The following is a 57671-nucleotide window of genomic DNA, read 5'->3' on the forward strand; positions in this document are numbered from 1 at the left end:
TTCGCCAAAGAGATTGGGCTTGGCAATGAGACGTCGCTTGTGTACGCCTATGGGGAGCGGGGCTATTATACAAAGTCATGGCATGGCGGAACTGGGCACGAGGGAGCGGATCAAGAGATCAGCTGGGATACGCTAGGACGCAACTATTGCCCTTGCGAGCAATGCAGGCACAGGCTGCTTGGTCCGAGCACGGCTGCCTATCTGGGCAAGAGACGTAATGACGGCGGTCTTCTGTCGCTACACTGGGCAGAGACAGAAGAGCCCATATCCGCAAAGGAAGCACTTGCTGCTGCTTTGCGAGTCGTGGCGGCCTTCAATGAACAAGCCGAATATACATATGGAGCGGGTCGATTTTTTACCGGCGCAAGAGGGATAGAGCAATGGATTAACGCTATTAGAAGCACGGAAATTACAGGTTTCTATATGGGTTACTATACGGATATATGGCTTGAGAGCCGGCATTATGCGGTTCAGTTTCTGAAGGAGGCGCAAGGGCGTATAGTCGGTGCTGACGAGGAACTGGTAACGGCGCATAAGCAATATGAGCTTATTCGGCAGGCGTACGCGAAGCTCACGGGCTTGTTTCCATGGATGCAGCCTATGCAGCCCATTGCCGATCCGTTCCGGCGCAAGGAAGCGATTGAGCTGCTTAGCGAGATTAAACTGTTGGAGCAAGACGCCAATCAGGCGCTGCGCCAGCTTCTAAAAAAGCTGGCATAGCGCCTGATTGAGTCAAGATCTACCCTTACCTGAGGCTGCGATCTTAGCTTATTAGAGCAACGGCTTGTTGCTCGGCTTGCAGCAGACGCTCGCGTACGCGAACGACCTCACCAATGATAATGAGTGCGGGATTGCTCAAATGCATCGATACGGCAAGCTTGTGAATATCGGCCAGCGTTCCGACTATGGTGCGCTGGCTAGCCGTCGTTCCGCGCTCGATGAGCGCGACGGGCGTCGATGCGGGCTTGCCATGCTTCAGCAGCTCCTCGCGGATAGCTCCAAGCTGGCTAACGCCCATATAGATCGCCAGCGTATCTACGCTGTGCGCAAGCAAGTCCCACCTGACGGGCGATTGATCGCCGTGGCAGCGGTTGCCGGTTACGCAGGCGAAGGAAGAGGCGTATTCGCGGTGCGTAACCGGGATGCCCGCCGCTGCGGCCGCCCCGATGGCGGAGGTGATTCCCGGTACGATCTCGTACGGGATGCCGCAAGCTGCGAGTTCCAGCGCCTCCTCGCCGCCGCGGCCGAAGACGAACGGGTCTCCGCCTTTCAGCCGGACGACGGTTTTCCCTTGCAGCGCGTAGCTTACGAGCGCTGCATTAATCTGCTGCTGCGGCATGGCATGCGCGCCTGGCGCTTTGCCGCAGTAGACAAGCTCAGCATCCTGCTTAGCATAACTGAGCAGTTCTTCGCTAGCCAACCGGTCATAGAGAATGACATCGGCTATCTGGATACGGCGCATTGCCTTGACCGTAATGAGTTCGGGATCGCCGGGACCTGCCCCGACAATGTATACAGTGCCATACGCCGTATGATTCATAGATTGCCGCTCCTTATGGTAAGAGTAGATGATACGGCTGGAGTTCCAGCGGAGGGAGAGACGGCAGCGGTATAGGGTCCGGGTTCGGGACTCGCTGCCATCTTTTTCGCTGTCGAAGGGCCGGTTATTTTGCGCTGAGTAAGATCAAATAGGATGAAGGTATATAGTGCTCTCGGGCGTGTATTGTACCGCCGGCCGACTTCGAGGTCATGCCATGACAACGCCGTACGCCATGGTGTTCGCCTCTAGATGGTTACGTAGATAGAGCCGCTCTCGTGATCGATCTCTGTTTTGTAGGTTGTAATGCAGCCTTCATCGGGCTCGTGTACGCGGCCGCTGCGAAGATCGATCTTCCAGTCATGGAGCGGGCAGTGTACGGCCGTGCCGCACACCATCCCTTCCGAAAGCTGGCCGCCCTTGTGCGGACATTTGTTATCGACGGCAAGGATGCTGTTATCGCTTAGGCGGAACAAGGCGATTTCTTTATCGTCGATTTTCAGCTTACGGGAGCTCTTCACGTCGATATCGGATAAGTTCGCAATCAAAAATTTCGTTGTCATATGAAGGCTCCTCCTAGCTTTGTACCGGTTGCGGTGCAGTAATTTGTTCAAAGTTTTTGCGCAGTTCTTTGTCTTCGATGATTTTTTTCCAAGGATCTTCTTGCAGGCTGATCGCTTTATCCAAGCGATCTTTCAGTGCCATTCGCACCTCATGGTCCTCGAGTGCCTTCTTCACGTAGTCGAGACCGACGCGCTCAACCCAGTGCATCGTTCTTTCATTCCATGTCGCTTCCTCGCGGTACAGCTGCAAGAAAGCCGACGACCATTCCATGACCTCTTCTTCAGTCTTTACAACCGTGAGCAGGTCGGTTGCTCTTACGTGCACGCCGCCGTTGCCGGCGATATGAATTTCCCAGCCGCCGTCGATCGCAACGAGGCCGACGTCTTTGATTGTCGCTTCCGCGCAGTTACGCGGGCAGCCGGACACGGCCAGCTTGACTTTGGCCGGCGCATTCATGCGCTCGAACGCTTTTTCCAGCTTGATGCCCATGCCCATCGCATCCTGCGTGCCGAAGCGGCAGAACGTATTGCCGACGCAAGTCTTAACGGTACGAAGCGTCTTGCCGTACGCGTGTCCGGAAGGCATGTCAAGATCTTCCCACATGCTAGGCAGGTCTTCTTTCTTGACGCCTAGCAAGTCGAGGCGTTGACCGCCTGTGAACTTGACGAGCGGCACTTCGTATTTCACGGCAACATCGGCGATTCTTTTCAGCTCGGCCGGCGAAGTTACGCCGCCATATATACGAGGAACGACCGAATACGTGCCGTCCTTTTGAATGTTCGCGTGGTAGCGCTCGTTCGTAATGCGGGATTCCTTCTCGTCCACGTATTCCTCCGGGAACAGCATGCCGAGGTAGTAGTTGAGCGAAGGACGGCATTTCGAGCAGCCTTCAGGATTTTTCCATTCGAGAACGTTCATAACTTCTTTGATCGTTTTGAGACCCATGCGCTTGATTTCAGATACGATTTCATCTCTTGAATGCGTGGTGCAGCCGCAAATGCCTTCTTTGACCGGTTCGCCGACAGCGTCGCCTGCGTACAGATGGAGCAAGCCTTCAACATCGGTTTTACAGCCGCCGCACGATGCGGCAGCCTTCGTGCACGCTTTAATGGCGCCGACGGTGTTACAGCCTTTGTTCAGGATCGCGTCGCCGATTGCGCCTTTGGATACGCCGTTACAGCCGCAAATGATTTCGTCGTCGGCCAATGCAGCAAGATGAGCTGTCGGATCCTTCTTGGCGCCGCCTCCGCCTGGCGCGAAGCCGAGCAAAATTTCTTTCTCGCGGCCTTCGATGGACTCGCCTTTCTTGATTTGCGAGAACAGCTCGGCACCGTCCGATATGTCGCCGAATAATACGGCACCGATCAATTTTCCATCTTTGACCACGATTTTTTTGTACGTGCCTGCGAAATCATCCTGTATGCGCATGGAACGCGTGCCCGGCGTATCTCTGAAGCTGCCGGCGGAGAATACGTCTACACCGGATACTTTCAGCTTCGTCGACGTGACCGATCCGTGATAACCGTCGGTATCGACTCCCGCCAAATGCTTCGCGAGCACCGCGCCTTGCTCATAAAGCGGCGCGACGAGTCCGTATGCGACACCGCGGTGCTCGGCGCATTCGCCGACCGCATAAACATCGGGGATGCTGGTCTGCATGTAGTCGTTGACGATGATCCCGCGGTTAACTTCCAAGCCCGTTGCCTGCGCAAGCTCGACATTCGGTACGATGCCGGCCGCCATGACGACCAGGTCGGCGCAGATTTCGGTGCCGTCCGAGAAAGCAAGACCCGTTACGCGCTTATTGCCTTTAACGCTCGCCGTTTGTTTACTCAGGAGGAACTTCATGCCTTGCTCTTCCAGCTCGCGCTTCAGCATTACGGAAGCCGGCTCGTCAAGCTCTCTATTCATCAGGAAAGCATTCCTGTGGATAACGTCAACTTCCATGCCGAGGTGGAGCAGACCGCGCGCTGCTTCGAGTCCGAGCAGGCCGCCGCCGATTACCGCCGCCTTCTTATATGTCTTGGCCGTCTCGATCATGATCTCGCAGTCGCGAATGTCGCGGAAGCCGATAACGCCTTCCTTGTCAGCGCCTGGAATCGGCAGCATGAAAGGATTCGAGCCGGTAGCGATAACGAGGGTATCGTATTCCGCCTCAAGACCAAGGTGAGTCGTCACCTTCTTGTTGTCCGTGTCGATCCTCGAGACCGTATGGCCAGTATGCAGCTCGATGTTGTTTTCTTTGTACCAGTCCCAATCATTAATGACGATTTCGTTAATGTCTGCTCCGCCTTCGAGAACGGACGACAGCATGATCCGGTTGTAGTTAGGATGTGGCTCGGAACCGAAAATCGTAATCTCGTAGGCGTCGGTCGTCAGCTTCAGCAAATGCTCGATGGCGCGCACCCCAGCCATGCCGTTGCCGATAAGCACTAGTTTTTTAGCTTGTGTCATGATACTCTCTCCTCCCGCTAACTCTCTGTATATTTTGCTGTGAAATCAGTAAAGCCCGCTTTCGAAACACAGGGTTGCATACATCTCCCCTGAGAACGAAAGCAGGCGTCATTGCCGCTTCAAACGAATACATCGTTGTATTCGAGATTCATATTTTTTTATTGGTAACGTAAATATACAACGCCAACCCGTATCGTGTCAACATAGTTAACATGGAAATTTTAGTTCAATGACATATCGACATTTTCCTGTATTCTATGTTATATATATTCACAAAGACTAAAAACGGCTGTTGTTGAAGAGACATACAATTCACCGCGTATCGTGAGCTTGCGCCCTAGTAGGGCGGGAACAATCGCGTACGCTTGTAAAGTCTAATGAAGGGAGGCGCTCTTATATGCGTTCTATGTTAGTGGTTGACAACCTGCGCGATCCCGCATTTAAGGCGTCGGGGAAGCTGCCGAGTCGTGGTGCAGCGGGGCATACGCCGCAATATCTGCTGGAAGAGTACGGTTATCAGGTTACGCTGCTGGATCGGGATGAGCAGACAGCGAAATATATAGACGGCGCGGATGCGGTTATCCTTCACGTCCCGCTGAACGAAGTGAAGACATGGGGAACAAAGCTGCTTAAGCGGAAGCGCGTGCCGATTCTGTGGTGGTGCAGTTCCACGACGGCCTCTTTGTCCGCTGCCTTTTGTGAGGACGATGCGCCGGTCGACGGCATTCTGACGCCTAGCATGAGCGCGCAGGAGCTTCATTGGGCGCTTCAATTCGGCTCGAAGCAGTGCATGGAGCGTCAACAATGGTACAGTGAGCGCAAGCAGCTGGAATCGCGTCTCGAGGAGCGCAAGTGGATCGATATGGCGAAGGGGATTTTGTGCAAAATTAAAAATATATCCGAGGCGGAGGCTTACGAGTTTCTGCGCAAGCAGGCGATGAATGAACGGAAGCGCATGGTTGACGTGGCGACGTCCATCGTGAAAGTATATCAAATATTGCAGGATCAAAAATAAGGGGGCCGTGTAATGATGATTAACCTATTGAAAGAAGTTGCCCGAGGCAAACGCGGCGCCCGTGATCTGACCTATGAGGAAGCGCATCAAGCGGCGGACGAGATATTAAATATGAGCGCGACACCGGCGCAGATTGGCGCCTTCTTCATTGCCGAGAGGATCAAGATGGAGACCGTAGAGGAGCTTGAGGCGTTCACGTCCGTATGCCGAAGCCAAGCGTTCCGCTCGCCGATACAAGAAGGATTGGATTGCGCAGGCCCGTATGACGGACGCAAAAAAACGTTTATCGCAACGTTTCCGACCGCGTTTCTACTCGCTTCCGCAGGGCTGCCGGTCACGCTGCACGGCGCAGCTTCGCTGCCGCCGAAGTGGGGCGTAACGCTACAGGATTTGCTGCAGCAAATCGGCATCGATGCGGAGCGCCTATCGCGAAATCAAATTATTCAGGCGGCAGAGAGCACGGGCGTGCTGTATGTGCCGGCCGAGCAATGGTGTCCGCCGCTTAAGGCGCTCCGCTCGATTCGCGAGGAACTGGGCATGCGGACCGTGCTGAATACGGCGGAGAAGCTGATCGACTACTCGCTGTCTCCTTACCTTGTATTCGGCGTTTACCACAATACGGTATTCGATCGGATGTCAAAGCTCGTAACGAATTTGAAATACAAAAAAGCTCTAATCGTGCAAGGCGCGGAAGGGTCGGAGGATCTGTTCATCGAACGCCCTACTCGCACTTATCTCGTCGAGAACGGCGAGCCGCAGCTACATGTCGTCAATCCCGAGACGTACGGGCTCGACACGCCGCTGCCGGAGATGACGTGGACGGCCGAGCTGCAGATCAGCGTAGCGGAGGATGTGCTGCAGGGCCGCGGGCACATGGCTTTCACCAACCAAGTGCTGCTTAACGGCGCAGTGCGCCTGCGTCTCGCAGGTAAGGTGGAGTCGGTGGAGGAAGGGTTGTATACGTGCAAGGATTTGCTCGATAACGGCGCTCCCTTCGAGCTGTATCGCAATTGGCAAGCGATGATGAGAAGCGGTATTGCGCAGGTTGGGCGGAGCCAATAGACAGACGGAACGAAACAATAGAAAACCTCACATGCATGGAACCCGAGTTCTATGCATGTGAGGTTTTTGCTGTTGTCCCGTTATTTAATCCATGCCGAACGCGAGAAAAATCCATTGTTATTCGATAGGTCATCCACTATAATAAGCGCAGTTCGGCGGTTCCATTACTCTGAATGAATTCGAGGTGCGTGCATGGTACGATTAATGCGTTTTTTGAAGCCGTATTGGTTGATTGCGCTGCTGGCGCCTTTGTTTATGCTGCTGGAAGTGTGGATGGACTTGCTGCAGCCGAAGCTGATGGCCAGTATCGTGAACGATGGAATTATAGGGGAGAACCTGAATCATATAGTTAGAACGGGGGGAGTTATGCTCCTTGTCGCGCTCGTGGGACTAATCGGCGGCGCGTGCTGCACGATTTGTTCGACGATTGCCTCGCAGCACTTCGGCAAAGACTTGAGGCAGGAGCTTTTTCGGAAAATACAGTCGCTTTCCATTCAAAGCGTGGAGCGAGTCGGCACAGGCTCGGTTATTACAAGGCTGACCGGTGATATCGCGCAGCTTCAGCAGGTCGTCCTTATGACGCTGCGGGTATTCGCGCGCAACTCGTTCCAAATCATCGGCAGCGTGATCATGGTCTATACGATTAGTCCAAGGCTATCGGTCATTCTGCTTATTATGATTCCGATGATTGCAGCCGTACTCGTTATCGTAACTCGCGTTTCTATTCCGCTGTTCGCCCGGATGCAGGCTTCGATCGATCAAGTCAATACGGTTATGCAGGAAAATCTGTCGGGCATACGCGTCGTGAAAGCGTTCGTTCGTTCCGATTATGAGGAGAAGCGATTCGACGGGGCCAATGGCGGCTTGCTGCGAGCAAGCCTGAAGTCGGCCAAGGTTGCAGCGCTCAACATGCCGATTATGTCGCTTATTCTTAACTTCAGTATCGTAGCGGCTCTATGGTACGGGGGCGTGCTTTCTAGAGAAGGGTCATTGCCCGTAGGAGATCTGGCAGCCTTCCTCACCTATGTCACGCAGCTGCTGTTCACGATTATGGGGCTCGGCAATCAACTGATGCTGATCGCCAGGGCGAAGGCGTCTGCCGACCGGATCAATGAGATGTCGGATATGCAGGAGCCTGCATTGGAGGCTGTCGAGGCTGGCTTGCAGCAAGGAGGCATGCAGCGATCCGATGCCCGTATCGACCGGGGACGACTCGAATTCCGGCATGTCGGGTTCAGCTATGACGGCAATATGAAAAATGCCGTGCTGCGGGATATTCATTTTACGGCGGAGCCCGGAGAAACGATCGGCATCGTTGGAATAAACGGCGCGGGCAAGTCGACGATGGCTAGTCTCATCCCGCGCATCTATAACGTGACCGAAGGCTCGATCCATATCGATTCGCATCATATAGCGGACATCGATCCGGAGGAGCTGCACAGCAAGGTGGGCATGGTGCTGCAGCAGGCGATGCTGTTCAGCGGTACGATTCGGGACAATATTTGTTACGGCAAGCCTGACTGCACGCAAGCCGAGTTGGAGGAGGCGGCTTCGGCGGCGCATGCGCATGAATTCATTATGGCGCTGCCGGACGGCTATGATACGAGAGTCGGTCAACGGGGCGTCAATCTATCGGGCGGACAGAAGCAGCGCTTGTCGCTGGCGCGAACGCTGCTCCTCAAGCCGCAAATTGTTATTTTGGACGATTGCACGAGTGCCGTGGACTTGAATACCGATGGGCGGATCAGGCAGTCGCTCCGGCAGATCATGGGAAGCAGCACATGTCTGATCATTGGCCAACGAATTGCTTCCGTCGCGCATGCGGATCGCATTCTTGTTATGGAGCATGGTCGGATTACGGCACAAGGCACGCATGCCGAATTGTTCGAACGAAGCAATCTATATCGGCAGATCGCGTTATCGCAGCAGGAGGTGTAGCAATGGCATCGACGGTACGGACAACGGATACGTTAAAGCAGCTTGGACGATACGTAATTAGGCAGCCGGTCAGGCTGGGGTTAGTCAGCTTGTGCACCGCCGGCGCCGCGGCGCTCACGTTGCTTGCGCCTTATTTGCTAGGCGCAGCGCTGGATGATTATATCATTCCGGGCAAGCGCGAGGGCTTGCTTCGGCTGTGCTTCATCATGCTTGGCATGTATGCCTTAAGCAGCCTTGCGGGCTGGCTTCAAGCGTTTATTTTGGCCGACGTTTCGCAACGAACGGTGTGGGGGCTGCGGCGCGACCTGTTCGCTCATTTGCAGAAGCTCCCTCTATCGTTCTTCGCTAGCCGCAATCAAGGCGAGCTGATGAGCCGCACGACCAATGATATCGATAATGTAAGCAACACGCTCAATCAAAGTCTTGTGCAGCTCATATCGAGCGTTATTATGCTGGTTGGATCATTCACGATGATGCTCGTGCTCAATGTATGGCTGACGCTCGTTGCTCTCGTCATTATTCCGCTCATCGTCTTCGTTACGAAGCGGATCGCCCGCGTGACCCAGCGGCAATTCAAAGGGCAGCAGCAGGAGCTCGGCGCGTTGAACGGATTTATAGAAGAGACGGTGTCGGGGCATAAAATCGTTGCTTTGTTCCATCAGGAGGAGCGCGCGGGCATCGAATTTCGCGAAACGAACGAACGGCTGCGGAAGGCGGGCACGAGGGCGCAGATCTATTCCGGCATGATGGGGCCGATGATGAACCTGATGGGTCATGTGAGTTATTTGCTTATTGCGGCTGCCGGCGCATGGCTCGCCCTGCGCGATCTGGCCACGGTTGGCGTTATTATTAGCTTCCTCGCCTATTCGAAACAGTTCAGCGGACCGCTTAACGAGGTGGCCAATCAGTATAACCTGATACAGGCGGGCGTTGCCGGGGCGGAACGGGTATTCGAGACGATGGCCGTTCCTTCCGAATATGATGATCATGCGAATGGCGGGGAGACGCTCCGGATGCGTCTTCCGGATGAGGTGAAGGGTCGCGTCGAATTCAGAAAGGTATGCTTTCAATACGCGCCTGGCAAGGAAACGCTGACGGATATTTCATTCACGGCGGAGCCAGGCCAGACGGTGGCATTGGTCGGTCCGACCGGCGCCGGAAAGACGACGATCATTCAGTTAATCGGCCGTTTCTTTGACCCGACGGAGGGGCAAATATGGCTGGACGGGCAAAATATCGCGGAGATCGACAAGGATAGTCTGAGGTCCAAGCTGGGAATCGTGCTGCAGGATGCACATTTGTTCACCGGTACGATCCGCGACAATATTCGATACGGCCGCTTGGATGCCAGCGACGAGGAGGTCGAGACGGCGGCGGTTCAAGCGAACGCGCATCCCTTCATAACGGCGCTGCCGGGTGGCTATGATACGGTGCTTACGGCAGAGGGCGGCAACGTCAGTCATGGGCAGAGACAACTCATTACGATTGCCCGGGCGATATTGGCAAGCCCTGCTATCCTTATTCTGGATGAAGCGACGAGCAGCGTCGACACGCTGGCCGAGCTTCATATTCAGCAGGCGATGAAGACGCTGCTTCACGGCAGAACGAGCTTCGTCATCGCCCATCGCCTTAGTACGATCCGCGGCGCGGACATCATTCTGGTCGTCAAGGACGGCGAGATCGCCGAGCGCGGCAGCCATGAGCAGCTGCTGAAGCTTGGCGGGCTGTACGCGGAGCTGCACGGCAAGCAGTTCGCGGAGGAAGAGGACGAGAAGGCATTGGTCTGATATTGATATTGTATTCACTGAAGGCTACGAAACCCCCGGCTGTCTTGCGGCAGGAAGCTATGTTGGATTTTTGCAACAACTTTCTGCCTTCTTTCCCGTTTATATAAGCTGCATTGGATATTCGCATTAACTTTGGCCATTATTTCCGTCAAATGACGGTTCCGAACAAAGTTAGTGCAGAAATCCAGCATAGCCCTCCAACCTTACTCCTATCTAACGAAGTTCATGCGAAAATCCAACATAGCTCGACCATCTCACATGCAAAAAAGCTTATCTTATACGGACACCTGTTCTCCGCCGCGTAACGATAGCTTTTGGTGCCGAAGCCGAAGGACGGCGACAAACGTTTACGCTTGAGTTATCGGCTTGAGACACGAATATATCGGTTTTTTGAAGAAAATTTACGGTTTTTTACATGTTAATAATTGTATGAAGGGATTAAGATCAAAGGGTATTCGGAAAAAAAACGGGTTGGCAGGCATGTGAGCAACGTGATAAAGGAGGGTGGCAGCCCAGAGCGGGTATTTGCAAGCGCGCGAAAAGGTCTATTTTGCATAAGTATGTAAACGCTTACTTCATGTATGGACATAAGGTGAAGGCGCTAGTTATTTCTGGAAAGCGGGGGATTACTTTTATATGAAAAGCAGTATGCGAAGATGGTTGAAGGCTTTTTTGGCCATAGCGATTGTATGGACGACCCTATTGTCGTCGGCATCGATCGGTTTGCAGCAGCGGGCAAGCGCGGAGCAGCTCGTGCGCAAGTTCGACTTCGGCACGGCGTCAAGTCCGGTTATGGCCGACTACACGGGCGTTAGCGACTCTACGTTGTACACGGCCGAGCTTGGCTACGGACTGAATGTTGCCGTCGCGTCGCGCATGCGCTCCGGCGGAACGGACCTGACGAATGATTTTGTGCTGGGAACGGCGTATTCGTTCTATGTCGATATTCCCAATGGCGAATACGATGTAACGGTCATGTCGGGAGATCTTCTGACGGGGACGAGCACGACGAAAACGAACGTAATGCTTGAGGATATCGCTGCCGGTACTATATCTTCGCGGCAAGCCGTTACGCAGGCGGTCTATCGAACGACGGTTGCGGATGGACAACTGACGGTCGGCATAAGCGGCGCGGGCGCAGGCGGCTATTTGAATGCGCTCATTATCGAGGAAGCGATGCCGGTATTGCCGGACGCGCCCGCGGATCTCGCTGTTACCCGGGTTACGCCTAACGATGTTACGCTCGCTTGGAGCGAGGTAACGGGAGCGGTGAGTTATAACGTATTTCGGACAGAGGCTTCAACAGGGGAGAATGCGCAAATCGGTCAAAGCACGACTGCCGGTTATGCGGATGCGGATGTTGCGGTAGGAAGCAGTTATTCCTATTATGTAACGGCGGTGAATGCGGCTGGCCTGGAGTCGCTGCCAAGCCCTACGGTTGCCGTCGATAGCATTCCTGCGCTGCAGCCGCCGGCAACGCCGGAAGGCCTCTCCATTAACGAGGTAAGAGAGGACGCCATTGTGCTGGGTTGGAGTTTAACGGAGGGGGCCGCTGCATATATCGTGCTGCGAGCGGATGCGGCGGAAGGCCCGTATGCGGAGATCGGCCAGTCGGAGTCGCCGTCGTATACAGATTCGGACGCGGATACTTCTGCCGTGCACTATTACAAGGTGAAGGCGGTAAACGCGAGCGGCCAATCGGAGGAATCGGCTGCGGTTCAAAGCGCCGCTTATGTGCCGCCAATACCGCTGCCGCAAGGCGATGTGCAGCGCTTCGACTTCGGCTCGGGCGCGCTGGCGGAAGGGTATACGCGAGTGGACGGCACAACGGCATACTCGGACATCATTCATTACGGCTTCACGGATATTTCGAAGGTAACGACAGGCGATCGCGGCTTGTCCGACCCGGTGAAGACGGACTTTGCGATGCCGCTAGGAACGACCTTCAGCGTAGATCTGCCGAATGGCGATTATACGGTTCAACTGATCGCGGGCGATCAAGCGGATGCTTCCGAGATCGCCATAAAGGCGGAATCGATCCAGAAGGTGCAGCTTACGGCCAAAGCGGCGGGGCAGTACCTGGAGATGGGCTTCGACATTGCGCTGGTCGACGGGCAGATGAACTTTGATTTTACGGGCACTGCGCCTAAGATCAACGCGCTCGTCATTACGAAGCAAGCCGAGCGGACGGCCGGGGAGCAGCCGACGGTCTATATGGCCGGGGATTCCACCGTGCAGACTTACGATCCGTACTGGGAACCGGAAGCGGGTTGGGGACAGATGCTGCCGCGTTTCTTCAGCGATGCCGTTGTCTTCAAGAACCATGCAATCGGCGGCCGCAGCTCCAAGTCGTTCATCGTGGAAGGCAGACTCGATGAGGTATTGCGGGCGATCAAGCCTGGCGATTACTTCCTTGTTCAATTCGGGCACAACGATGCGACAATTAGCGTGCCGGATAGGTATGCTTCTCCTGCCGACTTTAAGAACTACCTGAAGACATACGTCGAGGGTGCGACGCAGCGCGGTGCGACGCCGATTCTCGTTACGCCGATGGGGCGCCGGGATTATAATGCCGACACCGGCAAGTTTAATGTAAGCTTCCCGGAATACGTGCAGGCGATGAAGGAGGTTGCCGCGGAGCTGAATGTGCCGCTCGTCGATCTTAGCACGCTTAGCGTCGCGTATTACGACTCGATCGGCGTCCAAGCCTCGCTCTCCGTGTTCCTCCATGTCGAGCCGGGCATTTATCAAGCTTTCCCGAACGGTTCGGCGGATAATACGCACTTCCAGGAGTACGGCGCCATCCAATTGGCGCGGCTGCTTGCGGGCGGCATTGCGGAGTTGGAGCTTCCGCTTGCCGATTATGCGGCGGAAATCGTGCCGCCGGACGCGGTGCCGGCGAAGCCGACAGGGCTGATCGCGGGCAGCGTCAGCAACGCGGGCGCGGTATTGAAGTGGAACGGGGACGAGGAAGCCGATATCTACAAGGTTTATCGCAAGCTCGCTTCCGACTCTGAATCGTCGTATGCCATGATCGGAACGGCGACCGTACCGACGCTGACGATCGGCGGGATGACCGAAGGCAGCACCTATCAAGTGCGCGTAACGGCCGTTAACGGCCGCGGCGAATCCGAGCCATCGGACGCGGTTGTGATTACGACCAAGTCGGCGCTGTACCGCTTCGACTTCGGTCCGGTAGGCGCGCCTGTTGCCGAAGGCTACACCGAGGTAACGCGCAGCGTTATTTATACGCCTGAGCTGGGTTACGGCATTACGAACAGCGCGGGCATGATCGATCGCGACCGCGGGTCGGCGACGGACGCTTTGCGCAGAGATTTCGTCGCTTATTTCGGCAACAGCTACGAATTCAAGGTTGATCTGCCGAACGGCTACTACTCCGTCAAAACGTATACGGGCGACTGGATCGGTTCGACGAGAACGAATGTAGCCATTGAGGGCAAAGATTATGGCACCGTATCGTCCGGCAGAGCGAATGTAGCCGAGAAGGTGTACAACCAAATCGCGGTGAAGGACGGTCAGATGAACTTCGTTCTGAGCGGCCAGACCGCGCATCTGAACGGCATCGAGATTACGCCATTGCTGCTGGCTCCGACGGAGCTCGCGCTGACAAGTCTTGATCTGGAGAACGATCCGGTGTCCGCATCGCTTGCATGGCAAGGCGTTGACGAGGCGATTAGCTATCGCGTCTATCGCCAGGCCACGGAGGCTCCGTCGGCTGAGCTGCTGGCGGTAACGAGCGAATTGACCTATGCAGATACGACGGCCGATATAGGCTTTGACTATGTATACACGATAACGGCAGTGGACAGCGCTGGCTTTGAGTCCGTAGCGTCCAATGAGCTGGCTATATCGATGATCGATCCGAATGTGCCGAAAGCGGCGGTTCCTGCAGGGCTTGCGCTGCAATCCATTCATAAGAACGACGATACGTTCACGTGGGAGGCTGTTGCCGAAGCGAGAATGTACAACGTGTACCGCTCCAAGAAGGCGGACGGTCCTTATGTACTGATAGGCAAAGCAACCGAAGCGGTTTATACCGATGAGACTATTTTGAGCACCATTCCTTATTACTATAAGGTGGCGTCGGTCAATGCGGGCGGCATCTCCGAGCAATCGGAAAGTCTAGCGACGCCTGCGGTAACGACACTGCTTCGCGGGATGGAGTACCTCGATCGCGCTCCGGTAGCCGTGAAATGGGAGGAGGGCAACTATATTGGCTGGAGGCTGCTCGGCCTTGATCTGGAGACGATTGCCTTCAACCTGTATCGCGATGGCGTTAAGGTGAACGATACGCCGATTACGGGCAGCACCAATTATGTGGATGCGGGTGGAACAGACGACTCGCGCTACCGCATTACGTCGGTATCGAATGGCGCGGAGCAACCTGCCTCGAAGGAATTCGGCGTGTGGCAGCAGGAATACTTGTCCGTACCGCTGCAAAAGCCTGCGGACGCGTATACGAAGGACGGCCAGCCTTACACGTACAGCGCCGGCGACGCAAGCGCAGGCGACCTCGACGGAGATGGCGAATACGAGATCGTAATGCTCTGGTCGCCGTCCAATAGCAAGGACAACTCGCAAGCAGGTTATACCGGTCTTGTCTATATGGATGCTTACAAAATGGACGGTACGCGCCTATGGCGCATCAATCTTGGCCCTAACATTCGGGCAGGTGCGCACTATTCACCATTTATGGTCTATGACCTGGACGGCGACGGACGTGCCGAGGTAACGCTTAAGACGGCTGACGGAACGGTCGACGGCCAAGGTATCGCGATCGGCGACGCTGCCGCCGATTACCGCAACAGCACGGGTTACGTGCTGCTTGGCAATGAGTACTTGACCGTGTTCGACGGCTTGTCCGGGGCGGCGCTCGATACGGTTTCTTACGATCCGCCGCGCGGCGACGTAGGCGCATGGGGAGACGCCTACGGCAACCGGGTCGACCGCTTCCTTGCCGGAGTCGCATACTTGGACGGGGAGCATCCTAGCGTTATTTTCAGCCGGGGCTATTATACAAGAACGGTACTGGCAGCTTACAACTTTGCGGGCGGCGAGCTGGTGCAGCAATGGCGATTCGATTCGAACGACGAAGGCTACGGGGCTTATGCCGGCCAAGGCAATCATAATCTATCGGTCGGAGACGTAGACGGGGACGGCAAGGATGAAATCTCGTTCGGCGCCATGGCGATCGACGATGACGGCAAGCCGCTCTACAATACGGGGCTGGGCCATGGGGATGCCATGCATCTCGGCGATCTTGACCCGACAAGACCGGGACTTGAGCTGTTCGACGTTCATGAGCACACGAACTCGCCATACGGCATGGAGCTTCGCGATCCGGCGACGGGCGAGATTCTATGGGGCGTGTATACGGGTATCGATACAGGGCGCGGGATGTCTGCCGATATTGATCCTAATTATACGGGCGAAGAGATGTGGTCCGCTACGATCACGAACGAGCAGCATATTCCTATTACAGGGCTTTACAGCGCGAAAGGGCTGCTCATTACGACGAATATTCCGTCTTCCACGAACTTCGGCGTTTGGTGGGACGGTGACCTGCTTAGAGAGCTGCAGGATTACAATCGGATCGATAAGTGGGATTACGAAAATGAAACGACGATTAATCTGCTGACGGCTGCGGGCGCTGCTTCAAACAATTCAACGAAGGCGAATCCGAGCTTGCAAGCCGACCTGCTGGGCGACTGGCGAGAGGAAGTGATGTGGCGCTCGAGCGATAGCAGCGAATTACGCATCTATACGACGACCGACGTGACCGAGCATCGCATCCATACGCTGATGCACGATCCGATCTACAGGCTGGGCGTTGCGTGGCAAAATACCGGCTACAACCAGCCGCCGCATCCGGGCTTCTATCTCGGAGCGGGCATGGAGCAGCCTGCAGCGCCGTTGATCCATTACATCAACGAGCCGCAGCAAACCATAGATACGACGGCGCCTATTATTGAAGGACTGCAAGCGGCTCAACTCACTGTGGCCGATACGCTGACGCTTCAAGTGACGGCGGCGGACGCCGAGTCGGATGTCCGCAGCCTATCGCTGACGCTGGACGGGGCAGAGGTAGCCAACAATACGGCGCTCTCTCTTGCGGATCTAGCAGGCGTTCATAAGCTGGCTGCCAAAGCGGTCAACTACTCCGGACTGGAAGCGACGGTAACCGTCACTCTTATCGTGACAGGAGAAGAGAAAGCAACTGCAGCGCCCGGCAAGCCGGAACTCTCGAACGACAACGGCCATGACACGGGTCTGCTGGACGGCAGCTACAAGGTGACAATGAACCTATGGCACGGTCAGAACGGTACCGTATATAAGCTGTACGAGAACGGTCAGCTCATCGATACGCAAGTGTTGACCGACAATTCACCATCGGCTCAAACGGCGGCAACGAATATAACGGGCAAACCAAACGGCACGTATACGTACACTTGCGAACTCGTTAACTCGCATGGGACGACCGCTTGCGCACCGCATACCGTGACGGTTAAGGAGGCCGCTCCCGGTAAGCCGGTATTATCGAACGATAATTGGGACGGCAACGGCGATTACAAAGTAACGATGAATATGTGGTGGGGAACGAATGCAACGACTTACCGTCTGTATGAAAACGGCGTGCTGATCGATACCCAGACGCTGACCGCGAAATCGCCGAATGCGCAAACCGCGTTCACGGCGATTACGGGCAGGGCGTTGGGCAGCTACTCGTACAAGGCAGAGCTGTCGAACGATGCTGGCGTTACGGAGAGCAGCGTCATGCAAGTAAACGTAAAGAAGTAATTGCGATGACGCAATAAAAAGAGAGTGCCCTAGAGCCATCCATTCGCGGTGGCCTCCAGGGCACTCTTTATTTCATTTAGCTATGCAGCTTCTTGGCGATAAGATCCGGCTTCGGCGTCCGTTTCGTATGATCGGGGTTCAGGCCTATATTGCGGAGCAGCTCTTCGTACTGCGCGTCTTTGCCGACAACGCCCTTCTCGTAGATCGTATGAGCGAGGTCGGTTACGATCTGGGCATAGCACTGGGCTACGCTGTTGAAGCCGTTCTTCTGCAGGAGCGTCTCGCGGACTTTGGACTTCTCCTGCTTCTGTTCGGGGTTGGCTGCCTGCAGCTCGGCCAGCTTCTTGTCCACATCGAGGAATCGGTCGACGACCTCTTCCTTCCGCGTGCGCTTCTTGTAAAATTTGTAGACCGCCGCGATACCGCCGATCGCGCCTGCCACGCCAAGCAGCAGCCAGCCGACGGGTGTCGCCGCCCCCGCGGCAAGCAGGATGCCGCCGCCTACAACCATCGCTGCGCCCTTCAGCGCCGTTGCCGCGCTCTTCGTCTTGTTAATCTTCTGCGTGCTTGCGCCAAGGCCTGCCGCCCGGCTCAAGTCCGCGTCCTTGCCGGCAGACGCCTTCTCCAGCGCGTTCAGCTTGTTCATGCGCTTGCCATGCGTGTAGACGCCGGCTACGCCGCTCGCCAAATAGGCCGCGCCGCCTACGACGCCAGCCGCGCCGACCGCTGCCGTAGCCGCGCCGGCCGCTGCCGTAGCCGCGCCGGCCGCTGCCGTAGCCGCGCCGCTGACCGCGGCTCCCATGAACTTCTGCGTGTTGACGACGCCGGTAGCGCCGAAACGCGCCAAGTCTGCCGCGCCGCTGGCGCCTTCGCCAACGACGTTCTCGAACTTGTCGAAGCCGCCTTGCGCTTCGTCGTGATTCTGAACGGCATTATAGATCTGCACGCCCGACGTTACGCCGCTAAGCGCTGCGGAAGCGGGACCCATGTCGATAACCGCGCCGAATGCGCCTTCCTTGCCGGCGCCTACAATGCCCTGCACTTCGCCGGTGGTAGAGGCGGCCGCGCTCGATGCGCCTACGGAGGCTGCTGCGGCCGTCGTCGCATAGGTGACGTAGACGCGGTCCGTGTCTTCGTTGTAGTTCTGCGTCTTCTGGCTGTTGACCGTTCGAACGATCTTCGAGAACTTGTCCCAATCGATGCTGCGGCCGAAAATGCCTGTCAAATGTTTCTTTGCTTTGGCGAGGGACGGAGCGCCGGAACCTCCCGCGAACAAATTGATCGCGATCTTCCGTTGCATAGGTCCAAACGCCGTATAGAAGCCGTGCAAGGCCGTTTTCTTATCCTTGGCCGCTTCGGCGGCGATCCAGCTCTCGATAGCGGCGGATCCGCCCGCTGCGGGAGGCGTTGCTCCGCCCGCCGCTTGCGCGACCTTATTGCCCGCCGAGCGCTGCAAAGCCAGCGCGCCCTCCGGCGAAGCGCTTAATTGCAGTGGCGATGCTGCCGCTGCGGACTGCTCCGGGGGTTGATTTGACTTGCGCTGGTGATGGCCGCTTCGTTAGCGCTGATTGTTTCGGCAAAAAGAAACCCCTCCAATAGTGTATGCTTGCCTACCTGCCTGTCCGTACAATAGTAGTGGTTCAATAGTAGCATGTATTTCCAGTTTTCACTATAGGGGGAACGCTGCTGCCGCGGCTTTTTTGTGGATAATGTCATGTGTTTTGTCGAAAAAGATTCAAGCGACGCAAAATAACCCGCAAGCTAGTTCTAGCCTACGGGTTAGCGGTTACGGTACATAGAATTGTTTACGTCATGCTCGCCTAGACAGGAAGCTTGTCCAAGACGCTCGCTGCAGGCGCGCCTTCAATCGCGACCTCCAACAGCCCGTCGAAATAAAGCTGATGCAGATGAAGAATCAAGCCGCTCTGAATGTCGATCGACTTCACGTTAGCTGAATCGCCGTTGCTCGCTTGGAGCATGCAGTTATGCTTGAAATAAGCGACGCCCGTATCCTCGAACAAGCCGAATGCGCCAAGCGGAAGCGTCGTGTTGAGCTTCGCGGCGAGGCTGAGCAGCTCGCGGTAATGGGCGGCAGGCACTTCCTCGGCAAGCGTGACGAACGTCTGCAGGAAATATAGCCCCGCTTCGTCCGCATCGGCTAAGCCGGGCAGGAAGGACAGTTCCATATGAATGTTGCGATGCTCTTGGCCAATCTCATCGAACAAAATAACGAGCGTGGCAGGCGCTTCCTCGGTCGCTTCCACAATCGAGGATATAAGTCCGATCTCAACGTATCGCGCCTTCAATTGGTAAAGCATGTCGTTCGGTGAATGAGCTGTCATGTTCAGGCCCTCTTCCATTCCAGTCTATTCCATCGTTCGGGTTTTCGTACAAGCATTGCAGTAGCTCTATACTAGCATGATATTCCGGTTATGACTACCGACCGGGAAGCATCCATAGCCATCGGCAAGCCTGAACCGTTATCCAAAATACGGTTATTGAATGGCATGCAACGGGGCATCCTTCCTATATAACAAATGCTTAAGAATAAAGCCGCCGCGATCGGCATTTTAATATATAAGCGTTCATACGGCTCTATGAAGATGAAAAGGGGACGAAAATGATGCATATCGATTGCGCCATCATCGGCGGAGGACCTGCGGGACTCAGTGCGGCCTTAGTACTCGGACGCTCACGGCGGCATGTGCTGTTGTTCGACGATAATCGACCGAGAAATGCGGTTGCGCGCGAGTCGCACGGATTCATAACAAGGGACGGCGTGAAGCCGAGCGAGTTCAGAGCGATCGCGCATCAAGATATCGCCCGGTACCCTTCCGTAACGGTAAAGTCGCAGCGCGTAACCGAAGTAAGGCATAGCGGCAGGGGGAGCTTCCATGTGAGGACGGGCGACGGCATTGTTTATCATTCGCGCACGATCATTCTGGCGGCGGGACTTAAGGAGTCGCTGCCCGCCGTTCCCCAGATTCAGGATTATTACGGCAAAAGCTTATTCAGCTGTCCGTACTGCGACGGCTGGGAGCTGCGGGATAAGCCGCTGGTCGTCATCGGAGAGAGCGGCTCGCATGCGGTGTCGCTAGCCAAGTTCGTATACAACTGGAGCAAAGACTTGGTCGTATGCACGAACGGCAGGCAAGTGCTGACGCAGGAGCAGTTTGCGATGTTCGCCCGCAAAGGCATCCGGGTACAGTCGCAGCGGATTAGGGCGCTTAAGGGGAGCGGCGGACAGCTCCAGAGCGTCCAGTTCGAGGACGGTTCGGAAATTAAACGGGCGGGGGGCTTTGTATCGCCGAAATGGCGGCATGCGATCGATTTCGGAGAGAAGCTGGGCTGCGCGATGAACGAGCATGGCGGTCTCGTGAAGGATGAATATGGCCGTACCACGGTACGGGGCGTATATGCTGCGGGCGACGGCGCGCTTATTACGCCGGCGCAGCTTATTATTGCCGCCGGGGACGGCAGCCGCGCCGCGCTCGGCGTGAACGGCGATATCATTAACGAGGACTTCGATCGATAGCGCCTTTTGCATGATCCTTCATACAAGGAATCGCGAATAAGCGATCCGATTAAAACCAAATCCGTTCGATGAACCAATATAATCCGACAAGCTCAATAAATCCCGATAAACCATAGGCGGCCTTGCGATGAGCGGCAATAGGACGGCAAGATTCGTATGACCTAGTTCATACCATTCATCCTGTGGGTCCGTTAAGTGGTAATTACGCTGTCGCGATAAATAAGGGAAGTTTTTGCTCCATTGTTCATGAATATCCTTTGAATAAGCTAACTAGGCAGCGCGAGCAGCCAACCGCGTTCCTCCTCATAAGCATGCGTCCAGCCTTGATAGGCGTAGAAGCGAAGGCGGTCCAGACCTTTGTAATAGCGAGCGCCTGCATAGCGCTCCAGGAATTGCGGAATCGGATTGCCGATCCGCTCGTAATGAAGCCGGAACGCCTCCGGTATGTCATGGCCGGGGACGGCGCCCGCGATCGTCGCGATATCGACGACAAAATCGCCATACATCGCGTTCGCGTCGATAATGCCAGTCACCTTCGTCCCGTCCGACACGATGTTCCATTGGTGGCAGTCGTTATGCACGAAATAACGATGAGGCTCATTATATGCGCTATAAGAGAGCAGACGGTGATAGATTTCCTCGAAAATATCCCGTTCCAGACAGCTGGTGCGGAACAGCTCATGCCAATTTTCCCAGAACGTTCCCGTTTGGTCCTCGGCAAAGTTCTTTCGAATGTAGTCGCCCCATGTGCGGCACTCGCCATTGCCCGTGCGGGTAATAAAACCGAAGCCCGAGGTACTGCTGTCAAGCGGCACCTGATTCATCTCGCTGATCGCGCGGACGAGATCGGGAAGCACGATCGCCTTCTGCTCATCGGGCAAATCGGCTATTACATTCCCGGGTATGTATTCACGGATGACGAAGTTGTGTTTGCCGTCCGTGCCGCGGCCGAATACTTGCTGGTAACGGGCGCCGCCGGCGATGAGCAGATTGGCGACGTATTTGCTCCGCACATACTCGGCTTCGTCGCCCGGCTCGGCTCTGCCGAAGCCGACGACATAGGACTTGCCGTCCTTCTTGAATGAGAAAACGGAGCTGAAGTGGCCGCTTCCGATGGGTGCGACAGCCTCGGCCGGTTCGCCCCAGTGGCGAAGCAACAGCTCCTCGGCGTCCTTGACGGTTAGCTCGGGACTCGTTTGTGCCATGACGATGCGGCACCTCCTCTTTTTTCCAAAAGTATAGGTTATGGAACGAAAAGGCAACAAGATGAAAAACAACTATAGCTAAACGATACCGCTGCGACGCCACGCGTTGACAGAAGTCGCCTGTCATGGCGCGTTATTCGGTGAGAAGCGTAATAGTAGCGGAGGAAGGGGCAAACTGCTGCGATTGTGCGAACGGGCTGCTTGCCTCATGCAAGGATACGAGTACATCGTAGTCGCCGATGTCTCCCAGTATGAGTTTGGAATCCTGCCACCGCTCAGGTATAAACGTCCAAGTGTTATGGACCGTATTGCCAGGAGCGAGCGTGGATGTCACAAGGTCAGCTGTACATGCCCGATCGTCCTGTTTGACCGCAAGCCGCGTATTCGTTTCTTGATGAACGAGATCAACGCCGACATGGGTAGGGCAACTGGAGCTTCCCGACGTATAATTAATCGGCTCGTCGCCTTTATTCGTCACTTGGGCGTATACTTCGATTTCATCGTTCAAGCTGAATTGATTGCTGTTCAGACGGAATTCATACGCCAAGTCGCCTATTGTCTCTTGGTGATGGATCGGGGCAACGGGTTCGGGAAAGCTCCGCGAGCCATTCATAGCGAATGCATCGGTAAAAGCAGCAAGACTCGCAGCGCTTGCAACGGCCAGGAAGGCTGCCAAGCTAAACAAGCGTTTATTCTTCATAGCGATACGCTCCTTGATATAAGGGATGGATTTCAACTGTATGACGTACCCGCTGCCAAAATGTTGCTTTTATATGTATTCCTTATTATGGTAGTGGGAAGAGAATGCCTTTTTGAAAGCGAGGAAATGATGTGCTAAATAACGATAGAGACGAAGCAGCATTGCCGCAGCCGTTGATATCATTGACGAGCGATTGCCGCTGGCGGCGCATTACGATCGGCATGTCGGCTTCGCGTACGTACCGATTGAGCCGCGGACAGGAGGCAAGTTATTTGAAGGTGCAATCGATGGAAGCGGGCGGCTGTCTCTTGGACGAGAAAGATCGGATACAGTGGCTGCAAGGGAAACTGCCGGTACCGGAGCTGCTGTACTACGATAGGGATGAAAGCAATGAGTATTTGCTGCTCTCGGAAGTAGCCGGGTTGATCGCTTCGGATAAGGCGCACGAAGCCATGCTGCCCCAGCTTATGGCGCAATTGGCGGTCGGCCTCAAAGCAGTTCATGCCGTAGACATTACGGACTGTCCGTTCGACCGTACGCTGGGCAAGGTGTTGGAGGAAGCGCGGCAGAGAACGGAACAGGGCTTAGTGGACGAGGACGACTTTGACGAGGAGCGGCAGGGAATGAGCGCTGCGGCTATATATCAACAATTGTTGGAGAACAGGCCGCAGGCGGAGGAGCTTGTGTTTACGCATGGAGACTACTGTTTGCCGAACATTATATTGCATAAGGGGAAGGTTAGCGGGTTGATCGATTGGGGAAGAGCGGGAATCGCGGACAAATATCAAGATTTGGCGCTGGCGGTCAGGAGCATCGCGCATAACTTCGGCGAAGGGCATGTCTCCGCATTCCTTGAGGCCTATGGACTGCAGGAGGCAGACAAGGCGAAGCTGGAGTATTACAAGCTGCTGGACGAGTTTTTCTGATTAAGCTTCTGACGATCAAGTCGCTGCGAAAAAAAAGGCTATCCCCTCTGCCGTTGAGACCGGGTGGGACAGCCTTACTCTTGCGCGTCTTATTCCTCGCGATAATCCTCTACAATCACTTTCAGCTCGCCGGTCACGGGATCGATGACGAAGCCGTGCACGGGAATATCCTTCGGAAAAAGCGGATGCTTGCGGATGATGCGAACGCTGTGCATAACGCCTTCCTCTGGCGTTGAGAAGCCCTTAAGGAACTTCTCCATGCGAATGCCGGCGTTCTCGAGCGTTTCGACCGCTTTCGGATCGATGCCGTGGTCGGCGAACTTGCGAACCATGCCTTCGGCGTCCAGATTCGTCATGCCGCAGTTATGGTGCCCGATAACGAGCACTTCGCGCGCGCCAAGCTCGTAGACGGCAACCAATATGCTTCGCATAGCGCTACCGAACGGCTGAGTCAAAATAGCGCCGGCGTTCTTAATAAACTTGGCATCGCCGTTGCGCAGGTTAAGCGCCTTGGGCAGCAACTCTACGAGACGCGTATCCATACAGGTGAGAATGGCTATTTTTTTCTCGGGATATTTATCCGTCAAGTAAGCTTCGTACTGCTTCTCTTCCACAAACTTCTTATTGAACGATAATAAATTCTGAACGATAGACATTCGCGAGCCTCCTTGCAAAATAACATGTATCTTCTATTATTCATACAATGCTCGTTACAGTCAAATTAAGAAAGCGCCTACATGTAGTATTTATGCGATTTTATTTCTCTATATGAGGTATCTAATGCAGCAGGTGGCTCTCTTTGGCTTTGTCTACCATCCGTTTGGCATAACGGTTAATCGGCTTCTTAAGCGCGAGTCCCAGTATTGCTGAGAATTCCCCGCGCTACTCAACCAAATTGACAAGGTGATAATAGATGCGGGCGAGGGGAGATTTTCCATGTTGACATGAAACCAAAAGGTTTCATATAATAGGGAAGTGTTAAATAGGAAACCATTTGGTTTCTGATTAACTAGTAACACAATGTACAAGCTAAATCTTAAACAGAGGTATGGGAGGCTATTCATATGGAAGAAAACGTTAATACACAGGACAAGCTGCCGGATATTCGCCAGACGATCGTCCTTAAGGCGCCAATCGAGAAAGTGTGGAAGGCAGTATCTACTGCGGAAGGCATAGCGGCATGGTTTATGCCGCCGAGCGACTTTCAGACGGAGGTCGGCTATGAATTCCTTTTGAACGCGGGGCCATTCGGCCAATCGCCTTGCAAAGTGACGGTTGTCGATCCGCCGAATCGCTTGTCGTTTGATTGGGGCAAGGATTGGACGCTTACGTTCGAGCTTGCCGATCTGCAGGGAGAGACGGAATTCACGCTCATCCATGCGGGATGGACGGCCGATATGGCGACCGAGTTCGGCGAGCCGCATGATATCGTACGCGGCAGAATGGACCATGGCTGGACTGGGATTCTGCAGAAGCTCAGCGGCTATGTAGCGGGTTAAGATGGCTGAGCCGCAGCCCAAGCATGATGTTTTCCAAGCGATTGCCGATCCGACGCGGCGCAGGGTGCTCGAGCTGCTGGGCGATGAGGAACTGCCGCTGAACGCCATTAGCGGGCACTTCACGATGAGCCGCACGGCCGTTTCGAAGCATCTCCGCATCTTGTCGGACGCCGGACTCGTGAAGGACCGGAAGGTCGGGCGCGAGACGCGCTACCGGCTGGAGGCCGATCCGCTTAGAGAGCTGCAGCGCTGGCTCGCTTATTACGAGCGTTTCTGGGACAACAAACTTGCCGCGCTTAAGCGGTATGTGGAATCGGACGATTCGGATTTCGAGACGGCGGCCAAGCCGGAATCGCAGCCGCAGTCGCTTACGCTGGCGAAGGACGACTAAATAACGGATTCCCGCCCTGCCCCGGCAGAAGGCCGAATAGCGGAATTATGGGAAACTAAATAGCTATGCATGCGAAAAAACCGCCTCATTCGTTCGATTTCGGACACTAATGGGGCGGTTTATCGTTTGTGGAGTGGAAAGCAGCGATTTAGTTCGACGGAACGCGGTTAAATGACTTGCTGTTATATCCGCAGTAAAGACAAATCGAAGTCCGGCACGAGACCCTCGGCAGCCGCTCTTCCAAGCAGCGCTTCTACGGCCGCATAACCGTCATCGCCGAGATTAGCCGTAAACTCGTTCACATATAGGTCGATGTGCGACTGGGCAACATCCTCCGAGAGCTCCTGCGCATGATCCATCACATAGGAACGTGATGAATCGGGATGCGCCCATGCGTACTCGACGGACGAGCGGATCCAGCCCGCAATGGCCTCGGCATCGAGCGAGCGCTTCGCGATGATGGCGCCGAGCGGGATAGGCAGGCCGGTATCCGCTTCCCACCAGCTGCCGAGATCGGCGAGCTTGCTAAGGCCGTAAGACGGATACGTGAAGCGGGCTTCGTGGATGACGAGCCCGGCATCGATCAAGCCGTCGCGGACGGCAGGCATAATCTCGTGGAAAGGCATGACGACGATTTCGCCGACGCCCCCAGGCACTTGTCGAGCCGCCCATAACCGGAACAGCAAGTAGGCGGTTGACCGTTCGCTAGGAACGGCTACCCGCTTGCCGGACAACGAGGCTGCGCCGCCTTCGCCGTCCTTGGTCAGCACGAGCGGACCGCAGCCGCGGCCCAGCGCGCCGCCGCATGGCAGCAGCCGATAGTCGTTCAACACCCAAGGCAGCGCGGCATACGAAATTTTCATGACCTCCGGCCCTTCCGCGCGGGCAGCCCAGTTGTTCGTGATGTCGATATCCGCGTACGTTACGTTAAGCTCCGGCCCTCCCGGAACAAGACCGTGAGCCAAAGCATGGAATACGAATGTGTCGTTCGGACACGGGGAATAAGCAATATTCATTCCAGCACCTCCAGTATTGCGGCGCTCGCAGCCTCAAGCGAGGCAAGCGCCTCGCCTATGCGCCAGGCGGCGCGATCGCGCGGACCGACAGCGTTCGAGATCGCGCGCAGCTCCGTGAACGGAATGCCAAGCCGCTGCGCGGCAACGGCTACCCCGTAGCCCTCCATCCCTTCCGCAGCAGCGCCGGGAATACGGGCCGCATGCGCTGCCGCCGTAGCGGCGGTGCCGGTTGCTGTCGACACGGTAAGGATCGGTGCAAGCACCGCCTCTAAGCCGGCCGTGCGAATCGCTTCGTAGAACCGGTGACTCCATGCGGAATCCGCCTCAAGGCGAGCCGTGCCGAAGCCAAGCTCGTCCACGCTGATGAAGCCGTCTTGCGATTCCGCGCCAAGATCGGCGGCTATGATCCGGTCGGCAACGACGAGCGAGCCGATTGCAGCCGTACCGTCGAAGCCGCCGCCGATACCGGCGCTAATAACGAGCCGGTACGGCGCGGCCGCCGCGGCAAGCGCAGCCGCCGTGCTCGCCGCGGCATAAGCAGGGCCGACGCCAGCTGCGATGACGTCGGCCTTCGTGCTGCCGGCAAGGCCGCGAACAACGGCGTCCTTCTCGGCATCTACTGCTGTTACGATCAATATGCGAGAGCCGTCATTATGCTCTTGATCTTTATGGCTATGGTCGTTATTGGTCATCGGACAATTTTCTCCTTCGTAGCAAGGGCAATGGGCGAACCGTATCTTCTAATAGTAACACTCGCTAGATTCGGTGTCCAAGCGATGCAGAGCAAGCCGATTGCAGCCTGAACCGAGCTAGCTAAGCTGTCTCCAGCTCGGCCGCTCTTCTAACCAATCGTAATTTTCCCTTCCGGGAAACGATACAGCTCCTTCTTGGAGCGCGAATTAAGAGCGAAGGCAAGCGTTACAGGTCCTAGCCGTCCCACGAACATGAGCAGAATAATGATGACTTTGCCCGGGGTGGATAGATGGGAAGACAAACCGGAGGACATTCCCACCGTACAATAAGCAGACGTTGCCTCGAACAAAATAGCGAGGAACGAGCCCGTCTCCGTAATGGACAGCAGCATAGCGGCAGAGCAAATAATGGCGAAGGAAATCATCGTCAGCATGATCGCCTGATGAATTTGCTGCTTCGCTATACGGTATCGGAACAGGACGATATCTTCTTTGCCTCGTATCATAGCAACCATCGCCCCGACCAAAATCGCGAACGTCGTTACGCGAATACCGCCGCCCGTAGAGCCCGGTCCAGCCCCGATGAACATCAGTATAATGAGGAAAAACTGCGTAACCTCGCGCAGCATGCTCGGATCGATCGTGCTTAGACCTGCGGATCTGGCCGTTATCGATTGGAACAGCGAGCCTAACGTTTTGCCGGTTGCGGATAATGGCTGCAAAGTTAGCGGGTTGGAGAACTCCAGCAGGAAGATGACAACTGCGCCAACGAATGTAAGAATGCCGGTTACGGACAAGACGACTTTACTGTGCAAGCTGAACTTCCTGTTCTTCGGATAAGTCAGCAGCTCTGAAATAACAATGAACCCGATCCCGCCAAAAAAGATAAGCAGCATCGACACAATATTTACGAAAGGATCTTCTACATAATGAATAAGGCTGCCCGCCCGTTCGGGAAATTGCCCGAAGAGGTCGAATCCGGCATTGTTGAAAAACGAGATGCTGTGGAACACGCCGAAGTAAAGCGCTTGCCCGGCAGACATCTCGAGCATGAAGTAGCTGCTTAGCAGAACGGCGCCGGACAGCTCGATACAGAGCGCATATAGAAGCACTTTGCGGACCATCTTGACGACTCCTTCCGTCGAGCCATAGTTCATCGACTCTTGCAGAACGAGGCGCTCCCGGAACGATATTTTTTTCTTGAACAGCAGCGCGAACAGAGTGGCCATCGTCATGAAACCGAGCCCGCCGATCTGGACGAGTATAATAACGACAATCTGGCCGAAGGTGGAAAAGTGGATGCCGGTGTTCAGTATGGTTAGCCCAGTAACGCAAGCAGCCGACACGGAAGTGAAGAGCGCATCGAGATACGATATTTGTTGATCCCCCGTATAGGCGAATGGGCGTGACAGGAGCTGGGCGCCAATCATAATAATGACGACGAAGCCGAACAGCATCACTTGCGGCGGGCTCGGGCGGAAACGTAACTTTTTGCGAAGGGAAGCAGCAATCTGCATGGTGTCAACTCCACCTGTCTCTTTCCGTTAGTATTGGTTTTAGCTGATTATATCATGTAGGCCATCCGCTAAACTCTAGTGACGGTAGCTGCGGATTCGCTTTGGGGTTCTATACTGCCCGCGGCAATGACTCGGTTGCGGCCGTTGCGCTTCGCAAAGTATAGCGCATCGTCGGCCTCGTGCAGCAACGATTCCAGCGGCAGAGCCGATTGATACGCCTCCGTTACGCCGAAGCTGGCGGTAATCGAGATCGCATGCGAGCCGCTGATTAGCGGTGTCGAGGCAATCTTCTGCCTTAATTGCTCGGCGGTCTGCAGCGCTTGTCCGAGCGCGGTATCCGGCACGCAGAGGACGAACTCTTCGCCGCCATACCGGGCAAAGGATGTTTCGGGCGAGATGATGCTCTTGACGAGACTTACGACATGATGGATCGCAAGATCGCCTACGCTGTGGCCGAAACGGTCGTTGATCGACTTGAAGAAGTCAATGTCGATCAGGATAAGCGCCAGGGGTGCATGGTTAATCCTAGCTTGCCGAAGCTGCTCCGTTGCAATCTCCATAAAGTGAGTCCGATTATAGATGCCCGTCAGTCCGTCTATTTCGGCGAGTCTGCGCAGCTTGTTCTGCAATTGCATATGCTCGGTCATATCGATCATCACGATCGTGCGGCCGGCAATCTCGCCTTTCGTATTAAGCAGCTTAGAGGAGCGAACCCGGTAGTAATAGGTTTCGCCTCCTTTGATCCACTTCAATTCATGCTCGTATTCCTGCTTGCTTGTATCATTCAAATCGCCTTCGAATACGCCGGTGTCGGCCCCGCGCTTCCATACCTGCTCGATCGTCTTGCCAATGGCTGCAGGACTGAGGGACGGAATAATCGCTATTGCGGCACTGTTGTAGTCGAAGATTTTTCCAGACAAGTCAAGGACAAGCACTCCGTCGCGCATACTCTCGAAAATATGATCTCTTGCAATCGGCGCTACGGTGAGCATGCCTGTGGAGACGATTGCCCAAATATAGAGTGCCGAGGTTACGCACATCACGATCGGTACAGGGTCCATGCCAAGCGGGGTCATGCCGAGTACATAGAATAGCGCGCCAAGCATCGGCAGCAGATGGCCAAGAATCATCGTGAAATTTTGTTTGCGGTAGACTGAGCTGGACTTGCGCGTATGCACGACCAGCAAGAAGATAGACACCAGCAGACAGCCGAATGTGTAAGCCCCGTGTACGAAATACCATCTGCCCGGGAAGATGTCTATCATGGGCGTCGGGGTATTCTCGCGCAAGTAAAGTACCTTGTAAAATAATCGATGGTAGTCGTTCGTCGTATTCATAATAAGCGTAATGGCCGGGATAACAAATAATACCCATCCTCTGCGGAATGCGGCAAATTTCTCCCTGCCAATGTAATGCAGAACGAGCAGTAGGCTGCTTGGCGCGATGAACGGCAAGCCTAAGTATTCGATATTCAGCCAAAACCTGATTTCCTGTAGGGAGTCGCTCGATAGCTCGAAGACGAAGGCGAAGGTATAGATAGCGCTGAAGGCGGAGGACCAGATGAACGCCTTGGTGCCCGAGAAGTTGGTTTTCATGAAGTATGCGTATATGGCCAGCAGCACGCTAAGCACGCCTGAGATGATTACGAGAACGATGTAATCCGTAATAGTAATGTTCATAAGTTACTCCAATCAAACGTTAACGACTGCCGCCGTTCTCCGGCGATACAAGATCTTCCGCGTCGAAATACAAGCGCGCGGCAGTCGGGAAAAAATCGATATGGAGATAGTGTAGCATACCCGGTTGCGAACGTTCAAAACATCTTTTGATAATATGCCTTATTCTTCCGTTCGGTAAAGAAGCGGCTCGCCCTATGGGCGGCCGCTTGCGGGCAAAGTAATCTCGGCGCATGTGCCTGCGCCCAGCGTGCTCCGGAACGCAAGAGTTCCCTTATGATTCGCGATGATCTGCTTGCTCACCATGATCCCGAGCCCGTTGCCGGTGCTCTTTCTCGTGAAGAACGGTTCGCCAAGCCGCTGCAGGTCTTCCTCGGACATGCCGTTTCCTTCATCGATGAAGCGGATAATGACGTCGTTATTCGGGGAAGGCAATACTTCAATCGTCAACTGACCGCCGTCCATCATCGCTTCGACGCCGTTCTTCAGCAAATTAATGAACACCTGCTTGAGCTGATTGGACTCGCCTAATACCATAGTCGTTTCAATCTGCTTGTCTACCTTCAGTTGAACGTTGTTCAGTTTGGCTTCGGCATCGAGCAGGGTAACGATTTGCTGCAGCGTATCGACGACATCGATCGGCTGCACATGGATCGCCTGCGGCTTCGCCAGCACAAGAAATTCGCTTACGATGAAGTTGATGCGGTCCAGTTCCTCCAGCATAATATCGAGATGGGCAGGGGACAGCTTGCCTGTCTGCTTCTGAAGCTGCATGAAGCCCCGCAGCGTCGTTAGCGGATTGCGCACCTCATGGGCGACGCCTGCCGCCAGCTGGCCGACGACGGATAGCTTCTCCGATTGGCGCAACAGCTCCTCCGTTTGTTTCCTCGCCGTAATATTCCGGGAAATCGCGGCGACGGCAACAATCTCCCCTTGCTCGTCGCGTACCGACGAAAGCGTTATGCTCAGATCGATCAAGGCCCCCGACTTGCTGTAACGAACCGTTTCATAATCGGTTATGGAGCCGCCTGCAAGTACCTTCCGTACGATCTCCCGATATTCCCGCTTATAAGCGTCCGGCACGTTGCCGAGCTGCTTGCCGAGCACCTCGTTCCGCGTCCAGCCGTACATCGTTTCAAAGGCCTTGTTTACCTGCGTGATACGTCCGTCCAGGTCCGCCACATGGATCGCATCGGCCGTATGATTGACGAACGATTCCAAATATTGCTTCATGCTTTGCAGCTCCGTTGCGGAGTTCTTTAACTGCGTCATATAGCTGAACAGATTCGTGCCCATCGTATTGACGCGCGAGGCGAGCGTTCCGAGTTCGTCCTTGTTGCGAATCGTAATCGTTTCGCCGAAGTTGCCCGCAGCAATGTCGTTTACCTTGTACAGGATTTGATTTAACGAGCGCAACATGAAGCCGGCAATAAAGTAGCTCGCGAACATCGTCATAACGACAAGGCAAAGCGAGATGATGGAATGAACGAACAACTGGCGGTTCAACGAATCCTTAATGCCGCTGAGATCGAACGTAAGGCCGATGACGTACGTTTTGTTAAGGATAATCGGAATGAAGCTGCGCATCACCTCTTTGCCGTTCATGACCTTCTTGATGGTGTGCATCTTGTTGTCGCCCAGCGCCAACTGGATATTGACCGAATCGACGTACGTATCTTTGTACTCGTAAGTTCCGAACGGGATATCGCGTACGTCCAGATTATAGACGGGCTGGCCGTTCTTGATCTTAATAATCGGTTTTTTGCCGAAAAACTGCGGGTCGAAGCCCGTTACCTCCAGCAGATCGGGATGGTCGGCCGCCAGCTTGCCGATAACGGCCCCGCTTCCTACTTTATCGTTGAAATCAAGGAAAATTTGTGCGTCAATAAACGGATTGATCATGTAATTGGTCGTTCCGTCGTAATAATAACCCCATTTGTTCGTAAAGTCGGGATCAGTCGAAGAAAAGTTGATCGGGCCGGACCAGAAGTTCGCGAGCCTCTGCCCTTTCGCTATTGAAACGTTATAATGGTCGAAGAGCTGGTTAAACGCGGTATACCAATAATCCCACGTTTTCGAACTTGCGCCGATTTCCTTCGGATAAGAAGACCTGGCCGCGACGATGTCGCCTTCCGTCCGTACCCAAAGCGTAATATGATCGACTCCAAGCTCGCTGCTCAGCGCAACCAATTGTTCGTTCGTTACGTTATCGATATCCGGGTCAAGCCTGTTTTTCACGGCTATGGCGGCCATGCGCAGCTTCTCGCCGATCGCATCCTCCATGAACCGTTTCGCTTTCTCGGAGCTTTCCACGGATACGGCGACCTGCTTGGCGATATTCATCATTTGCTGCTCGGCATTGGCTTGCAGCTCTTGTTTGGAGGAGAAATGGTAGATCCCTATATTAAGCATGAGGATAATGGCGACGATGGCCGATATGGATACGGAGAGCTTCGCTTTGATGGACAACGGATCGTTCCTCCCAGGTGTCTTGGATGTCATCCTAACAATTAGACGCCGGGAGGCCAAAATCCTGTTTTTTGACGTGTCGATATTGCGAGGGAAATTGTAGAGGTTTCGGGCGCTTAGGCGCGAGTGAACTGTTCTTCCTCTAGATACTGCTCTGCTTCTTCATAGGTTTCGAACGCCGATTCCAGGCTTAGGCCGGCATATACGTACCAGAGATCGTCTTCGAACTGCAACGTAAGCGTGGCGTTATCCGGGCCGACCCATGTTTCTTCCTTCGGCGCCTTCCGGTTGGAAGCCTTGCTCTTCGCGGGAGCGGCAGCTTGCAATCTTGGTGTCGTCGCAAGGGAGGTGATGGATTTCATAATCAACGCGCGAAGCTCGTCTTCGTTGTAATCGCGAATGTTGACCATGCCCTTGTCGTCGGTCTGGATGCCGTTCACGAGCCCGGCGAATACGAACCCGTTGCCGTTCGGATGCAGATGATAGACAACCGTTTTTTTCTCATGCGCGCTGTCCTCGAAGTGGAAGTTGACGCGTCCGAGCGACACGTTATGCTGAGTAAGCTCGGCGAACGATTGGATGATGGAAAGCTTCTGGTCAAAAGAAAGCATAGGCGAAGGAGCCTCCTTGAAGTGAGTATATCGATAATTGTACACGATATAAGCGTTTTTATGCGAACAATAGCCGTTGCCATCCGAGAGGGACGGCAACGGCCATTGCTGATTGGCTTAATTTATTAGATATCTTTTTTCTTGGCGATCAACGTCAAGGCGCCGATAATGATAAGGGCGATCGCGACGAGCGGCTGGCTGAACAATAGCTTGTTATACAGCGTGCCTAGAGAGAAGACGGCGAAGAAGAGCAGCGACAGCACGGTGAGAATGTTGATCGGGATGAGCAGCCACTTGTTCCGGTTGCCGAACCAATAAAATTCGAACAAACCGACGGCTGGCGCGAGGATGAAGCCCGGCCACATGTAGCCCCAGCTATCGAATAGCATGGAGAACTGGCACACGATGCCGACCGTGAACAGAACGCCGCCGGGGATCAACACGCCGATGCCCCTGCGTCCGAGCATCGAGAAGTACATCCAGTGGAAGAACAGGCCGAGCGGGATGACGAAGAGCGAAGGCCAGAAGTATGCGAATATTTTGCCCGGTCCGAACGACTCGCCTTGATTCAGGAACAGGACGACACCGAGCAGCAGCAGCACCGCGCCGCTAATGGTTCTTGCATTCATTCGAAGGAACACTCCAATCTGATTTCAATTTGTTGTCATAAGCATAGCATATTTGTAAAAAACCTGTCCTCATGCTGGGGGTAACCGGGGAAACTGGACTAAAGTCTAGTTCGCATATGAATGCTGGTGAACGCACGGTAAGCGCTTTTGCTGCTAAGGGTGTGTCGATGGCGGGATTACGCGTCTACAACTGTAATACGGCAGAAATCTATGTTGGAATTTTGCAGTAACTTCCAGCATTTTTATATGTTCACACAAGCTACATTGGATAATTGCACAAACTTTTGCTTGTAAAATCATAGAAGGATGATTTTGAACAAAGTTAGTGCAGATATCCAACATAGCCCGCTTTCCTTACTCCTATCGAACGAAGTTAGTGCGATAATCCAACATAGCTCATCTCACAAGCACATGACGTTATTCGGGATGGTTATGCGTTTCCGTTCCGACCTCGAACGGCGAGATGACGCCCTCATACATAAGATGCATCGTCATGCCCGCCGCGGCATGCTTCAGGTTGTGGCAATGATCCATCCAGAGGCCGGGATTATCCGCCATGAAAGCAACCTCATACACTTCGCCCGGAGCAACGTCAAGCGTATCCGACCACCAAGGGCTACCGGTTACGTCCTCGCCATTGCGCGATAGGACGAGCATATGATGGCCGTGCAGATGCATCGGATGATCGACCGAGCTGCGGTTGACGATCGTGGTCTTGACGAGATCGTTTTCCCTCACGACAAACATCGGCGTATTCGGGAACACTTGACCGTTAATCGTGTCATAGGCAGCGAAGCCTCCGTTATAGAAGGCGAAGCGGTTATCCAGGATCATCGTGAATTCTCGGTCGAATTTGCTGTCTTGGCCAAAAGGCGTCTTCGCGGCCGTGCCGTAATGCGTCGGATCGAATACCGTCGTCTGCGGAATGGCCGGCGGCTCGCCTTTCCCGTCCGGGCTCATGAGCAAGCCAAGCTTCTTGCCACGGCCGACGCTCAGCAGAACGGGATGATCGGGCATAATGAAGGTGACATCATAGCGTCCTCCCGTTATGAGTTCCAGGCGTTGATTGTTGAGATCGCCGGGCTCATGCAGGTCCGTGCCGTCAATGGCGGCTACCTGGAACGTCGTGCCGGTTAACGAATACGACTGCCTCACCCAATCGTCCGTATTGATGAGCCGCAGCCTGACAGGCGTTCCGGGTGCAATCGCTTTGCTCTGCAGCGTATCGTCCGCTCCGATCGCCATGCCCGCGTCATCCCATACATGCGTCATGATCGTAATATCTTCGTAGGCTTCGGCATGCGTATCTTCGTCAGGCTCGACGATAAGCGCCCCAAACAAGCCTTTCTCTACCGCTTCCTTGGAGTTCTGATGCGAGTGGTACCAGAACGTTCCGACCTGCTCGGCCATGAAGCGGTACGTATGCTTCCCGCCGGGCATGACGGCGTTCTGCGTCGCGCCTGCCACGCCATCCTCCGCATTGGGTACGTCAAGCCCATGCCAGTGCAGCGTGACGCCGCCTTCGATATCTTCATTCAGAAGCGTTACCTCGACAAGCTGGCCCTTCTTCACCCGAATCTCCGGTCCTGGGATTTGGCCGTTATAGGTCCAAGCTTCTACGGTTTTGCCTGAACTCAGCTGGACACTCTTCTTCTTAGCTGTCAGCGCAAACTTCCGGTCGGCCTTGCCGGACTGCGGTCCGGTTAGCTCCGTAACCGGCACGGCAGCGCTTGCCAGCACCGGATCGCTTGCTTGATGATGGTTATGCCCGGCTGCAGCCGCGGCCATGCCATAATCGGGTTTGCCGGTCATCATGTTAAGCCGGTCGGGCAGCTTGCTGCCTTGCATAGCGGTGAGAAGCGGCACGCTGCAGACGGCGGCAATGGCAGCGTACGTGCCTGTAAGGCGCAGCCTGCGCCCCCATGGGCGGTAAATATACGTTTGCATCGATTCCGTCGCCTTCCGATTGCGATGCGATTGCAGCATCCACAGGAAGCAGGCGAGCACGGTTAGCAGCGTCAGCGGAATGGTGAGATACGTCCAAGCAAACGGAATCGGCGGCACGAATGCAAAATAAAACAAACCGGCGCCGATCAAAGCGGCGAACTGATAAGGGGCGACGAGCAGCGGCTCCGTCGCTTGCCTGCGTCGCGACAGATCGGGGACGGCATCCGTCTGCATCCGCGTCCGGGCCAGCAGCATGCGTACGCGCGGCATGGCGCCGAACCAGACGAACAGCACACCTATGAAGGCCAGCGGCGTCCGCAGCAGCAGACGGTCGAGCCAGAGCAGCGGATGCGCGTTCAACGCAAGGAAAATGTCCGCTGCCGCCATGGTCGCAGCGAGAACGGTGAGCGATACCGTCCAGAACACCATTTTGCGCGTACGCTTGTGAAGCTCCTTCTCCGTCCGGTAATAAATGAGCTTGGAAGCTTTGTTAGCTGCGATCAATGAAAATATGACGAATAGCATGAGTGCGCCAAGCTCGGTGTTGATGGCAATGGAAAACATATACGTTAGCCCCCAGTATTAGTGAAATAAATATCCGTTCAAAATCGTTATATCAAGGTGAAACGGCACCCTTATAATTCTTATATATTAAATGGTATCCGCTGCGGGCGATGCCCAAAACCGCCGATAGTCTTAGGCCCGCACTAGACTTGCGTCCAGTCTTTTGACGAATGAACGGAGGGTCTACAAATAGCGGAAATAGTTCCTATCAAACGACAATATACACCTCTTGTTAACTTCTATGAAAGCGCTACAATTAAGGTATTAAGAAGCAGGAGGTGAATATATGAGCCAAGAACAAGAGATTGAATTGGTAGTTGCGGAAGAAGCCGCGGAAGCGATTTCGGAGGAGGCTGCAGCTGAAGAGGCTGCTGCCGCAGACGAGGAAATCGCCCAGGAAGAAGAGGCTGCTGCGGACGAATCGTCCGAGGAAGCAGCCGAAGAAGAAGCTGCCGAGGAAGAAGCGGCAGCAGAAGAGGAAGCAGAGGCCGCCGAAGAGGCGGATGAATCGCAAACGGACTAATGATGGTTATCATTTTAAAATAAGAAGGCTGTTTCCCCGGTTGAGAAGTTGCGGAGAAGCAGCCTTTTTGGCGTGCTCGTTTTAGAGAGCCATATATTGTTTTACGGTAAATCGGCAATTGCCGCGTGCATAAAGGGGGAAGGTATGCTAAGATACGGATTGCTTTAGATTCATAAAGTAATGTTTTATAGAAGAAGGTGACATCATGGCGAACTTGGATGCAGCGAATGGACAGGGAAAGGCACGGTCCGGCGAACTGAATTTATTTATGCTGACTTGGCCGATATTTTTGGAAATCTTTTTGTTCATGCTGATGGGCATTGCCGATACGTTCATGCTGAGCGCGATATCCGACAATGCGGTGTCGGGCGTTGGGGCATCGAATCAGTATTTGCATATTGCGATTCTTATATTGGAAGTGATCGGGAACGGCGCGTCGATCGTTGTTGCGCAGTATATCGGTTCGAAGAAATTCATTGAGGCGGCGAAAATATCGGCGCTTGCGGTCACGCTTAACCTGCTTGTCGGCTTAATCATAAGCGGTCTGTTCCTGCTGTTCAATCATGCTTTGCTTGAGCGGCTTAACTTGCAGGGCGAGATTCTGGAGTACGCGAGCAGCTACTTATCGATTGTCGGAGGTTTGATTTTCCTGCAAGCGATTATTAATTCCGTGTCGGCCATCATACGGGTACACGGTTATACGAAGGAAGCGATGTACGTATCGCTGGGAATGAACGTCATTCATATTATCGGCAACTACGCGCTCATATTCGGCAAGTTGGGCTTTCCGGAAATGGGCGTGGAAGGCGCGGCGATCTCCTCGGTCGTCAGCCGGTTTCTTGCGCTTATCGTCTTCTTCTGGCTTCTTTATCGCATTATGGAGGTTAGAGTGCAGATCCGGTATTACTTCTCGCTTTCTAAGACGTATATCGGCAACATCATGAAGATTGGCATTCCATCTGCGTTCGAGCAGGTGATGTACCAGACCTGCCAGATCGTGTTCCTCTATTATGCGACGTTCCTCGGAGCGTCATCGCTGGCGGCCAGGCAATACGCTTCGAACATTTCGATGTTTACGTATTTGTTCGCTTTCGCGATCGGGATGGGTACCTCGATCATCGTCGGACGTCTTGTTGGAGCGGGCGAGCAGAACGAAGCCTACAAGCGGGTGTTCAGCAGTGTTCGTTATGCTAGCTTGTTCACGCTCATTACGGTCGTGCTCGTCATGCTGTTCCGCGAGCCGCTAATGAGCATGTTCACGAACGACGGGGACATTATTCGACTCGGGGCGAACGTGTTGCTCCTTAGCATCGTATTGGAGACGGGGCGGACGATCAATATTATACTCGTTAACTCTCTTCGCGCGGCGGGGGATGCGAAGTTCCCGCTATGGATCGGGATGTTCACGATGGTGGGCATGAGCCTGCCGCTCGGATACTTCTTTATCTTCCGGCTCGACATGGGACTTGCGGGCATCTGGCTTGCCATTGCGGCCGATGAATGGCTTCGCGCGGTCATTATGTTCTTCCGCTGGCGCAGCCGGGCGTGGGAGCAGCATGCGATCGTCAGGCCGACTGCGGCGAAGGCGAAGGAGACTGCTTTATAGGCGGTCGATGCGAATAGGCTTATCGAAGGCTCGAAGGCCGTCGAAGCAACGTGCATGAAGTGCGTTGTTTGGACGGTATTTTTTTGTCTACATATAGGCATACGCACAGCGCAGTGGACTTTTCCGTGAAGCATATGATGATCGCAAAAGTAAAAGGCACGTTCCATGCCTTCGAGGCCAGCATCACGGCTGACCCGCATGATCTGACATCGGCCGAAATCGACTTCAGCATCGAATTGACGAGCATAGATACGCGCAACGGCGACCGTGACGCTCACCTGCGTTCCGGCGACTTTTTCGAGACGGAGAAGTACCCCGCGCTTGCATTCGAAGCGACCAACATAGCCAAGACGGATAACGGCGAATACAACGTTACGGGCGACGTTAGCCTGCATGGCGTAACGCGGTCCGAGACGTTCACGGCAACCTATGAAGGCGCGGGCAAAGACCCATGGGGCAACGAAAAAGTCGGCTTCAGCGCTAACGGCAGTCTCAAACGCAGCGATTACGGCTTAACGTACAACGCGGCGCTGGAAACAGGCGGCGTGCTGATCGGCGACGAAGTGAAAATTTCGATCGAGATCGAAGCGAATATCGGAGCTTAATCGAGCGGATGATTAACGGCTTATCAGGCAGTTGCCCGGTAGGCTGTTTTTTGTAAATATAAGCATTTATAAGTTTCACGGTTACAAGCGGACTTCTATTTCAACCGCTAAACATCCGCTTACGCTGCCAAGAGGATGGCGATAGCCGTTTCCGCTTGTTTTGAGATATGATAGGCGTAAGACGTGGCAGACGAGGAGATAAGGTTCATGGTACTTAATGGCGGGGAGCACGGACGGATTCGGAATATCGGCATATTCGCGCATGTGGATGCGGGCAAGACGACAACGACTGAACAGATTCTGTTCCATAGCGGGCGGATTCGTTCCTTGGGCAGCGTGGATGACGGTACGGCGCAGACGGATTGGATGGAAGTGGAGCGCGCAAGGGGCATCTCGGTGCGTGCAGCCGCGACACGGTTCACATGGCGGGATGTAACGGTTAATGTCGTCGATACGCCCGGCCATGTCGATTTCCTGTCGGAGGTGGAGCGCTCGCTTCGCGTAATGGACGGTGCGGTGCTTATTATATCCGCGGTGGAAGGCGTGCAGGCGCAGACGGAGGTCATCTGGCATGCGCTTCGGGAAAGAGGCATTCCTACCCTGCTGTACGTGAACAAAATGGACAGGGTTGGCGCCGACGCCTTGCGGACGCTGGTGCAGATAAGGCGGCTGCTGTCGGGTATGGCTGCGCCTGTTCAGCTTCCGAACGGAGCGGAGGATCGTTTCGTCGGAAGCAATGATCTGCTGCGGCGCGGTGCTGCAGTGGAAATCAGCAGTCCGGCGGGCTCTAATGGTGAAGATAATGCTGGCGCGGATGGCGAACGTTTCGAGCAATTGCTCGTTGAGACGGTCGCGGAGCATGATGAGGAGCTGCTGCTTCAGTATATGGAGAGCGGCGAATGGCCGAAGAAAGAGCTGCGTGCCTTATTGCCTCGGCTGGCTTGCCGCGGGGAGCTGTTTCCCGTCTTGTTCGGGGCTTCGAATAAAGGTATCGGCGTAGAGCCGTTAATGGATGCGATGATTGGACTGCTGCCTCCTCCGCCCGCTGCCGGGAAGGCGGACGGGCCTGTGTCGGGCGTCGTCTTCCGCATCGAGCGCGATCCGGCGATGGGGCGGATCGCGTATGTCCGCATGTACAGCGGAACGATCCGCAATCGCGATTCCGTACGCAACGCGACACGGGAGATCGACGAGAAGGTGACGCAAGTACGGAAGATCGACGGCCAGCGGTCAGAGGACGTCGGCATGCTTGCGGCAGGCGATATTGCCGCCGTATGCGGGTGGAATCAGGCGCGCATCGGCGATATTATCGGCAGCGACGCGTTTGTGCCCGGCGAGACGCGGATGGCTGTGCCGCTGCTGACGGTGCAGGTGCGGTGGCGGAACGAGGCGGAGTACACCGCCGTCGTTGCCGCCTTGCATGAGTTGGCGGACGAGGACCCGCTGCTCGATCTGCAATGGCTGCAGGAGCAGCGCGAGCTGCACGTGAAGGTAATGGGGCCGATTCAGGTCGAGGTGCTGACCCATATGCTCAGCAGCCGCTTCGGCCTTGCGGTGGACTTCGGCGCGCCGTCCGTCATCTATAAGGAGACGCCGGCGCAGGCGGGCGAGGGCTTCATCGCGTATACGATGCCGAAGCCATGCTGGGCGATTCTGCGCTTCCGCATCGAGCCCGGCGAGCTGGGCAGCGGGCTTGTTTACTCGTCGCTCGCCCGGCCGGAGCGTCTGCTGGAGAGCTATCAGAACGAGGTCGCAAGACGAGTGCCTGAAGCGCTTCGGCAAGGGATGTTCGGCTGGGAAGTGACCGATTTGAAGGTGACGCTGCTTGAGGGCGAGCATCATGTATGGCATACGCATCCGCTTGATTTTGCGGTTGCTACGCCAATGGGAATCATGGACGGATTGGCACGGACGGGAGTGAAGCTGCTTGAACCGATGGTTCGATTCCGTATGTCGGTGCCGGAGGAGACGGGCGGCAAGATCATGAACGAGCTCGTTCAGATGCGGGGGCAATTCGATTCACCGGAAGTGCGCGGCGAGCGGATGGAGATCGAGGGCATACTGCCAGTCGCGACGTCGCTTGACTTCCCGGCAAGGTTCGGCTCGTTTACGAAGGGGCGCGGCGTCATGTCGACGGTCTTCGCGGGTTATGAGGAATGCCCGGAAGGCGTGCAGGCGGAACGGAAGCGCACCGGCGTGAACCCGCTTGACCAGTCGAAGTATATCCTGTACGTGCGCAAGGCGCTGGCTCAATCATAGTTATCGTCCTCTTCATCGTACACGCTGCTCTCGTACACTAACTGAGCATTAAAAAGACAATAATGGCATTATGGGATACTAATTTACGATATACACAGCAAACCGCCTCATTAGTTTGATTTCGGGAAACTAATGAGGCGGTTTTTTCGTTACGGGCACGAAAAGGAGATTTAGTTCGACGAAATACCGGTACAATCCCCATACTAGCCGGACCGTCCCGATTAGTTCGACGAAGCGCTAATAGACGTTATGCTTGACCAATATACCTGACAAGGCCCCTCTGGCGAGGCACTTTATCTAAGCTTGCTCGGAATCCGTCACACGAAGCAGTTGCATCGTTGACGGAGCGAGCTTTATTTCATACCGTGAAGAGCCATCCTCGTCCTGTCCGGCGCTCTTAAGCGGGCGCCCTCCGTTAGGAGCCTGCAGCGACATGCCTTCCGGCAGGCGGAAGCACCACTTCTGCGGCTGCGAGGCGAAGCTCTCAATAACGAGCGAGCCATTGTCGTAGGCGAACAAGCCGACATGAGCCGGACCTTCCAATTGATAAGGCAGCAGCTTTCCCGTCATAACAGAACGAATCTTCGTTACAACCTCGGAAGGAAGCTTCCATAAGTCGGCGTAGTCATCCGGGATTATGAGCGTATGGATTTTGCCTCTGCCATAATTATCGTACATCAGAATCGGAATGTTGTTATGGCCTTTCAAGGCGACAATCGACTGCCAAGTGCCGTTCGTGCTGTAATCGAATATCGGATAGTAGAGCGGCTCGGCCGACAGCGTGAACGTATCGAACGTACAGCTTGCGGTATCGATGGCGAACTGCTGGATGGCGAGTTTCTTGCCGGTCGGGTGAAGCGTCGTGAATTGCTCGGCTCCCTTGCCATGCATGCGCTCCAGAAAGCCGGACGTCATGATGATATGGCCGCCATCCTTTAAATAACTCTTCATTCGTTCGATGATGCCCTCATCCCTAGCGGCATTGGCCGTTAAGAGCAAAGGCTTGCCATCACTCGGAAAATGCGGGGAAAGCTCCATCGGAATGCCAAGCATGCCGAGGTAATCGTACAGATGGTCTTCGCCCTTGGCATGATGCGGCTCATACACGTGAACCCCTAGCGGCCGGCCAAGCTGCCCTGCCGCCTTGTCCAGCTTCTCCAGCTGAAAGCCGAGCGCCGGCACGTAGACGCTGTCCTTCAGCAACGAGTAGCAGAACAACGTCAGCTCCCTCGCTTTGCCATATACGCTGAGATTGGCTTGCTCCAAGTAGTAATCGATGTACGTGCAGTCCAGACTGTCGAACCAAGCGCCGCCGTTGCCGCCGTCCGGGCTAAGCTGATCCATCCAGCGCAGCAGCGAATAGGAGGCGTACCGCGGAATATGCTGCTGGCTGATCGCCGGGTCGCGCGTTTCCGTTCCGGTATAGACGCCTTCGAAGATGGCAGGCTGCGTCTCCGTATTGTAGCCTGACGCTTGATACGCCTCATTCCAGTTCGGGTACTTGATGACCAGCTTCACGTTCGGATTAACCGATTTGGCAGGCTTCTTAATTAAGTTAGCGGATACCTCGGTCATAAGCTCCAATCGGAATTGCTCCCACGTGCGTTCGCCCTTCGCCTCGAGACAATCGTCGCAGCCGCAGTTCGTAAAGAAAAAGTCATCGAAGATAATTTCGTCGAAAACCGAAGCGGCTGTCTCTACGGCAGCCTGAAAGGCAGCGCGCGACGCGGCGTCCGTGTAGCAGATACCGCCGAACAGCCGCTCGTAGCCGGGCCGATAGGAGCTGCCCAGCGTCGGCGTAATTCCGCCTGCCGCTTCGATGCCGCGCTCGTTCAGGAATTGCTTCAGTTCAAGCAGACGCTCCTTGCTTAAGGACACGTCGCCGCGGTGATTCTCGATATACACCTTCGATACGTACAGATGCTTCGCGAAGAAATCAAGCTCCTGCGCGAGCTTGTCGAAGCTGCTATCCAGACAGGATGCCGTGCAATAGATCGCCAGCTTGAAGTTATTGTATGCGCTTACCAAAATCTTTCGCCTCCCTCTTAATACGCCCTATTATAGGTGGTATACTGGAGGCGATGTATTAGTTTGGAAACGAAAACTATTAATATTCCAACCTCGCGCTGGCTCGAGCTGGCTCATGAGAGAAGGGCAGCGCCCGATGGCTATTATTCAATTTGCAGGATTACCCTTGCCCCATTATATCCATAGCGGCTTCAGTCTGGCTGGACCGGGCAGGAAGCATCCCGAGCGTTATGCGGTTGGCGAATTCGATCTGCTTGTGGTGAAGCAAGGCTGCATGTATATCGGGGAGGAGGATAGGCGGTACGAGGTGTCCGAAGGACATGCGCTCATTCTCCGGCCGGATCTGCATCATTACCCGACGGAAGGCTGTCGTACGGCGACGGCCACGTACTGGCTGCACTTCCATACGCTTGGCGGTTGGCGAATGCGCGACGAGGAGAGTGTCTTGGATAACCATGAAGAGGCGCAGGCGGCCGATCGCGATAGTGACGGCACTTCCGCAACCGTAACCGCTGTAACCGCCGTATCCACCGTAACCAAGGCAGCCGAACCCAATCGTTCCTTCCGCGTACCGGAAATAACGCTCGAGGTTCCGCAATTCACGCGGCTGCTCAGACCCGCCGAAATGTACGACAAGCTGCAGCAGCTTCATATGCATGAACGCGACAATCATCAGAGCGAGGTACGCTTCGAGCAGCAGTTGCTGTTCCAGGAGGTGCTTCGTCAGCTATCGGCTTCCGCGGCAGCCCGAACGCCGAAGGCGCCGGGAGCGGAGACGGCAAGCCGGGCCGCCTCCTACTTGCGCGAGCGCTATCGCAGCCGGGTAACGGCCGAGGAGCTAGGCGCGGCGCTCAGTTTCCATCCCGTATACATCGCAAGATGCATGCAGAAGCAATTCGGCTGCTCGCCGATGGAATATTTGCTCTTGTACCGGCTGGAGCAGGCGAAGCAACTGCTGCTGGAGACCGACCTGTCGATCAACCAGATCGCCGAGGAGGTCGGCTTTCAGCAGCCGGCCTACTTCGCCGCTTGCTTCCGCAAGCGAGAGGGGCGTACGCCCCGCGAGCACCGGCAGCAATTCATTCGCCGTTAGGAGGGCATCCCGCATCCTCTAACCGGTCCGCTTCTTGTCGCGGTATTGTCCCGGCGTAATGCCTTCCTGCTTGCGGAAGGAGCGGATGAAGTTCTGCGGATTGTTGTACCGCAGCTTGGCCGCGATGTCCTTGATCGGCATTTCGGAATCGGCCAGCCATCTCTTCGCCATATTGAACCTGTACATCGACAAATATTCGCTGAAGGAATAGCCCGTTTCCTTGCGGAAGACGCTGCTTAAGTAGTTCGCGTTATAGTGCAGCCTCGACGCGCATTCCTCCAGCGTCAGATCGGAATCGTAATGATGCTGGACGAGGTCGATGATTTTCTCGGAGATGTTATGGTACTGCGCTTCTTGGCGATCCTTGAAAATGTTCACCATCGGAAGCGCCGCTCTCGTCCAGAACCAATCCTCGATCTCCGCCGCCGTCCGCAGCTCCAGCAGCTCCTCCAGCAACGACCCTTTCATCGGATGGATCTGGCTTAAGCTGACACCGGACTCCTGCATGACGATGAGCAGATTGTTCAGCAGCCGCGCCAGAGGAATCTGGTACTCCTGCGGCGAGGACTCCACGCTGAAGACGGCTTGCAGGAACAGCTTCAGCAGTTCCTTCGCCTTATCCTTCTCCGCCAGCTTGATCGTGTCCATCAGCTCGTTCTCGATATGCGCCGGGTAATTCAGCTTCAAGTAGTGATTGCCCGCATTAATGTTCTCGTACTGGATAATGATGCCCTCGCCCAGCTTGATGCGATGCTTCAGCGCTTCCAGTCCTTCCCGGTAGGCAATCGGGAGGGAGGAGAAGGAGCTGAGCGGCAAGCTCATGCCGATGCTTGCCTGCACGTTCAGATAGCTCTCGACTTGCTGCTGCAAATTTTCCGTTATCGCATACAACGAGCTATGGAATTCGGCGCGATCGTCCTCCGCGCTGCCGATGACCGTCGCGACAGTTTGATCCATAATGACGGGGGATAGCCGCTGTCCGGACGGAATAAGCTCTTCGATGATGTTGTGCACGGCGAACAGCAGCAGCTCCAGATCCTGCTTCGTGTACCGGCTGTTTTCGAAATAATCGATCTGCAGGGTAATGACGGCCATCGTCTTCCAGCCGCTAAGCTGCGGCCCGTAGCCGAATTGGATCAGCTTCTCGTTCAGCTCGCTTTGCTTGACGCTGCCCTGCAGCGTCCTTATCAGGAAGAAGGTGCGCACCTGCGAAATATGTTGGCTGACCTCCTTCTCCAGCTGCGATTTGGACTGGAACAGCCGGTGCACCTGCTCGCCGATCGCTTGAAACTCGTTCGACTTGCGCTTCTGGATGTCGCCGAGGCGTTCGCCCATTTGGTTCAAAAGAAGCTGGATCGGCGAGTACATGCGCCGCGAGCCGAGCCATGCGAGCAGCATGGACAGCAGCAGCATGAAGAGGCAGATGTACAGCGTATAAGCGCCGATCTTGTTGGATTCCTTCGTCATGCCGGCAATGGATGTCACTGACAAGTAGGTCCATCCGTTCAAGTCGGAACGGTAGTAGGTGATGGCGAAATCCTTCTGGTCCAGAACCGCGGTGAATTGACCGGAGGACTGCGACAGCTGTCCGATTTTTAAACCGCTTACATCGATCGGTTTGCCAATCAGCTGCTGATCCGGATGAAGCAGAATGCGATATTGATCGTCAACGATCATAATGCTGGAGGCGTCGTCGCCGTCGCTCTCAAGCAGATCCTGCAGGCTGCAGGTCGGAATATTGGCAAGCGCCAGCCCGTACTTCTCAAGTCCCGTCGTCGGAAGCTTCTTCACGAGGCTGATGCTGTAGCTGCATGCCGCGCCGTCCGCGCTTTCCTCGCTATAGAACCAGCCGGACGGGTTCAGCACCCAGGAGGTGCTCTCCGGCACTTGCATAAGGCTCGCCAGCTGCTCGTAATGGGCATAAGACTTGAACGGATAGAGCCCGGAGTTTTTAATCATCCAGTTGTGACGGTCGTTAATGAGCACGACATCCTCGAGCTTCGTATCGAACGATTGCATATGGCGGATCTCGTTCCGAAGGTCGTCGTACATCATGAAGTCGTCGGCGGTCAGCGGTCGGTTCATCGCTTTCTTGAGCACGGTAGAGTTGATGACCTGGTTCAGCGTGTGGTTGACAGTCGTCAGTTTCTGCTCTACATTTGAGTTAATTTGCATAATCAGCTGCATTTTTCCTTGGTTTACATTTTTCTGTATTTCCTTGGAAGAAGTAAAATAGGAGAACGCGCCGATAAAAATAACGGGAAGCGTGCTGAGCAGTACCCCGAACATCGTCATTTTGCTTAGAAAAGTTAAAGATCGCACGGCATCCATCACCTATCTCTTTTTTTGTATGAATGATCATAGTCTTATTCTATTGATGGGCGGCGGGCAGAACAATAATCATCTGACCGGCGGATAATCATTTGCTTAGATTATGACGCGGAAAGCCTGCTGCGGCAAGCAGGAAACGGCTGTAGGCACATATGGCATTCGATATTGCAAGGGGGATTCCGATGAAATCGGAGAAGCGTCACGGATACGGATACTACGTGTTTGTGCTGGTTGGTTTTGTACTGATTGCAATTGTATGCGCTTCCTGCAGCGGCAAGCCGAACGGCGGCCGAACCGTGGCGAACGGCGAACGGACGCCTATCTCGATCATGGCGCCGCTGCACTTTCCGCATCCGCCCAGCGACGAAGCGATTGCCCGGATCGAGGAGCTGACGAACACGAAGCTCGATATCAACTGGGTGCCAGACGGCATCTATACGGACAAGATGAATACGTCGCTAACGACGAACTCGCTCAAGAAGGCGACGTTCGTGAAGCATACCGATTATATTTTCATCAAAAACGCGATCCGCTCCGGCTCCTTCTGGGAGATTGGCCCGTACTTGGAGCAATTCCCGAATTTACGGCATCTCGATGACGATATATTGAAGCAGTCGGCGGTCGACGGTAAAATATACGGTCTCTATACGGAGCGGCCATCCTCCAGGCAGGGCGTCATTATACGCGAGGATTGGCTGGATCGGCTCGGAATGAATAAGCCCGGAACGCTGGACGAGCTGTACGAGGTGATCAAGCGGTTTACCGTGAACGATCCCGACGGCAACGGCAAGCAGGACACGGTAGGTCTGGCCGACCGCAACGATCTCGTGTTCGGCGCTTTCAAGACGCTCAGCTCGTACTTCGGCGCACCGAACAACTGGGGATTATCGGCTGCGGGCGACGCGCTTATCCCTGAATTCGAGACGAAGCCGTACAAGGATACGATGAACTTCATGAAGCGGCTGTACGAGGAGAAGCTGATCAACCCCGACTTCGCCGTCACGAGCAAGGAGGTACAGCGCGATAAGCTGATCCGGGGCGCGGCGGGCGTCTACATTGGCAGCATGACCGACGTGCAGCGGCTGTCGGACGAGGCGAAGCAGTTAAATCCCGAAGCGAGGTTCGCGCTCGTAAATCGGATTCAAGGGCCGAAGGGCTACAGAGTATGGTCGATTCCGAACTACAACGGCCTTTACTTATTCTCGAAAAAAGCGATCCGAACCGAGGAGGAGCTGCTGGACATCCTCGCTTTCTTCGACCGTACGATGGATAAGGACGTCGCTAATCTGATGCGCTACGGCATAGAGAACAAGCATTATACGCTGAGCGGACAATCGGTGCTGCTGCCGGAGGAAACGTCGCAGCTTCGCGTGACGGAGATCGGGGCGCTATATGCGCTGATGATTGCCGATCTAAGCAATCCGAACGTGCTTGAGGCGTCGGAGAAGGAGACGATGTGGGCGCTGGCGGGGCGTCTTAGCGCGGACAACGAGAAGTTTCTTGTGAAAGACCCTACGATCGGCCTGGAATCGAAGACGTACGACGAGAAGAGCGTGGAGCTTTACAAAATCGTCTCCGATGCGACCTATAATTATATTTTGGGGCATCTGAGCGAGAGCGGCTTCGGCGAAGAGGTGAATCGTTGGCGGCGCGAAGGCGGCAACGCGATCGCGAAGGAATATACGGATGCTTTTTTCATGGAATAGAATCGGCCGAAAGGCATGAAGCCAAGCCTGCTGCGACTAATGACGCGGCGGGCTTTTTTGTCGCGTCATCGTTCAAATACCGGGAGAACCTCCTGTTAATATCCCGCTAATCGCGCCTCTTAGCCCATTAACAGGAGAGCCTCCTGTTATTTCTCGCAATCGTCCCCAATCCGCCAAAACCAAAACAATTAACTGGAGAAATTCCAGTTATTCAGCCAGAACACACTTGACAGCTTTAATTAACAGGAGAAAATCCCGTTAATCGCCAAGGTTGGAGTAGAGAGCTTTCGTCGTTCCGGTTCCGGCTATCATCTCCCGCCGGAATAATCATCTGCTCAGATGCGCGCCGGCTCGGCCCCGATATGAACAAATGATTGTTTCGGCACTCTTGCGGCGGGTGCTAGATTGAAAGCGTACCAACCAAAACGATAAATGGAGGTCAAAGCATTATGAACAAAAAATCGTTTTCGATTCTGCTCAGCGTCGTGTTGGCGTTCAGCATGCTGCTTGCGGCATGTTCGGGCAACAACAAAGGCAATGACGAGAACGCGCCGGATCCTACCGCAGACAGCGGCGGAGCGAAGGCAGAAGAGACCGCGAAGCCGGTAGAGCCGGAGAAACCGACAGAGATTACGATTATGCTTCCTCTTAACACCGCAGAGACGCCGCCCGATACCATTAAGAACGAAATAGAGAAGCTGACGAACACGAAGCTCACTTATCAATTTTTCCCGGCAGACACGTACGAGGAGAAGCTGAACACTTCCTTCGCGACAGGCTCGCTGCCGCAGGTAACTTATCTCAAAAACCAAGCGACCTTCATCCAAATGAAAGGCGCGATCCGCGACGGCCAGTTCTGGGAAATCGGACCTTACTTGAGCGAGTTCCCCAACCTCGGCAAGCTGAAGGAAGAAATCCTGAACAACACGAAGGTGGACGGCAAGCTTTACTCCCTTTATATAGGCCGTCCGCTGGCGCGCCAAGGCTTGATTTACCGGAAGGATTGGGCGGATAAGCTCGGAATCGCCGCGCCGGCAAATACGGAAGAGCTGTACGCCATGCTGGAGAAGTTCACGACGGGCGATCCGGACGGCAACAGCCAGCAGGATACGATCGGCTTGGCGGACCGCAACGATCTTATCTACGGCGCATTCAAGACGGTCGCTTCCTGGTTCGGCACGCCGAACAACTGGGCGGACGTGGACGGCAAGCTTCAACCGGAATTCATGTCGCCGAAGTACGTGGAGACGATGGACTTCTTCAAGCGCGTTCGAGATGCGAAAGCGATGAACGTCGACTTCGCAGCGACGAGCAAGACCGATCAGATCAACCTGTTCACGAGCGGCAAGGCCGGCGCGTACATCGGCGCGATGAGCGACGTCAACTCGCTCGTGAAGGATTTGGTCAAGAACGTGCCGACGGCTGTCGTCGATACGCATAGCATGGTTGCCGCACCGGACGGATCGTTCGCGACGTGGTCGATTCCCGGCTACAACAATGTCGTGCTGTTCCCGAAAGGGGCGATCAAGGACGAAGCCGAGCTTAAGAAAATACTCGCTTTCTTCGACAAAATGATGACGCCGGAAGTGGCCAACATGATGTTCTGGGGCAAGGAGGGCGTTCACTACACCGTCGTCGACGGCAAAGCCAAAGCCGGCGACGACCAAGAGCTGACGGAGCGCGAGGTCAAAGGGTTCAAGGACAGCGTGATCGGCGAGGCCGAGACGAACGGCATGTACGAGGGCTTCCACGATCTCGAGGCGCGCATCAAAGCCGAGCGGCTCACGATAGAGAACGCGAAAATCGCGATCAAGGATCCAACCGCAGCGCTCGACTCCGCTACGTACACGGAGAAAGGGACGGAGCTTCAAGAGCTCATCAAGGATGCGACGTACAAGTATATTTACGGCAATCTCGACAAGGCGGGCTTCGAAAAAGCCGTTGCGGACTGGAAGAAGCGCGGCGGCGATCAAATTATCGAGGAGTACAACGCGGTTTACCAAAAATAACGGTTGCCGACGCAAACGTTCAAGCAGGGAGGGGCCGCCTTCTAAGGAGGCGGTCTCTCACTCCCCGTGGAAAGGAAGAATCATCATGCAGGATGCGGTTGTTAATGCCCAGCAGAACAGAGTGCCCCAGAAAAGCAGCAGCGAGCTAAAAAAACGGCTTTGGAAAAACAAATGGCTGTATGTGATGCTTATTCCCGGCATTTTCTACTTTATTGTTTTCAAATACATTCCGATGTTCGGAATCGCGATCGCCTTTCAGGATTACAAGCCGTTCAAAGGCGTCGGCGGAAGCGAATGGGTAGGGCTGACGCACTTCGAGAGACTGTTCACCGAGCCGGATTTTATTAACATTTTAACGAATACGTTGTTATTGTTCGGGATGAATTTGCTGTTCTTCTTCCCGATTCCGATTATTCTCGCTTTGATGCTGAACGAAGTAAGGCTGTCCTTCTTCAAAAGAACGTTCCAAACGCTCGTGTATTTGCCGCATTTCATGTCGTGGGTCATCATCGTCTCGATCAGCTTCGTCATGCTGACGTCGGACGGCGGCATCGTGAATGAATTGCTTGTTTACTTCGGATTCGAAAAAATCGATTTCCTGCTCAGTCCCGAATGGTTCCGGCCGACGTATATCATTCAGGTGATCTGGCGCGAGGCGGGCTGGGGAACGATCATATATTTGGCGGCAATCGCCTCGGTTGACCCGCAGCTTTACGAGGCTGCGAGGATGGACGGCGCGGGACGCCTGAGACAAGTATGGCATATTACGTTGCCCGCGATTCGCAGCGTCATCGTCATTCTGCTCATTCTGAAGATCGGCGATGTGCTCGAGCTCGGCTTCGAGCATGTGTACCTGCTGCTCAACTCGATGAACCGCGAGGTCGCGGAAATCATCGATACGTACGTGTACACGGCGGCGCTGAAGCAGGGCAAGTTCAGCTACGCAACGGCAATCGGCTTCTTCAAATCGTTCATCGGACTCGTACTGGTCATGATGGCCAACAGGCTCGCTAAGAAAATGGGCGAAGAGGGCGTTTACTAATGGAAGGGGGCATCATCGAATGGTAGAAGACAAAACGATAGGCGGACGCCTCTTCCAGGCGGTTAACTTCACGCTGCTGACGATCATCGCGCTTGTTACCGTGCTGCCTTTCCTGCATGTGGTGGCGGGCTCGTTCACGACGAGCGCGGAGATGGCGATGAAGAAGTTCATTCTCGTTCCGACGATCTGGAGCTGGGACGCGTATACGTTCATTTTCTCGACGGATACGATCTTCCGGGCAATGAGCGTCTCCATAGGGGTGACGGCGTTCGGTACGGTATTCAGCATGTTCACGACCGCGCTTATGGCGTACGGGCTGTCGCGCCGGGATTTGGACGGCCGCCGCGCCGTCATGTTCCTCGTCGTGTTCACGATGCTGTTCAGCGGCGGCCTCATTCCGACCTTCCTCGTCGTGAAGGAGCTCGGCATGATCGACAGCTACTTGGCGCTTATCATTCCGTCGGCGATCAGCGCGTTCAACTTGATCATCTTGAAAAACTTTTTTCAGAATATTCCCGAGGGGCTCGAGGAATCGGCGAAAATCGACGGGTGCAACGATTTCGGCATTCTGTTCCGAATCGTTCTGCCGCTATCGATGCCGGCGATCGCGACGATCTCGCTATTCTACGCGGTAACGTACTGGAATACGTATTTAAGCGCGATCCTCTACCTCGACGACAGCGCCAAATGGCCGATTCAAGTGTTGCTGAGGCAAATCGTCGTGCTTGCAAGCGGACTCGATTACAGCTCCGAGTTGGACGCTTCCGTGCCGCCGCCGGATCAATCGGTGAAGATGGCCGTTATCGTCGTCGCGACGCTGCCGATCTTGATCGTCTATCCGTTCCTGCAGAAGCATTTCGCCAAGGGCGCGTTGATCGGCTCGATTAAAGGATAATCGTATTCGCTGGGAGGTTCACTCATGCTGAAGGGGAAGGAAGCGCTTCGGGAGCATCTATCGGAGATGGACGGCTTGCTCGAGCGCCTGCCCGCGTGGATGGCCGGGCAATACGACCCGGAGAGCGGCGGCTTCTATTACGCCCGCAGCTCGCGGCTGTCGGCAAACCGCCGGCCGGATATCGAGTCCACGGCGCAGGCGCTGAACATGCTGGAGCGGCTTGGCTTGCTGGAGGCGATGCCGGCCGCCGTTAAGGTGAATATGATTCATTTTTTCAAGAGCAGGCAGGAGCCGGAATCGGGTTATTTCTATGATCATGATCCCTGTATGAGAGAAGACGAGGTCATGGTATCGAGGGCCCTCGGATATAGCGCGAACGCGCTTCGCAAGCTGGGCGCGGCGCCGACTCATCCGCTGCCTGACGCGGCGAAGCAGGCGCCTTTTTATATGCGATCGCCGGAGGCGTATTTGAAGTGGCTTCAGAGCATCGATCTAAGCAACAGCTGGCGCGGCTGCGATCGGCTTTGCTGCTCTCATGTGTATGTGAAGCAGCTGCCGGAGCCGGAACGGTCGGCTTTTGCTCAGACGGCGTTTCGTTTTTTCGCGGAAACGCAGGATCGGGACAGCGGCTTATGGGGCGAAGGCGCCTTATACGAGCGAATATCCGGCACGTTCAAGCTGCATACGTTTTATAGCGGATTTCAGACGCCGATGCCGCATACGGAGCAATTGGCCGCGAGCATCTTGCTTGGCTTGCGACATGAAGAGGCGAGCGATATGTGCTACATTCGCAATCCCGTTCATTTGCTTTCGTATATTCGGCCCGCTATGAAAGAGGAGGATCTAAGACTTGTATTGCGGACGACGCTATACAATATGAGCAGGTTACTGAGGTCGGACGGAGGAATTTCCAGAGAGCTGGCGCATTCGCCTTCCGCGCCCAACGTGGCGCAGGTGAAGAACGGCGCGTCGTATCCCGGCATGCCGAAGCCCGTCCATCTGAGCGAAGGATTGGTCGAAGGCGATATGAACGCGGCAACCCAGGCGCTGCTCATCCGCTCCTTATGTTATGCGATGGCGGATGAGACTCCGCCGAAGCTCGTGCAGCGGGCGGATGAATTTTATGACGGGATGATGGAGAGGAGAACTTTATTCATGTTACACCCTACGATTGCAACTCCGATGGAGTGGGCAAGAGCTGCCTGCGATTCGCTAATGAGCGTTTACTTGCCGGAAGAGCTCCCTCCCGCGAGCCGCTGGCATTATCATCAAGGCGTCTTCCTGTGCGGCATGGAAATGCTGTGGGAGGCGGAACGGGACCAGCGATACGACGCCTATATTAAACGGTACGTGGATAGGCTGGTCGATGACCACGGCAATTTCGACTTTGCCCGCGACGAGCTCGATGCGATTCAGGCGGGCCTGCTGCTGTTCCGTCTGGACGAGCGGAACGGTGGGAGCAAGTATCGCGCTGCGGCCGATAAGCTGCGCTACTTGTTCCATACGCTTAACCGGACATCCGAAGGCGGCTTCTGGCATAAGGATAAATACGCGTACAATATGTGGCTCGATGGCCTTTACATGGGCGGCGTCTTCGCTTTGAAATACGCTAAGCTATACGGCGATACCGGATTGCGCGATATGGCGCTCCATCAGGAACGGCTTATGCGGCGTTATATGCGCGACGAGCGGACGGGTTTGCTTTACCATGCGTGGGACGAGAGCCGGCGCATGCCCTGGGCGGATCGGGAAACGGGCTGCTCTCCCGAGTTCTGGGGGCGTTCGCTCGGATGGTACGGCCTTGCGCTCGCGCAGTTTCTGGACGAACTGCCGGAGGAGCACGCGGGCCGCAATGAACTTGCATCGTCTTTGGCCGACTTCGCGGAGGCGCTTGCGCGCTATCAGGACGCGGAGAGCGGACTGTGGTATCAGGTCGTTGATAAGGGGTATTTAGCCGATAATTGGCTGGAGACGTCCTGTACTTGCCTGTTCGTCTACACGCTAGCCAAGGCCTACAAGTTCGGATTAGTAGGCGAAGCTTGCTTGAATGCGGCGAAGCGAGGTTATGAAGGGCTAACGCGGGTGCTGCAATTTGACGAGAAGGGTCGCTTTATTCTGCCCGACATCTGCATCGGCACATCCGCGGGCGACTACGAGAACTACGTCACCCGCCCGACAAGCCAGAACGATCTGCACGGCGTCGGCGCGTTCGTCATGGCGAGCGTCGAGATGCAGGCGCTGCTAGGCTAATAAACGAAGAGCTGTCCGTGAGAGAGATGTTTGCTCTTCGAGGACAGCTCTTTTTGTTAAAGGACCTGCTCCAGAAACTTGATAGCCCGTTCGCTTTGCGGCTTCGCGAAGAAGCTCGCAGGCTCCGAGCGCTCGACCAATCTGCCTCCGTCGAGAAAATAGACGGTGCTCGCCGCATCGCGCGCGAATCTCATTTCATGCGTCACGATGAGCATCGTCATGCCGCTATCGGCCAGGCCGCGAATAACGGCGAGCACTTCCTTCACCATCTCCGGATCAAGCGCCGAGGTGGGCTCGTCGAACAGCATGATGTCCGGCTCCATCGCGAGGCTCCGGGCGATCGCGACGCGCTGCTTCTGGCCGCCGGACAGCCTGGAAGGGTAGCTGTCCGCTTTGTCCGCGAGACCGACGCGTACGAGCAGCTCTTTCGCTTTGGAGCGTGCCTCCTCCATCGGCATGCGCTTCACTTTGCGGGGCGCGAACGTAATGTTGTCGATGACCGTCATATGCGGGAACAGATGGAAATGCTGAAATACCATGCCGATGTGCTGCCTCGCTTTCGTTATATCGGTCCCTTTGTCGGTAATGACGGTACCGTCAATGACGATGCTGCCGGAGGTCGGCGTCTCGAGCAGGTTCAAGCAACGAAGAAACGTCGATTTGCCAGAGCCCGAAGGTCCGATCAGCGCAACGACCTCGCCGCGCTCGACGGTTGTCGTGATGCCCTTCAGCACTTGGTTTTTGCCGAAGGTTTTGGTTAGATCCGTCACGTTAATCACTGCGGCGAAGCCTCCTTTCGAGCAAATGGGCAAGCGAGGTCAGAACGAGCACGAGCACGTAGTAGATGACGCCGACGAACAGCAGCGCCTCCAGCGCCCGGAATTCGATCGATTGGACGACATTGGCCCGCCGCATCAAGTCCTGCACGCCGATCACGGAGACGAGCGACGACTCCTTTAACAAAGCGACGCATTCGTTGACTAGCGCGGGCAATATCGTGCGCAGCGCCTGCGGAAAAATAATGCTGACCATCATTGTCCGGTAAGGGATTCCGAGCGCCATGGCCGCCTCGCGCTGGCCGCGGTCGACCGCCATAATGCCGCCGCGGATCGTCTCCGACAAATAGGCGGCGGAGTTGAGGCCGAATGCAAGACCTGCCGCGAGCAAAGGCGATATATCGTAGCGGAACAGCTGCGGCGTCGCGTAATAGATGAGAAAAAGCTGCAGAAGCAGCGGCGTGCCGCGGAACACCGATGTGTAGGCGGTCGCGAACCATTGCAGCGGCATGATTCCGGAAATTTTGAACAGCGACAATATTGTTCCCCACACGAATCCGAACAAGGCGGAGACGAATGTGAAGAGAAGCGTCACGTAGATGCCGCGAAGCATGTACGGTGCGTATTGCCCAAGCATGCCGAAATCCAGGTTTAGCTGCTTCAGCGGCCCGGCTTCTTCCTCCTCCGTCGCGAACCATTGCTTGATCATATCGTCGAGTTTGCCGTTCTCGCTTATTTCGCCAAGTACGCGATTGAAGTCATCGACCAGCGGCGATTGCTTCGGAAATGCGATGGCGTAACCGTCCTCCTGTCCGGCTGCCGGAATGAAATGATGGACAAGATCCGGATTGGCACTCGTGTATTCGACGGCTACCGCATCTTCAAGGATGACGGCGTCGACGCGGCCCGTCTTCAGCTCTTGAACGAGATCGGGTATGCGGTTCAGCTTCTTAAGCTGCACGTCCTGAAGCGACTCGGCGAACGTATCCTGCGTCGACCCGAGCTGGGCTCCGACCCGCTTGCCCTTCAATGATTCGGTGGACGCGTAGGGCGAGTTCGATTTGGAGACGATCGTATTGCGCGCGACATAGTAAATGGAAGAAAAATCGACGTTTTGCTTCCGTTCCTCGGTCGCGGACATGCCGGACATGACGAAGTCGACACGACCCGTCTGCAGAGCGGCAATTAGTCCATTGAAATCCATGCTCTCGATTTCCATTTCATATCCCAGGCGGCTGGTGATATACTTGGCTATATCGATATCAAGGCCGACGATTTCTCCGCCATGCAAGGCATCTACGCTTTCGTAAGGCGGGTAATCGGGCGACGTTCCCATGATAAGCTTGGGCTTGTTCTCTGGCGAAGTCGCGTCCGCGGAGCCCTCATTCAGTACGGGTATGCTATTTTGCCGATGAATCGACTGTTGGATGAAACCTGCGGCGAGGATCAAGATAGCGGCGGCGACAAGCGCCGCATAGATGCGGTTGAGCTTTTTTGTGGTCATGGCTGCCTCTCTCGGATGAACTGATAACTATTGTTACTATAACCATCAACCGGAATAACTATTTGGCACGGCCGTACATTTTGAGGGAACGGCCTGCAGCCTAAGCCGTATAACAACAAAAAAGGAACGGAAGGGAGGTGAATCCATTGTTCGAGCTTGAATGGCATGATATATTTCCGTACTTATTATCGATTAGTCTGCTCTGCTCCTTCGCCTATGCTTACGCGACTCATGTGAACAAGAACGCTTATGCGTTCATGGAGGGAAGCAGAGAGGTTAGCCTGCTGCTGCCAATACTGCCCGAAGCGCTATGGCGTACCATTCCGATCCGCCACCGGCTCGTTAGGAGAGAGAAGCGGAAGGAATCCCCGGATGACGACATAACCGATTGCATTTCCTCGTTTGTACGCGCTAGTTCATACAAACGAGGAGGATTTTTATGCAAACAAGCAACAACAAGGGGTTCACTTTCGCTTTCCTGATGAACAACC

At 55.0% G+C, this 57671-nt stretch carries 43 protein-coding genes (2 of these 43 cut by a window edge); 22 read left to right on the forward strand and 21 right to left on the reverse strand.

All coding sequences use genetic code 11. The features are described 5' to 3' along the window. Window positions 1-720, forward strand: partial view of a hypothetical protein gene (locus J2T14_RS19480; RefSeq protein WP_307473388.1) — the 3' portion only. It extends 327 nt beyond the left edge of the window; only the last 720 of its 1047 coding nucleotides appear in the window; the start codon falls outside the window, past its left edge; it ends in the stop codon at window positions 718-720. A gap of 43 nt (window positions 721-763) precedes the next feature. On the opposite strand, the gene cobA is transcribed toward J2T14_RS19480, so the two are convergent. The 3 genes from cobA to nirB form a co-directional block, all read right to left on the reverse strand. Beyond that, window positions 764-1540 (reverse strand): uroporphyrinogen-III C-methyltransferase, encoded by a 777-nt coding sequence (gene cobA / locus J2T14_RS19485; RefSeq protein ID WP_307473390.1) that lies wholly within the window; start codon window positions 1538-1540, stop codon window positions 764-766. Between the two features lie 245 nt (window positions 1541-1785). After that, the gene (nirD, locus tag J2T14_RS19490) at window positions 1786-2100 is read right to left on the reverse strand and encodes a nitrite reductase small subunit NirD (RefSeq protein WP_307204620.1); all 315 of its coding nucleotides are present in this window, start codon (window positions 2098-2100) and stop codon (window positions 1786-1788) included. 13 nt (window positions 2101-2113) lie between these two features. Further along, window positions 2114-4555, reverse strand: coding sequence for a nitrite reductase large subunit NirB (gene nirB / locus J2T14_RS19495; protein WP_307473392.1), 2442 nt, complete (start codon window positions 4553-4555; stop codon window positions 2114-2116). Window positions 4556-4952: 397 nt separating this feature from the next. Between nirB and J2T14_RS19500 the strand changes: the two genes are divergently transcribed. The 5 genes from J2T14_RS19500 to J2T14_RS19520 all read left to right on the forward strand — a co-directional run bounded on the left by J2T14_RS19500 (window position 4953) and on the right by J2T14_RS19520 (window position 17176). After that, a complete protein-coding gene (locus tag J2T14_RS19500; protein ID WP_307473394.1) occupies window positions 4953-5570 on the forward strand; it encodes an ANTAR domain-containing response regulator in 618 nt (205 codons plus the stop codon). A 15-nt stretch (window positions 5571-5585) separates the two neighbouring features. Beyond that, window positions 5586-6632 carry an anthranilate phosphoribosyltransferase gene (locus J2T14_RS19505; protein WP_307473845.1) on the forward strand — a complete coding sequence of 349 codons (1047 nt, stop codon included), beginning with the start codon at window positions 5586-5588 and terminating at the stop codon, window positions 6630-6632. A gap of 192 nt (window positions 6633-6824) precedes the next feature. Beyond that, window positions 6825-8570: an ABC transporter ATP-binding protein gene (locus J2T14_RS19510; RefSeq protein ID WP_307473396.1), complete on the forward strand. Its 1746-nt coding sequence runs from the start codon at window positions 6825-6827 to the stop codon at window positions 8568-8570. 2 nt (window positions 8571-8572) lie between these two features. Then, window positions 8573-10357, forward strand: a complete 1785-nt coding sequence (locus J2T14_RS19515) for an ABC transporter ATP-binding protein (RefSeq protein WP_307473398.1) — start codon at window positions 8573-8575, stop codon at window positions 10355-10357. Window positions 10358-10993: 636 nt separating this feature from the next. After that, window positions 10994-17176: a rhamnogalacturonan lyase family protein gene (locus tag J2T14_RS19520; RefSeq protein ID WP_307473400.1), complete on the forward strand. Its 6183-nt coding sequence runs from the start codon at window positions 10994-10996 to the stop codon at window positions 17174-17176. Window positions 17177-17252: 76 nt separating this feature from the next. On the opposite strand, the gene J2T14_RS19525 is transcribed toward J2T14_RS19520, so the two are convergent. The 3 genes from J2T14_RS19525 to J2T14_RS19535 form a co-directional block, all read right to left on the reverse strand. Then, window positions 17253-18632, reverse strand: a complete 1380-nt coding sequence (locus tag J2T14_RS19525; protein WP_307473402.1) for a hypothetical protein — start codon at window positions 18630-18632, stop codon at window positions 17253-17255. Then, window positions 18610-18756 carry a hypothetical protein gene (locus J2T14_RS19530; RefSeq protein ID WP_307473404.1) on the reverse strand — a complete coding sequence of 49 codons (147 nt, stop codon included), beginning with the start codon at window positions 18754-18756 and terminating at the stop codon, window positions 18610-18612. Before J2T14_RS19530 ends, J2T14_RS19525 begins: the two co-directional genes overlap by 23 nt. A gap of 240 nt (window positions 18757-18996) precedes the next feature. Further along, entirely contained in the window at window positions 18997-19518 is a 522-nt protein-coding gene (locus J2T14_RS19535; protein ID WP_307473405.1) for a hypothetical protein, read from the reverse strand. 281 nt (window positions 19519-19799) lie between these two features. Here J2T14_RS19535 and J2T14_RS19540 point away from each other — a divergent pair, with 281 nt between their 5' ends. Continuing rightward, window positions 19800-20711 (forward strand): NAD(P)/FAD-dependent oxidoreductase, encoded by a 912-nt coding sequence (locus J2T14_RS19540; protein WP_307473847.1) that lies wholly within the window; start codon window positions 19800-19802, stop codon window positions 20709-20711. Window positions 20712-20977: 266 nt separating this feature from the next. On the opposite strand, the gene J2T14_RS19545 is transcribed toward J2T14_RS19540, so the two are convergent. Next, on the reverse strand, window positions 20978-21916 hold the full coding sequence (locus tag J2T14_RS19545) for a phosphotransferase family protein (protein WP_307473406.1): 939 nt from the start codon (window positions 21914-21916) through the stop codon (window positions 20978-20980). 133 nt (window positions 21917-22049) lie between these two features. After that, a complete protein-coding gene (locus J2T14_RS19550; protein ID WP_307473408.1) occupies window positions 22050-22616 on the reverse strand; it encodes a hypothetical protein in 567 nt (188 codons plus the stop codon). Window positions 22617-22747: 131 nt separating this feature from the next. On the opposite strand from J2T14_RS19550, the gene J2T14_RS19555 reads away from it, so the two are divergent. Next, the gene (locus J2T14_RS19555; RefSeq protein ID WP_307473410.1) at window positions 22748-23542 is read left to right on the forward strand and encodes an APH(3') family aminoglycoside O-phosphotransferase; all 795 of its coding nucleotides are present in this window, start codon (window positions 22748-22750) and stop codon (window positions 23540-23542) included. Between the two features lie 89 nt (window positions 23543-23631). On the opposite strand, the gene J2T14_RS19560 is transcribed toward J2T14_RS19555, so the two are convergent. Next, on the reverse strand, window positions 23632-24198 hold the full coding sequence (locus tag J2T14_RS19560) for a beta-class carbonic anhydrase (protein WP_307473412.1): 567 nt from the start codon (window positions 24196-24198) through the stop codon (window positions 23632-23634). Between the two features lie 408 nt (window positions 24199-24606). Here J2T14_RS19560 and J2T14_RS19565 point away from each other — a divergent pair, with 408 nt between their 5' ends. Together J2T14_RS19565 and J2T14_RS19570 are read left to right on the forward strand one after the other, a co-directional pair. After that, entirely contained in the window at window positions 24607-25041 is a 435-nt protein-coding gene (locus J2T14_RS19565; protein ID WP_307473414.1) for an SRPBCC family protein, read from the forward strand. A gap of 1 nt (window position 25042) precedes the next feature. Next, on the forward strand, window positions 25043-25432 hold the full coding sequence (locus J2T14_RS19570; protein ID WP_307473416.1) for an ArsR/SmtB family transcription factor: 390 nt from the start codon (window positions 25043-25045) through the stop codon (window positions 25430-25432). A gap of 182 nt (window positions 25433-25614) precedes the next feature. On the opposite strand, the gene J2T14_RS19575 is transcribed toward J2T14_RS19570, so the two are convergent. The 8 genes from J2T14_RS19575 to J2T14_RS19610 form a co-directional block, all read right to left on the reverse strand. Further along, the gene (locus tag J2T14_RS19575) at window positions 25615-26448 is read right to left on the reverse strand and encodes a 1,4-dihydroxy-6-naphthoate synthase (RefSeq protein ID WP_307473418.1); all 834 of its coding nucleotides are present in this window, start codon (window positions 26446-26448) and stop codon (window positions 25615-25617) included. After that, a complete protein-coding gene (locus tag J2T14_RS19580; RefSeq protein WP_307473420.1) occupies window positions 26445-27140 on the reverse strand; it encodes a futalosine hydrolase in 696 nt (231 codons plus the stop codon). The genes J2T14_RS19575 and J2T14_RS19580 overlap by 4 nt, the downstream gene beginning before the upstream one ends. Window positions 27141-27289: 149 nt before the next feature. After that, window positions 27290-28657 (reverse strand): TrkH family potassium uptake protein, encoded by a 1368-nt coding sequence (locus J2T14_RS19585; protein ID WP_307473422.1) that lies wholly within the window; start codon window positions 28655-28657, stop codon window positions 27290-27292. A 68-nt stretch (window positions 28658-28725) separates the two neighbouring features. After that, complete coding sequence (locus J2T14_RS19590) at window positions 28726-30336, reverse strand: histidine kinase N-terminal 7TM domain-containing diguanylate cyclase (protein ID WP_307473424.1); 1611 nt, start codon at window positions 30334-30336, stop codon at window positions 28726-28728. Window positions 30337-30528: 192 nt separating this feature from the next. Then, entirely contained in the window at window positions 30529-32802 is a 2274-nt protein-coding gene (locus J2T14_RS19595) for a PAS domain S-box protein (RefSeq protein WP_307473427.1), read from the reverse strand. A gap of 116 nt (window positions 32803-32918) precedes the next feature. Beyond that, a complete protein-coding gene (locus J2T14_RS19600; protein WP_307473429.1) occupies window positions 32919-33413 on the reverse strand; it encodes a hypothetical protein in 495 nt (164 codons plus the stop codon). Between the two features lie 125 nt (window positions 33414-33538). Then, window positions 33539-34042 carry a hypothetical protein gene (locus J2T14_RS19605; RefSeq protein WP_307204644.1) on the reverse strand — a complete coding sequence of 168 codons (504 nt, stop codon included), beginning with the start codon at window positions 34040-34042 and terminating at the stop codon, window positions 33539-33541. A gap of 417 nt (window positions 34043-34459) precedes the next feature. Beyond that, window positions 34460-36553 (reverse strand): multicopper oxidase family protein, encoded by a 2094-nt coding sequence (locus tag J2T14_RS19610; RefSeq protein WP_307473430.1) that lies wholly within the window; start codon window positions 36551-36553, stop codon window positions 34460-34462. A 286-nt stretch (window positions 36554-36839) separates the two neighbouring features. On the opposite strand from J2T14_RS19610, the gene J2T14_RS19615 reads away from it, so the two are divergent. From J2T14_RS19615 to J2T14_RS19630, 4 genes are all read left to right on the forward strand, one after another. Further along, the gene (locus J2T14_RS19615) at window positions 36840-37076 is read left to right on the forward strand and encodes a hypothetical protein (RefSeq protein WP_307204646.1); all 237 of its coding nucleotides are present in this window, start codon (window positions 36840-36842) and stop codon (window positions 37074-37076) included. A 205-nt stretch (window positions 37077-37281) separates the two neighbouring features. Next, on the forward strand, window positions 37282-38682 hold the full coding sequence (locus J2T14_RS19620) for an MATE family efflux transporter (RefSeq protein WP_307473432.1): 1401 nt from the start codon (window positions 37282-37284) through the stop codon (window positions 38680-38682). An 83-nt stretch (window positions 38683-38765) separates the two neighbouring features. Then, complete coding sequence (locus tag J2T14_RS19625; RefSeq protein WP_307473434.1) at window positions 38766-39287, forward strand: YceI family protein; 522 nt, start codon at window positions 38766-38768, stop codon at window positions 39285-39287. Between the two features lie 207 nt (window positions 39288-39494). Next, the gene (locus J2T14_RS19630) at window positions 39495-41546 is read left to right on the forward strand and encodes a GTP-binding protein (RefSeq protein WP_307473436.1); all 2052 of its coding nucleotides are present in this window, start codon (window positions 39495-39497) and stop codon (window positions 41544-41546) included. Window positions 41547-41843: 297 nt separating this feature from the next. On the opposite strand, the gene J2T14_RS19635 is transcribed toward J2T14_RS19630, so the two are convergent. After that, entirely contained in the window at window positions 41844-43574 is a 1731-nt protein-coding gene (locus J2T14_RS19635) for a permease (RefSeq protein ID WP_307473437.1), read from the reverse strand. A 136-nt stretch (window positions 43575-43710) separates the two neighbouring features. Here J2T14_RS19635 and J2T14_RS19640 point away from each other — a divergent pair, with 136 nt between their 5' ends. Beyond that, window positions 43711-44667, forward strand: a complete 957-nt coding sequence (locus J2T14_RS19640; RefSeq protein WP_307473439.1) for a helix-turn-helix transcriptional regulator — start codon at window positions 43711-43713, stop codon at window positions 44665-44667. 18 nt (window positions 44668-44685) lie between these two features. On the opposite strand, the gene J2T14_RS19645 is transcribed toward J2T14_RS19640, so the two are convergent. Further along, complete coding sequence (locus J2T14_RS19645; protein WP_307473441.1) at window positions 44686-46998, reverse strand: AraC family transcriptional regulator; 2313 nt, start codon at window positions 46996-46998, stop codon at window positions 44686-44688. Window positions 46999-47180: 182 nt separating this feature from the next. Here J2T14_RS19645 and J2T14_RS19650 point away from each other — a divergent pair, with 182 nt between their 5' ends. The 5 genes from J2T14_RS19650 to J2T14_RS19670 all read left to right on the forward strand — a co-directional run bounded on the left by J2T14_RS19650 (window position 47181) and on the right by J2T14_RS19670 (window position 54900). Next, window positions 47181-48704 (forward strand): extracellular solute-binding protein, encoded by a 1524-nt coding sequence (locus J2T14_RS19650; protein ID WP_307473442.1) that lies wholly within the window; start codon window positions 47181-47183, stop codon window positions 48702-48704. 449 nt (window positions 48705-49153) lie between these two features. Further along, entirely contained in the window at window positions 49154-50713 is a 1560-nt protein-coding gene (locus tag J2T14_RS19655) for an extracellular solute-binding protein (protein WP_307473444.1), read from the forward strand. An 85-nt stretch (window positions 50714-50798) separates the two neighbouring features. Continuing rightward, on the forward strand, window positions 50799-51755 hold the full coding sequence (locus J2T14_RS19660; protein WP_307473446.1) for an ABC transporter permease: 957 nt from the start codon (window positions 50799-50801) through the stop codon (window positions 51753-51755). Between the two features lie 19 nt (window positions 51756-51774). Continuing rightward, on the forward strand, window positions 51775-52650 hold the full coding sequence (locus J2T14_RS19665; protein WP_307473448.1) for a carbohydrate ABC transporter permease: 876 nt from the start codon (window positions 51775-51777) through the stop codon (window positions 52648-52650). A gap of 1155 nt (window positions 52651-53805) precedes the next feature. Then, entirely contained in the window at window positions 53806-54900 is a 1095-nt protein-coding gene (locus J2T14_RS19670; protein ID WP_307473849.1) for a glycoside hydrolase family 88/105 protein, read from the forward strand. A 56-nt stretch (window positions 54901-54956) separates the two neighbouring features. Here J2T14_RS19670 and J2T14_RS19675 read toward each other — a convergent pair whose 3' ends face one another. Continuing rightward, the gene (locus J2T14_RS19675; RefSeq protein ID WP_307473450.1) at window positions 54957-55679 is read right to left on the reverse strand and encodes an amino acid ABC transporter ATP-binding protein; all 723 of its coding nucleotides are present in this window, start codon (window positions 55677-55679) and stop codon (window positions 54957-54959) included. Continuing rightward, on the reverse strand, window positions 55672-57180 hold the full coding sequence (locus J2T14_RS19680) for an ABC transporter substrate-binding protein/permease (RefSeq protein ID WP_307473452.1): 1509 nt from the start codon (window positions 57178-57180) through the stop codon (window positions 55672-55674). The genes J2T14_RS19675 and J2T14_RS19680 overlap by 8 nt, the downstream gene beginning before the upstream one ends. A gap of 146 nt (window positions 57181-57326) precedes the next feature. On the opposite strand from J2T14_RS19680, the gene J2T14_RS19685 reads away from it, so the two are divergent. Continuing rightward, window positions 57327-57662, forward strand: a complete 336-nt coding sequence (locus tag J2T14_RS19685) for a hypothetical protein (RefSeq protein WP_307473454.1) — start codon at window positions 57327-57329, stop codon at window positions 57660-57662. Then, window positions 57620-57671, forward strand: partial view of a membrane protein insertase YidC gene (gene yidC, locus J2T14_RS19690; RefSeq protein WP_307473456.1) — the beginning only. It continues 791 nt past the right edge of the window; the window shows 52 of its 843 coding nt (coding positions 1-52); its start codon is at window positions 57620-57622; its stop codon lies beyond the right edge, outside the window. Before J2T14_RS19685 ends, yidC begins: the two co-directional genes overlap by 43 nt.

This window comes from Paenibacillus harenae, assembly GCF_030812415.1.
GTDB classification, from domain to species: Bacteria; Bacillota; Bacilli; order Paenibacillales; family Paenibacillaceae; genus Pristimantibacillus; species Pristimantibacillus harenae_A.

Excerpts from the sequence above, each read along its gene's own strand:
- J2T14_RS19550 (WP_307473408.1), bottom strand. The coding sequence starts at position 22,616 with ATGAAGAATAAACGCTTGTTTAGCTTGGCAGCCTTCCTGGCCGTTGCA.
- J2T14_RS19505 (WP_307473845.1), top strand. The coding sequence starts at position 5,586 with ATGATTAACCTATTGAAAGAAGTTGCCCGAGGCAAACGCGGCGCCCGT.
- J2T14_RS19500 (WP_307473394.1), top strand. The coding sequence starts at position 4,953 with ATGCGTTCTATGTTAGTGGTTGACAACCTGCGCGATCCCGCATTTAAG.
- J2T14_RS19600 (WP_307473429.1), bottom strand. The coding sequence starts at position 33,413 with ATGCTTTCTTTTGACCAGAAGCTTTCCATCATCCAATCGTTCGCCGAG.
- J2T14_RS19510 (WP_307473396.1), top strand. The coding sequence starts at position 6,825 with ATGGTACGATTAATGCGTTTTTTGAAGCCGTATTGGTTGATTGCGCTG.
- J2T14_RS19605 (WP_307204644.1), bottom strand. The coding sequence starts at position 34,042 with ATGAATGCAAGAACCATTAGCGGCGCGGTGCTGCTGCTGCTCGGTGTC.
- J2T14_RS19620 (WP_307473432.1), top strand. The coding sequence starts at position 37,282 with ATGGCGAACTTGGATGCAGCGAATGGACAGGGAAAGGCACGGTCCGGC.
- J2T14_RS19630 (WP_307473436.1), top strand. The coding sequence starts at position 39,495 with ATGGTACTTAATGGCGGGGAGCACGGACGGATTCGGAATATCGGCATA.
- J2T14_RS19565 (WP_307473414.1), top strand. The coding sequence starts at position 24,607 with ATGGAAGAAAACGTTAATACACAGGACAAGCTGCCGGATATTCGCCAG.
- J2T14_RS19610 (WP_307473430.1), bottom strand. The coding sequence starts at position 36,553 with ATGTTTTCCATTGCCATCAACACCGAGCTTGGCGCACTCATGCTATTC.
- J2T14_RS19540 (WP_307473847.1), top strand. The coding sequence starts at position 19,800 with ATGCATATCGATTGCGCCATCATCGGCGGAGGACCTGCGGGACTCAGT.
- J2T14_RS19515 (WP_307473398.1), top strand. The coding sequence starts at position 8,573 with ATGGCATCGACGGTACGGACAACGGATACGTTAAAGCAGCTTGGACGA.
- cobA (WP_307473390.1), bottom strand. The coding sequence starts at position 1,540 with ATGAATCATACGGCGTATGGCACTGTATACATTGTCGGGGCAGGTCCC.
- J2T14_RS19575 (WP_307473418.1), bottom strand. The coding sequence starts at position 26,448 with ATGAATATTGCTTATTCCCCGTGTCCGAACGACACATTCGTATTCCAT.
- J2T14_RS19590 (WP_307473424.1), bottom strand. The coding sequence starts at position 30,336 with ATGAACATTACTATTACGGATTACATCGTTCTCGTAATCATCTCAGGC.
- J2T14_RS19535 (WP_307473405.1), bottom strand. The coding sequence starts at position 19,518 with ATGACAGCTCATTCACCGAACGACATGCTTTACCAATTGAAGGCGCGA.
- J2T14_RS19640 (WP_307473439.1), top strand. The coding sequence starts at position 43,711 with ATGGCTATTATTCAATTTGCAGGATTACCCTTGCCCCATTATATCCAT.
- J2T14_RS19665 (WP_307473448.1), top strand. The coding sequence starts at position 51,775 with ATGGTAGAAGACAAAACGATAGGCGGACGCCTCTTCCAGGCGGTTAAC.
- J2T14_RS19645 (WP_307473441.1), bottom strand. The coding sequence starts at position 46,998 with ATGGATGCCGTGCGATCTTTAACTTTTCTAAGCAAAATGACGATGTTC.
- J2T14_RS19650 (WP_307473442.1), top strand. The coding sequence starts at position 47,181 with ATGAAATCGGAGAAGCGTCACGGATACGGATACTACGTGTTTGTGCTG.
- J2T14_RS19655 (WP_307473444.1), top strand. The coding sequence starts at position 49,154 with ATGAACAAAAAATCGTTTTCGATTCTGCTCAGCGTCGTGTTGGCGTTC.
- J2T14_RS19545 (WP_307473406.1), bottom strand. The coding sequence starts at position 21,916 with ATGGCACAAACGAGTCCCGAGCTAACCGTCAAGGACGCCGAGGAGCTG.
- J2T14_RS19680 (WP_307473452.1), bottom strand. The coding sequence starts at position 57,180 with ATGACCACAAAAAAGCTCAACCGCATCTATGCGGCGCTTGTCGCCGCC.
- nirB (WP_307473392.1), bottom strand. The coding sequence starts at position 4,555 with ATGACACAAGCTAAAAAACTAGTGCTTATCGGCAACGGCATGGCTGGG.
- nirD (WP_307204620.1), bottom strand. The coding sequence starts at position 2,100 with ATGACAACGAAATTTTTGATTGCGAACTTATCCGATATCGACGTGAAG.
- J2T14_RS19520 (WP_307473400.1), top strand. The coding sequence starts at position 10,994 with ATGAAAAGCAGTATGCGAAGATGGTTGAAGGCTTTTTTGGCCATAGCG.
- J2T14_RS19660 (WP_307473446.1), top strand. The coding sequence starts at position 50,799 with ATGCAGGATGCGGTTGTTAATGCCCAGCAGAACAGAGTGCCCCAGAAA.
- J2T14_RS19570 (WP_307473416.1), top strand. The coding sequence starts at position 25,043 with ATGGCTGAGCCGCAGCCCAAGCATGATGTTTTCCAAGCGATTGCCGAT.
- J2T14_RS19615 (WP_307204646.1), top strand. The coding sequence starts at position 36,840 with ATGAGCCAAGAACAAGAGATTGAATTGGTAGTTGCGGAAGAAGCCGCG.
- J2T14_RS19670 (WP_307473849.1), top strand. The coding sequence starts at position 53,806 with ATGTTACACCCTACGATTGCAACTCCGATGGAGTGGGCAAGAGCTGCC.
- J2T14_RS19560 (WP_307473412.1), bottom strand. The coding sequence starts at position 24,198 with ATGTCTATCGTTCAGAATTTATTATCGTTCAATAAGAAGTTTGTGGAA.
- J2T14_RS19585 (WP_307473422.1), bottom strand. The coding sequence starts at position 28,657 with ATGCAGATTGCTGCTTCCCTTCGCAAAAAGTTACGTTTCCGCCCGAGC.
- J2T14_RS19580 (WP_307473420.1), bottom strand. The coding sequence starts at position 27,140 with ATGACCAATAACGACCATAGCCATAAAGATCAAGAGCATAATGACGGC.